The 57,671-nt window shown below is 58.9% G+C and carries 32 protein-coding genes and 1 pseudogene (1 of these 33 running past the window's edge); 20 read left to right on the forward strand and 13 right to left on the reverse strand.

All coding sequences use genetic code 11. From position 1 onward, the window contains the following. The 10 genes and pseudogenes from H1B37_RS26595 to H1B37_RS26640 form a co-directional block, all read left to right on the forward strand. Window positions 1-285: pseudogene (locus tag H1B37_RS26595) on the forward strand (hypothetical protein); the annotation flags it as partial. A 346-nt stretch (window positions 286-631) separates the two neighbouring features. Beyond that, a complete protein-coding gene (locus H1B37_RS26600; protein WP_182870315.1) occupies window positions 632-1,228 on the forward strand; it encodes a sigma-70 family RNA polymerase sigma factor in 597 nt (198 codons plus the stop codon). Then, entirely contained in the window at window positions 1,225-2,952 is a 1,728-nt protein-coding gene (locus H1B37_RS26605; protein WP_182870316.1) for a FecR domain-containing protein, read from the forward strand. The genes H1B37_RS26600 and H1B37_RS26605 overlap by 4 nt, the downstream gene beginning before the upstream one ends. A 20-nt stretch (window positions 2,953-2,972) precedes the next feature. After that, window positions 2,973-6,104, forward strand: a complete 3,132-nt coding sequence (locus tag H1B37_RS26610; RefSeq protein WP_436298901.1) for a DUF1553 domain-containing protein — start codon at window positions 2,973-2,975, stop codon at window positions 6,102-6,104. Then, a complete protein-coding gene (locus tag H1B37_RS26615) occupies window positions 6,094-7,530 on the forward strand; it encodes a DUF1501 domain-containing protein (RefSeq protein ID WP_286178225.1) in 1,437 nt (478 codons plus the stop codon). Before H1B37_RS26610 ends, H1B37_RS26615 begins: the two co-directional genes overlap by 11 nt. Then, a complete protein-coding gene (locus H1B37_RS26620; RefSeq protein ID WP_182870318.1) occupies window positions 7,527-11,240 on the forward strand; it encodes a DUF1553 domain-containing protein in 3,714 nt (1,237 codons plus the stop codon). The genes H1B37_RS26615 and H1B37_RS26620 overlap by 4 nt, the downstream gene beginning before the upstream one ends. A 13-nt stretch (window positions 11,241-11,253) precedes the next feature. Beyond that, complete coding sequence (locus H1B37_RS26625) at window positions 11,254-12,555, forward strand: DUF1501 domain-containing protein (protein ID WP_220498386.1); 1,302 nt, start codon at window positions 11,254-11,256, stop codon at window positions 12,553-12,555. Window positions 12,556-12,927: 372 nt separating this feature from the next. Beyond that, window positions 12,928-13,116: a hypothetical protein gene (locus tag H1B37_RS26630; RefSeq protein WP_182870320.1), complete on the forward strand. Its 189-nt coding sequence runs from the start codon at window positions 12,928-12,930 to the stop codon at window positions 13,114-13,116. Then, on the forward strand, window positions 13,103-13,414 hold the full coding sequence (locus H1B37_RS26635; protein ID WP_182870321.1) for a type II toxin-antitoxin system RelE/ParE family toxin: 312 nt from the start codon (window positions 13,103-13,105) through the stop codon (window positions 13,412-13,414). Before H1B37_RS26630 ends, H1B37_RS26635 begins: the two co-directional genes overlap by 14 nt. 271 nt (window positions 13,415-13,685) lie before the next feature. Continuing rightward, complete coding sequence (locus H1B37_RS26640; protein WP_182870322.1) at window positions 13,686-15,869, forward strand: right-handed parallel beta-helix repeat-containing protein; 2,184 nt, start codon at window positions 13,686-13,688, stop codon at window positions 15,867-15,869. Between the two features lie 27 nt (window positions 15,870-15,896). Here the strand turns inward: H1B37_RS26640 and H1B37_RS26645 are convergent, their stop codons facing one another. From H1B37_RS26645 to H1B37_RS26655, 3 genes are all read right to left on the reverse strand, one after another. Then, the gene (locus tag H1B37_RS26645) at window positions 15,897-17,327 is read right to left on the reverse strand and encodes a sulfatase family protein (RefSeq protein ID WP_182870323.1); all 1,431 of its coding nucleotides are present in this window, start codon (window positions 17,325-17,327) and stop codon (window positions 15,897-15,899) included. Between the two features lie 291 nt (window positions 17,328-17,618). Next, window positions 17,619-18,260 (reverse strand): class I SAM-dependent methyltransferase, encoded by a 642-nt coding sequence (locus tag H1B37_RS26650; protein ID WP_286178227.1) that lies wholly within the window; start codon window positions 18,258-18,260, stop codon window positions 17,619-17,621. 310 nt (window positions 18,261-18,570) lie between these two features. After that, window positions 18,571-19,389, reverse strand: a complete 819-nt coding sequence (locus tag H1B37_RS26655) for a calcium:cation antiporter family protein (RefSeq protein ID WP_182870324.1) — start codon at window positions 19,387-19,389, stop codon at window positions 18,571-18,573. A gap of 321 nt (window positions 19,390-19,710) precedes the next feature. On the opposite strand from H1B37_RS26655, the gene H1B37_RS26660 reads away from it, so the two are divergent. After that, complete coding sequence (locus H1B37_RS26660) at window positions 19,711-20,856, forward strand: WD40 repeat domain-containing protein (RefSeq protein WP_182870325.1); 1,146 nt, start codon at window positions 19,711-19,713, stop codon at window positions 20,854-20,856. A 57-nt stretch (window positions 20,857-20,913) separates the two neighbouring features. On the opposite strand, the gene H1B37_RS26665 is transcribed toward H1B37_RS26660, so the two are convergent. Next, entirely contained in the window at window positions 20,914-21,375 is a 462-nt protein-coding gene (locus H1B37_RS26665; protein WP_182870326.1) for a hypothetical protein, read from the reverse strand. A 223-nt stretch (window positions 21,376-21,598) separates the two neighbouring features. Beyond that, a complete protein-coding gene (locus H1B37_RS26670; RefSeq protein WP_182870327.1) occupies window positions 21,599-23,203 on the reverse strand; it encodes a cryptochrome/photolyase family protein in 1,605 nt (534 codons plus the stop codon). A gap of 154 nt (window positions 23,204-23,357) precedes the next feature. On the opposite strand from H1B37_RS26670, the gene H1B37_RS26675 reads away from it, so the two are divergent. The 9 genes from H1B37_RS26675 to H1B37_RS26715 all read left to right on the forward strand — a co-directional run bounded on the left by H1B37_RS26675 (window position 23,358) and on the right by H1B37_RS26715 (window position 42,523). Beyond that, window positions 23,358-23,573: a hypothetical protein gene (locus tag H1B37_RS26675; protein ID WP_182870328.1), complete on the forward strand. Its 216-nt coding sequence runs from the start codon at window positions 23,358-23,360 to the stop codon at window positions 23,571-23,573. Window positions 23,574-23,575: 2 nt separating this feature from the next. Continuing rightward, a complete protein-coding gene (locus tag H1B37_RS26680) occupies window positions 23,576-23,917 on the forward strand; it encodes a hypothetical protein (RefSeq protein ID WP_182870329.1) in 342 nt (113 codons plus the stop codon). Between the two features lie 269 nt (window positions 23,918-24,186). Beyond that, window positions 24,187-25,791: an ATP-dependent DNA ligase gene (locus H1B37_RS26685; RefSeq protein ID WP_353620929.1), complete on the forward strand. Its 1,605-nt coding sequence runs from the start codon at window positions 24,187-24,189 to the stop codon at window positions 25,789-25,791. Beyond that, window positions 25,788-28,298 (forward strand): ligase-associated DNA damage response DEXH box helicase, encoded by a 2,511-nt coding sequence (locus H1B37_RS26690; protein ID WP_353620928.1) that lies wholly within the window; start codon window positions 25,788-25,790, stop codon window positions 28,296-28,298. Before H1B37_RS26685 ends, H1B37_RS26690 begins: the two co-directional genes overlap by 4 nt. Before the next feature lie 66 nt (window positions 28,299-28,364). Beyond that, on the forward strand, window positions 28,365-29,024 hold the full coding sequence (pdeM, locus tag H1B37_RS26695; RefSeq protein WP_182870330.1) for a ligase-associated DNA damage response endonuclease PdeM: 660 nt from the start codon (window positions 28,365-28,367) through the stop codon (window positions 29,022-29,024). A gap of 162 nt (window positions 29,025-29,186) precedes the next feature. Continuing rightward, window positions 29,187-29,516, forward strand: a complete 330-nt coding sequence (locus H1B37_RS26700; protein WP_182870331.1) for an OadG family protein — start codon at window positions 29,187-29,189, stop codon at window positions 29,514-29,516. A 64-nt stretch (window positions 29,517-29,580) separates the two neighbouring features. After that, window positions 29,581-30,747, forward strand: coding sequence for a sodium ion-translocating decarboxylase subunit beta (locus tag H1B37_RS26705; RefSeq protein ID WP_182870332.1), 1,167 nt, complete (start codon window positions 29,581-29,583; stop codon window positions 30,745-30,747). Window positions 30,748-30,786: 39 nt separating this feature from the next. Further along, window positions 30,787-32,622, forward strand: a complete 1,836-nt coding sequence (locus H1B37_RS26710; RefSeq protein WP_220498388.1) for a biotin/lipoyl-containing protein — start codon at window positions 30,787-30,789, stop codon at window positions 32,620-32,622. A gap of 589 nt (window positions 32,623-33,211) precedes the next feature. Further along, entirely contained in the window at window positions 33,212-42,523 is a 9,312-nt protein-coding gene (locus H1B37_RS26715) for a Calx-beta domain-containing protein (RefSeq protein WP_182870333.1), read from the forward strand. A gap of 43 nt (window positions 42,524-42,566) precedes the next feature. Here H1B37_RS26715 and H1B37_RS26720 read toward each other — a convergent pair whose 3' ends face one another. The 8 genes from H1B37_RS26720 to H1B37_RS26755 all read right to left on the reverse strand — a co-directional run. After that, window positions 42,567-43,790 carry a hypothetical protein gene (locus tag H1B37_RS26720; RefSeq protein WP_182870334.1) on the reverse strand — a complete coding sequence of 408 codons (1,224 nt, stop codon included), beginning with the start codon at window positions 43,788-43,790 and terminating at the stop codon, window positions 42,567-42,569. Between the two features lie 169 nt (window positions 43,791-43,959). Then, window positions 43,960-45,303: a B12-binding domain-containing radical SAM protein gene (locus tag H1B37_RS26725; RefSeq protein ID WP_182870335.1), complete on the reverse strand. Its 1,344-nt coding sequence runs from the start codon at window positions 45,301-45,303 to the stop codon at window positions 43,960-43,962. A gap of 163 nt (window positions 45,304-45,466) precedes the next feature. Then, on the reverse strand, window positions 45,467-45,910 hold the full coding sequence (locus tag H1B37_RS26730; RefSeq protein WP_182870336.1) for an SRPBCC family protein: 444 nt from the start codon (window positions 45,908-45,910) through the stop codon (window positions 45,467-45,469). A gap of 335 nt (window positions 45,911-46,245) precedes the next feature. Then, window positions 46,246-48,078: a sulfatase-like hydrolase/transferase gene (locus H1B37_RS26735; RefSeq protein ID WP_182870337.1), complete on the reverse strand. Its 1,833-nt coding sequence runs from the start codon at window positions 48,076-48,078 to the stop codon at window positions 46,246-46,248. A 200-nt stretch (window positions 48,079-48,278) separates the two neighbouring features. Beyond that, window positions 48,279-50,639 carry a beta-agarase gene (locus H1B37_RS26740; RefSeq protein ID WP_182870338.1) on the reverse strand — a complete coding sequence of 787 codons (2,361 nt, stop codon included), beginning with the start codon at window positions 50,637-50,639 and terminating at the stop codon, window positions 48,279-48,281. A gap of 43 nt (window positions 50,640-50,682) precedes the next feature. Next, entirely contained in the window at window positions 50,683-52,125 is a 1,443-nt protein-coding gene (locus H1B37_RS26745) for a sulfatase-like hydrolase/transferase (protein ID WP_182870339.1), read from the reverse strand. A gap of 178 nt (window positions 52,126-52,303) precedes the next feature. Continuing rightward, a complete protein-coding gene (locus tag H1B37_RS26750) occupies window positions 52,304-55,993 on the reverse strand; it encodes a carbohydrate-binding family 9-like protein (protein WP_182870340.1) in 3,690 nt (1,229 codons plus the stop codon). A 319-nt stretch (window positions 55,994-56,312) separates the two neighbouring features. Then, window positions 56,313-57,671: the 3' portion of an alkaline phosphatase D family protein gene (locus H1B37_RS26755; RefSeq protein ID WP_182870341.1), read on the reverse strand. Its footprint extends 153 nt past the window's final position; the window shows 1,359 of its 1,512 coding nt (coding positions 154-1,512); the start codon falls outside the window, past its right edge; the stop codon is at window positions 56,313-56,315.

The following is a 57,671-nucleotide window of genomic DNA, read 5'->3' on the forward strand; positions in this document are numbered from 1 at the left end:
GACTGGGCGTTGATTTGGCACAAAAACCTTGCCAAGTTTCATGGTGCGGGAGCCAATGCGGGTTGGCAATTTCGCCAATCCGGTGTGATCGAGTTTCTCCTGGACCGGAAAAAGAAGGGGACGCCGACTTGGAAGAGGCTGAAGATCGCCGAGGCGCTCTGGGACTATCAGAAACGTTTTCATCGGGATGGCGGTGAGCGACTGGACCGGATCGGGGCGTCCGTGCTTGCCATGCTGCGCCGGCCTCGCGGTCATGGGTTCTTCAGACGTTTAATCCATCAGTAGTGTGGACGATGACGCTGGAGGCAACGGCGGTGAGCCGCCGGGCTTGTTGGACGGGGCTTGTTGGACGGGGCTTGTTGGCCGGTGGGCAAAACGATGGGGGCAAGACGATGGTGAGAAGAATGGCAGAATGATACGGGGCAGGATGATTCGACTACTTCATCATTCTGCCATTTCATGATTCTGCCTTCCCAGACTCGGCCGGGGCGGCGTTTGGCGTGTCAGGAGACAGTCGGTGCTGGCCCGTCGTTAAACTGTGTCTTCTGGCGGGCATCTTCGTTGGGTGCGTGGCCGAAATCTTCACCGTTCGGGGTAACCTGCCCCGTTCTGCTGCCATAAACCATCTGAAATGGCAATTGATCCCCCCTTCGACGATTCGCAGACCGAATCTGCACTCCGGCGCGTTCGCAGCGGTGAAACCGCGGCGTTTGAGACCGTGGTGCGCGGCTACGAACGGCCGCTGCGGGCTTGGTTGGCCGCCCACGCGCCCCCGGGCGTGGATGTCGACGAGATCGCTCAACGCAGTTTTTTGGCCGCGTTCACCCGGCTGGAGGAATACCAACCGGGGACCGATTTCGCCGCTTGGTTGTTCACCATCGCCCGGTTTCAGCTGCGGACCGAGACGACCCGGCTGCGGCGGATCGCCGACTATCACGCCCGCTACGGCCCCGATCTGTTGCAGCGTGAACTGGACCGACGCAGCGACGAGACGCCGGAGATGTGGACGATGCGGCTGGAAAGTCTGCAGATGTGCCTGGACTCGCTGGGCGATTCGCTACGCCGGTTTGTCACCTGGCGCTACGACGAGGAAATCCCCTTGGAAGAAATGGCCGCCCGTTGCGATCGCTCGGTCCCGGCCGTCAAAAAACAGCTTTGGAAAGTCAGACAGAAGCTGCAATCGTGTATCGAGACTCGAATGGCAACGGCGAAGGGAGGTTCGTTATGAATCCGGAAGATCGTTTCGCCGAGCTTTGGACCGACTACCTGGAAGGCGAGTTGGATGATCAGTCGCTGGCGGAGCTTCGAGAGCTGTTGGAGGCTGACGAGAGCCGCGTGACGTTGGCCGCGGATCTGTTTCAGACGCATCGGCTGTTGGGCTTGGTGGTCGAAGAGGAACCGTCACGCCAGGATGATTTCGTTCGCGAGACGATGGCCAAGCTGCCGAGTGATCCGGACGACTTCGTCGGCCGCGTGATGAGCAAGGTGCGGAAGACAAAGTCGGTGGATGCCGGTGGGGCGGATGACAACTCACATCGGCCGAACCGGCCGCGTGTCGCGGCCCTCGGGCTGTGGGTCGCCGCGGCGGTGTTGTTGCTGGCCGCCGTGTCGTTTTATCTGCTGCCGGGCGGACCGAACGAAATCGAAATCGGATCGGCCGGAAAACCATCCACGGGAAACGCATCGGTCGGCGGCGAAGTGCGGCTGGCCAGCAGCGCGCGGGCGACGTTCTTCGGCGAGCTGTCGCCGCCGGTCGGGACGGTGCTGGTGCCGCAACGCGAGTATGTGCTGATGACCGGGATGGTGGAGGTCGCGTTTCCGGCCGGGGCGTCGGCGATTTTGGAAGGCCCGGCGGTATTCCGCGTGACCAGCGGTGAGAGCTTGGCGTTGGACGTCGGTCGTTGCAGCGTACATGCACCCGATGGTGCCGAAGGATTCCGTGTCGACACGCCGGCCAGTCGCGTCGTCGATCGTGGGACGCGGTTTGCCGTCAGCGTTTCCGAAACCAGTGTCACCGAAGTGCATGTGACCGAAGGGGCCGCGGATGTGTATGAGAACGCCGATCCGGTCGCGGCCGAAACGAATATTCCGACACCATTGGTTGGGCAAACACGATTGGTCGGGGGCGAAGCGAAGGCGTTCTCCACCGCCCGCGGCATCAACGTCGATGCGGTGCCCTTTGACGCCGGTGTGTACCGGGGCGGATTGCCCGATCGCGTGGTGTCGTATGAAGCAAGCGAAGCCGACGGCGGCGGTGCCGAACTGCTTCAAAGCGTGACGATCCAACGTGGCGGACGCGTGATGAAGATCGCGGTAAGCGACTTGATCCCCGCACGGTTGACGTGGTTCCGTGCCACCGAGCCGCGCGCGTTCTTGTGCGGCAGCCAGGAGTTGCCCGTTCCATCGACCGACGTCGTCTTTGATCGCAGTTTGGTCACCGGCGTGATCAACCCCGACGGCAGCGAACAACCGCTGACGAGCGATCCGATCATGGAAGGCGATTCGGGGACGCCCGGCATGGCGTTTCGATTCGATCGACCGATTTTCAACGGGCCGGGAGCCGACGTGGTATTCTTTGATTTGCAAACGTTCGGCAACCCGATCGACGGAGACGCGTTTCACGTCAGCCCGTTGGTGTTTCGCGAGGGATTGCACTCGCACACGATCCGACACTACGACCTGACGATGGAATCCCCCGAGACGCAGGTGCTGGCGAACTTTTACGTTCATCTGTTCGCCCAACCGGCCGACTCGGTCACACAGTTGCAGACGCTCGGTGCGGTCCAGCAACGCCAGGCGATGCGGTTCCGCGGGTTGGCCGTCGGGATCGATTTGTCCGATCTGGGTTACGCCCCAGGGGAGAGCGTCGACGGATTGTTCCTTCAAGACGCGCTGGATGACAAACACATGGTTGACCCGGTCTTCATCGCCGGCCTACCGGAGCTGAAATGAATATGGCAAGAGTGTCAACAATCGCATGCGTGCTCTGCTTCAGCCTGCTGACCACGCCGCTGGTCGCCGCCGACGCCACGCCGGCCCAGCGTGATCTATTTGAGATTCATGTTCGCCCGATGCTGGTCAAGCACTGCATCAAGTGTCACGGCGAATCCAAACAGGAGGGCGGCTTGCGGCTCGATTCATTCGACGCCCTGACCAAGGGCGGCGATTCCGGGCCGGCGATCGTGGCGGGCAAACCGGACGAAAGTCTGTTGATCGAGGCGCTGCGCTACGAATCGTTCGAGATGCCGCCGAGTGGTCAATTGGAAGATTCGGTGACCGCGGGAATCGAACAGTGGATTCAGGCAGATTCGCCCTGGCCGACCGGGCTGGTGCTCAAGCCGATGGCGAAGATCACCGACCAGGACCGCGACTGGTGGTGTTATCAACCGATCGCCGATCCCGATGTGCCGGAGGTGGATGATCAAGGTTGGTGCCGCAACGAGATCGATCACTTTGTGTTTCGGCGACTCGATCAAGAAGGCCTGCGCCCGGCGAGCGAGCCCGACGCTCGAACGCTCCTAAGGCGTGTCCACTTTGCCGTGACCGGTTTGCCGCCTGACGATCAAGCCGCCCAGTCGATCACGAGTGACGGCAACTGGTACGAAACGCTGGTCGATCAATTGCTCGACGATCCCGCGTACGGCGAGAACCAAGCGAGGTATTGGTTGGACTTGGTCCGCTACGCCGATTCGGATGGTTACAACGCCGATCACGGACGTCCCGAAGCGCACCACTATCGCGAGTATGCGATTCGATCGTTCAACGAAGACAAGCCGTATGATCGATTTGTCACCGAACAACTGGCCGGCGATGAAGTCGATCCCGGCAACCGTGACGCGTTGATCGGGACGATGTATCTGCGCCATTGGATCTACGAATGGAACCAACGCGATGTGGAAGGCCAGTGGGATCAGATCCTCAGCGACGTCACCGAGACAACCGCCGACGTGTTTCTAGCTCAGGGATTGAAGTGTGCCCGCTGTCACGATCACAAGTTCGATCCGCTGTTGCAGAAGGACTACTACGCGATGAAGGCGTTTTTCGCGCCGCTGCAACCGCGCGAGGACCAGCCGATCGCGGATGTCGAAACACGCGCCAAGCATTTACAGCAACAACAAGCTTGGGAGGCGGCCACCGAAGAGATTCGCCAGCGGTTGCACGAGATCGAAACGCCGGTGTTGCTGAAGCATGCCACCCGCGAGGGCTTTGACAAGTTCACCAAGGAGATCCGGTCGATGATCTCCAGCCGTCGTTGCGACCGCAGCCCCTATGAACATCAAATCGCATCGTTGGCGTCCAACCAGTTTGACGTTCATCCGGACAAGCTGGCCGAGTGGCTGGACGAGGAAACTGAAGCGGAACGTCAACGCTTGCGAAAACAGCTGGCCGAGTTCGATCATTTGAAACCCGAGTCGCTGCCGACGCTGAAGTTTGTCGCCAGCGATGTCGGGCCTGTTGCGCCGCCGACGACGATTCCCGATTCGGCCGATGCGTCGCCGATTGCTCCGGGATACCCGACGATTCTGGATGACAAGCCGGCCGAGGTTCAGCCGCCGCCGGCCGCGCTGCAATCGACCGGACGCCGGACGACACTGGCACGCTGGATCACCGACGAAAACAACCCGCTGACGGCGCGGGTGATCGTCAATCGCATCTGGCAACAACACTTTGGTCGCGGGCTGGTGGAAACGACCAGCGATTTCGGCCACCTGGGCACGCCGCCGTCTCACCCCGAGTTGCTCGACTGGTTGGCCCGCCGGTTCATGCGGGACGGCTGGAGTCTGAAAAAACTGCATCGGCTGATTTTGACTTCGGCGACCTACCGGCAATCTTCCCAGCGACCGATGGATGAGCAGTTGGCGAAGATCGATCCGCAGAATGTGCTGCTGTGGCGGATGACGCCGCGACGGCTGTCCGGTGAAGAGATTCACGATTGCGTGCTTTCGGCCAGCGGCGAAATGGGGAAAGGGAAACGGGCGATCTACAAAACGGTCAAACGCAATAAGCTGGATCCGCTGTTGGCAGCGTTCGACTTTCCCGATCGAGTGGAAAGTCAGTGCAAACGACACCGCACGACCACTTCGCCCCAAGCGTTGTTGTTGATGAATGATCCCTGGTTGCATGATCGGGCCAAACACTTGGCGGCCCAGATGGAATCGGAAAGCTTCGACACGCTGCTCCGGTCGGCCTATCAACGGTTCTTTTTTCGTGCACCGACCGACGATGAACTTCGCCAAGCCCGGCAGTTCGTCGATTCCTATCAATCGATCACGCCGCAGCCCGAACCGCCGAAGTTGCTGGCGTCGTTTCCGGGCGGGCGTTCGGCGATCGCGTTGAAATCCGACCCGCCGACAAAGATTCAAATCCCGCCGGTCAAACCGCTGCAGCCGATGTCGGACGAAGGCGACTTTACCATCGAAGCGACCGTGATGTTGGATTCGCTGTATCCGGATGCGTCGGTGCGAACGATCGTCGCCAACTGGTCGGGCAATCAGTCACACCGCGGATGGTCGCTGGGCGTGACGTCCACCAAGAGTGCGTTCAAGCCGCGCAACTTGATCCTGCAACTTGTCGGGTCCCGCGAAGAACAGGGCGGCAAACCGGAATACGAAGTCGTCGCGTCGAACTTGCGGCTGGAATTGAACCGACCGTATTACGTTGCCGTTTCGATCGACTTGGATGACCCATCGAAGGATGGCATCACGTTCTATTTACGAGACCTGTCGAAACCGGATTCGAAACTGCAGGTTGCCGGTGTTGCACACCAGGCCCGCTGGGACGTGCAAGCCGATCGTCCGATCGAACTGGGCGGCCGCTCCGGTTCACATCGTTGGGACGGATTGATCCAGAACGTCCGACTGCATCAGACGGCACTCGGCGGCGACCAAGTGGCGCGACAATTGTCCGGCGAGGGATCGATGTCGCATTTGGTTTTCGATGTTCAGTTTGACGATGCCGATGAATTGGGCCGTGACGTGTCCGGCAACAATCTGCATGCCATCGTCAACTCGGGTGACGACACGATGGCGTCACCCCAACAACGCGCCCGCGAGGCGCTGATTCACGCGCTGTTATGCTCCAATGAGGCGATCTATGTCGATTGAAAAAACGAATCGCGAAACGATGTCACGTCGCCGGATGTTGCTGCACAGCGGCAGCGGATTTGGTGCGATGGCATTGGCGGGGATGTTGCCGCAGGACAACGCTGCGGCGGCCAAACGGTCGGCCCCCTCGCCGCTGGCTGCGAAATTGACGAACCATCCGGCGAAAGCCAAAAGCGTGATCTTTCTGTTCATGGATGGCGGGCCGAGCCACCTGGACACGTTTGATCCCAAACCGGCGCTTGAGAAACTGGCTGGCAAGCCGATCCCCGAAAGCTTCGGCCGGGTGATCACCGCGATGGGCGAATACGATTCGCCGATCCTGCCGTCGCCGCGAAAGTGGAAACAGCACGGCGAAAGCGGATTGTGGGTTTCCGACTGGCTGCCGCACACCGCGGAAATGGCCGACGAGTTGGCCGTGATCCGGTCGTGTTGGACCAACGGCATTAATCACTCCGGCGGCATCTGTCAGATGAACACCGGCAGCCAGTTCGCCGGGCGGCCGTCGCTGGGCAGTTGGGTGACGTACGGGTTGGGGACGGAAAACGAAAACCTGCCCGCCTTTGTCGTCATGCAAGAGGGCAAGGGGCGCGTGATCAACGGTGCGCGAAACTGGGGCGCCGGGTTCATGCCGGCGATCTATCAGGGTACGACGATGCAGAAGACTGGCCAGCCCTTTGAAAACCTGAGCCCTCCCGACCACGTGGCGTCCGACCAGCAGCGACGGGAGCTGGATTTCTTGGCCCGGCTGAATCAACGTCATGCGGCCGAGCGTCAAGACAACACGGATTTGGAAGCGCGGATCCGCAGCTTTGAACTCGCCTTCCAAATGCAATCCCACGCACCCGAAGCGGTCGACTTGTCACAGGAGTCGGCCGACACGCATCGCTTGTACGGACTGGACGATGACGCGACCGCACCCTACGGGCGCAATCTGTTGATGGCACGTCGGCTGGTCGAACGCGGCGTGCGGTTCGTGCAGTGTTACCACGGCGCGGGCAGCAAGTGGGATGCTCACGACAACATCGAAGCCAATCACACCCGGATGTGTCGCGGCATGGATCTGCCGGTTGCGGGATTGCTGAAGGATTTGAAACAGCGAGGGTTGTTAGAGCAAACGCTGGTGGTGTGGGGCGGCGAGTTTGGGCGCACGCCGATGAGCGAAAAGGGCGACGGCCGCGACCACAACCCGACCGGATTTACGATGTGGATGGCCGGCGGGGGCGTGCAAGGCGGACAGGCGTATGGGACGACCGACGAAGTCGGATTGCACGCCGTGGAAGATCGTTTGCACGTCCACGACATCCACTCGACGGTGCTGCATCTGATGGGCGTCGATCACCGCAAGTTGGTCTACATGCACAAGGGACGCCCGGAGCGGATCGATCAAAACGAAGGCCGCGCGTACACGGAGGTCGTGGCGTCATGAGGTTGGGTCAGTGTTTATTCTTCTGTCTGGCGTTGTTTGTCGGTCTGGCATTGTTCGTCGGGGGCAGCGCGTTGGTTGCCCAGGACCAGGACAACGCCAACTCGGGTCCGGTCGCACGCTGGGACTTCGGCGGCGACGATGTGATTCCCGCAGCCGTTCGGGGCGGCGTTCAGCAGAATCTGCCGGGACCGCGCCCTCCGGAGTTCCCCGACTTTGCCGCCGACAACACCGCCGTGCGCTTCGATGGCGGGTACCTGGCCATCACTGACACCGGGGCGGACAGCGAGTTCGACTTCACCGACGGGGATGCCGTCACGCTGGAGGCCTGGGTGAACCCGATCGGAATCCGGCCCGGGGATCTGTGGTATGTGATCGGCAAGGGAAGAACCGGTTCGCCGGGTTTCGCACGCGACAACCAGAACTGGTCGCTGCGATTGACCGGCGACAAGGGCGAAGCGCGCGTGAACTTTTTATTCGCGACCGAGCCGTCCGGCGGCGACAAACATTGGCACCGCTGGACGTCGAAGCTAGGGTTTCCGCTCAGCACCGGGTGGCATCACATCGCGATCACGTATCGATTCGGCGACCCCAACTCGATTCGCGGTTTCGTCAACGGTCAGCCGACCGATGGCACGTGGGACATGGGCGGTGCGACCAGCGAACCTCCGGTGGTTGACGACGACCAAGTTCGTATCGGCAGCCGTTTCAAGGGCATGATCGATGCGGTCGCCATCCACCGCGAAGTGCTGGATGACGAAACGATCGCGACAAAGTTTCGACGCGTCGGCGGGCCTCGTGTGGTCAAGCTGCAACCGGAAGTCATGCCCGAGCTGGGTGATGTCCCCGAAGGCCGCGTCGTGATGCAGCTGTGCAGCGGTTTTCCGACACACGACCGCTGGTTGTACGACGGTGAAACGCAGCCGGACGAATCGGCACGTTGGATCGGCGATGATTTTTTGATTCCGCGGATCCCGCTCGAGTTCGATGACTGGGGGGTTCGCACGGGCTGGAATGCGCCGGTGTTGTTGCGGATGGCCGGCGATGTCGAGTTGCCGGTCGGAACCCATTCGTTCTTGATGCGTGCCCGTGGGTTGGGGCGGCTGTGGATCGACGGCCAGCTGGTGTTGCGAACCGAGGCCCACAACAAGGCTCCGCCCAACGGCGAAGAACCGATGACACCGCTCGCCGTACCGCCGTTGCCCGGAGTGCGGGTGCACGGGTACCGGCAACAAGAAGTCATCGCCGATGCGACGATCGAGCCCGAAGGCGAAGGCACCACGCGGCGGTGCCGTGTAGTGATGGAGCTTGTTGTCGGCGGCAGCAGTCGACGCACGGAAACCGGCGAAGTCTGTGTGGCGATGTTGACCGAAGACGGAACGTCCTACGAGGTGTTGGGGGCGGGAACGAAACGCTTGCCGTTGACCGATGCCGCCGTCGAGCCCGCGCTGGACCGCATTGAAAACTCGCTCGCGCGATTTGACGATGCCCGGCGCCGCGACGCCGCGGCCTCACAGGATTCGTTTTGGCGTCACCGTCACGAGCTGGCCCGACGATGGGCGGAGCAACATCCGGCGCCGGAAATCCCCACGCCGGAGACTCATCCGGTCGACGCGTTTGTCGAGCAAAAGATTGAAACCGCGTTGGCCGCATCGGCTGCCGTCGATGATTCCCAGGCCGAACATTTTCATGGCAACGTCCTACCGCTGCTCCGCGAACAGTGTTTCCGTTGTCACGGTGAAAAGTCCAAGGGCGGTTTGAAGTTGGATTCGCGCGACGCGGCCCTGGCCGGCGGTGAATCCGAGAATCCCGCGGTGGTTCCCGGAGATTTGGAATCGAGCGAGTTGATCAGTCAAATTCGCAGCGGGGCGATGCCGCCGACGGATGAAGGATTGTCCGAGCAGCAGATCGAATTGTTGGAGCAATGGGTCCGCGACGGCGCGGCTTGGCCGGCGCCGCCGCTGGAGGCCGAACGCGTCGCATTGGCGCCGATCGTCGACGACGAAGCGTTCTTGCGCCGCGTTTATCTGGATACCGTGGGCGTTCCGCCGAGTGCGAAAGAAGCCAGGGCGTTTCTTGACGACCAGCGCGATGACAAACGACAACGCTTGATCGACGATCTGGTGGCCGACGGACGGTTTGCCGATCACTGGATGAGTTTCTGGCAGGACCTGTTGGCGGAGAATCCCTCGCTGTTGAACGCGTCGTTGAACAGCACCGGACCGTTTCGTTGGTTCCTGTATGATTCGATGCGAGACCACAAACCGGTCGATCGCATGTTGACCGAATTGTTGTTGTTGCGTGGCGGCGCGTCCGAAGGCGGCAGCGCCGGATTTGGTGTGGCTGCGGAGAATGATTCGCCGATGGCGGCCAAGGGGCACATCATCGCTTCGGCTTTCTTGGGCATCGAACTGCAGTGTGCCCGGTGTCACGATTCGCCCTACCACAGCACGACGCAGCACGACCTTTATTCGTTGGCCGCGATGATGGCTCGCAAATCAATGAAGGTCCCCGCGACCAGTCGTGTCCCGGCCGGGTTCTTTGAGAACCAGCAAAACCGAGAGTCGTTGATTCAAGTGACGCTTGCCGCCGACGAATCGGTCTCGCCCCGGTGGCCGTTTGCTCAACAAACCGGTGCAGTCGACAACACGGACATCGATGCGTTGATGATGAAGCCGTCCGATACCCGCGAAAGACTCGCCGCACTGGTCACCGCGCCCCAGAACACACGGTTTTCAAGCGTCATCGTCAATCGAGTCTGGAAACAGTTGATCGGAGCGGGGATCGTCGAACCGGTGCACGACTGGGAAGGCCGCGGTGCGAGTCACCCGGAGTTGCTGGATTGGTTGGCCCATGATTTCGTCGCGCATGGTTACGACCTGCGGCACACGGTCCGCCGCATCGTGTCCTCGGATCTGTACCAGCGTGATGCGCTCGGGGCGAACCAGCAAGCGTCGCCGGAGCTGCGTTTCTTTAACGCGCCGGAGCGTCGTCGATTGACGGCCGAGCAGATCGTCGATTCGCTGCATCAATCCACCGGAAATGCGATCGACGTCGAAGAGCTGACGTTTGTGCATGACGGTCGGCGTCCACTGAGCAACCGTCAAACGCTGGGACACCCCCACCGCGCGTGGATGTTCGCCGACATCAAGAACGAACGCGATAGGCCCAGTCTGTCGCTGCCGAAAGCGCGGTCGGTCCTGGATGTCTTGGAAGCGTTCGGCTGGACGGGATCGCGTCAAATGCCGATTGTAGAACGTGAAACCGATCCGAACGTGTTGCAACCGGGAATCCTGGCCAACGGCACGTTGTCGATGACCCTGACGCGGGCCTCGCGGGAGAGCGATTTGGCGCTTCTGGCGATCGATGCGGCATCGCCGGAGGACTTGGTCGAGACCTTGTTTTTGCGCATGTTGTGCCGGATGCCGAATCGGCAAGAGCGAGCGGAGTTCACTGCGGCATTGGCCGAGGGTTTTGACCGGCGGATCGTTCCCGACGCGGACGTGATGGGCTACCAGCCGCCGGCGCCGTTGCCGCTGGTGACCTGGTTCAACCATCTGCGTCCCCGAGCCAACGAGATTCAAGTGGAATTGGAACGTCGTGTTGCCGCCGGACCGCCGCCCGACCCGCGGCTGGAAACCTCGTGGCGGGAGGTCTATGAGGATGTCATCTGGAGCCTGGTCAACCATCGCGAATTTGTTTGGATCCCGTAATCGAGTCATGAACATGAGAGCTATTACAAGACGCGACCTGTTGGCCGCCGGTGCAGCAACCGCGGGCGGAATGGCCCTCGCGTCACAAGCACGCGCGAACCCGTCCAGTCATGCAGCGCCAGGCAATCCGATCCAAGGCAAAACCGAGCACGTGATTTCGATCTGGCTGGGCGGCGGCATGGGGCAAATCGATACCTTCGATCCCAAACGCAAGGGCGATCCGAAGAAGAAGCAGGCGGGATCTTATTACGAGTCGATCGACACCGCGGTCGATGGGGTGCAAGTCTGTGAACACTTGTCGAAGTTGGCGCCGTTGATGGATCGTGTCACGGCGGTCCGCAGCGTGCATCACGAAATGATCGACGAGCATGCCGCGGCGACCAATCGCATGCACACCGGCCGGCCGATCAGCGGAACGGTGACGTACCCTTCGCTGGGATCGATCATCGCACACGAACGTGGTGCCGCCGGCGATGCAGCCCCGCCGTACGTTTTGATCGGCTATCCGAACGTGACCCGTGGGCCGGGGTTCCTGGGCGCCCGCGACAGTTACCTGTATCTGACCGACACCAGCCAAGGCCCGGCGGGGTTGAGTCGCCCCGACGGGATCACGGCGAAGCGTCAATCGCGGCGTGAGCGGTTTCTGGCGACGTTGCAGCGTAGCGGCGATTCGACCGCCGAGCAGCGTTTGCTGGATTACGACGCTGCGATCCGTCAGAGTTTGGAACTGAGCGGCCCGAGCTTCAGTCGGGTGTTCCAGCTGGATCGTGAACCGGCCGATCTGCGCTCGCGCTACGGCGGCGAGTTCGGCCAGCGTTGTTTGCTCAGCCGCCGATTGGTGGAGCGTGGTGTGCGGTTTATTGAAGTGTCGCACAACCTGAACTTTCTCAATGGTGCCGGTTGGGATGTGCACAACGCGGGGATCGAGCAACAGCACAAATTGATCCAGGAGATGGACACGGCGGTGTCGGCGTTGATTTTGGATCTGGAGCAGAAGAAGCTGCTCGATAAAACGTTGATCGTGATCACCAGTGAATTCGGACGTCCACCGGAGTTTGACAGCGGTGGTGGTCGGGGGCACCAAGGCACGGCGTTCAGTTGCATCCTGGCCGGCGGCGGGTTGGCCCACCGCGGTGCCTGGGGCGAAACCGATGAACTGTCAAAAAGAATCGTGTCCAATCCGGTCAGCGTGCCCGACTTCTTCGCGACGATCTTTGCCGCCGCCCAAGTCGATTACGGCAAGAACCTGTACGCCGGCGACCGCCCCGTCCCGATCACCGACCGCGGCAAGCCGATCGCGGAGTTGCTGGTGTAGTGTGACATGGGGTGGCGGCGCGGAGCTTGTCCCAACCGCTGTGGTGTAGAGGACCTCGGTCGATAGGACCAATGGGACAGACGGGACCTATAAGTCCGATGTGTCCCATTGGTCTCATTGCACGATCATCACCCTTGCAAGCAGCGTGCAACCGAAACGCAAAGCGTCTCATCGACCGAGTCAGCGTTTTGTAGATCTGCGCGGCAATGATGTGCGTAGCGGTTGGACACCAATAAAACGTCGTGGAACAAGGAATTGTGCAGTTCGGTAATGCGGGAGCCTTGCTAAACTAACGGAGCATCCAAATGTTACGCAATTTGGGTAACGTGGGGAGCAGTCTCCGGTGCCAGCCATTAACTCGTGGGGGATTTCGTGACCAACAAGGACAAGGCAATCTCGGTGATCCAATCACTTGACGATGACGTCTCGCTTGATGACGTCATCGATCGACTCTACCTACTTCGAAAAATTGAATTGGGAATTGCTCAGGCCGATGCGGACGACGTGATGGAGCACGACGATTTCATGAACGAACTCGAGTCAGAAGATGCCGCAGGGTAAGGTTTTCTGGACGCGTCAGGCGCGAGAGGATCTGCGAGCGATTCGCGATCACATCGCGCGTGATGCGCCTGCCACCGCTTCGGCCTACCTTCGTAATCTGAGATCTTCCGTGGGACGCTTGAAACAGTTTCCTTTCTCTGGTGAGGTCGTTCCCGAGATTGGTCGAGAAGAGTTACGTGAGGTGCTGCAAGGGAGCTACCGGATCATCTACCGCGTGTCTGAACGTCGCGTTGATATTCTGGCGGTTTTCCATAGTGCCCGAATTCTCGGTGAACATGACATAGGTAACACCGACTGAAGCCAGTCACTGTGAGCCACAACCCCTACCGAGCGCCGGCCAACCATTCAGCCACCGAGGCTCGCGTTGGTCCGTCAGACTATCCCGCGATTCGGTTCTGGTTATACATGCACGTCGCATCGGTGATCCTGTCCAGCATCTTTTCTCTCGTTGACACTCGTATCATTCTGGTTCCGCCGGCTGCGCGAGAGGTTGTTCAATGGATTGTTCCAATTTTCCTCTCCGCACTCCTGATTTGCCCCCTCGCCGTGTTGCGTTTAAGGAAATAGAAATGATTGAAACACTTTGTCGCTGCTCATCACTCTTGCTCCTGTTGCTACCGGCGACGATTGTGGTGGCGGACGATTCGCGGATCCAGTTTTATGTATCTCCGGCGGGATTGGATTCGCAATCCGGGACGTCGAAGCAACCATTTGCCTCGATCGCACGGGCTCAGCAAGCGGTCCGTGCCGCTCGGGCTGGCGGTGGCGATCAGGCCGTGACCGTTCACTTGGCGGCCGGTCACTATTCCTTGGGGCAGACCATCGTCTTTACTCCGGCCGAATCGGGGGCGTCACCGGAGCGTCCGGTGCGCTATCTTGGCGATCCCGCCGGCGAAGTCGTCTTGTCCGGCGGGCGGCGGATCGATGGCTGGCAAGTGGATCCCGAACATCCCGGCTTGTGGAAGACGCGCGTCGCGGTGCCGGAATCGGCAGACAAAGACGCCTGGCGGTTTGAACAATTGTGGGTCAACGGGCGTCGCGCAACGCGAGCGAGAACGCCCAATGACGGCGACTTCTTCACCTTGTTGGGTGTTGGTGAAACGCCCGTGGAATCATCGCCGTCAAGGATGAAACACACGTTCGCCGCCCGCCCAAGCGACTTGGTTTCGCTGGGTAACACCGATCCGGATTCACTCCGCGATGTCCAAGCCGTCGTCTATCACAAATGGGACACCACACGGGAATTCTTGAGGTCTTGTTCGCCAAGTGAAGGTTATTTCACGACGCATGGAACACCGATGAAGTCTCACAATCCGATGAATCGCGATTGTTTGTTCTTTGTCGAAAACTATCGCGATGCACTCGATTCCGCCGGCGAATGGTTCTTGGATCGACAGGGATGGTTGTTCTATCGTCCGCGTGAAGGCGAGACGATTGCCGAGGTCGAAGCGTTCTCGGCAGAGCTGCCGCGATTGTTTGAATTCCGAGGAGAAGTCGATGATCCCCAGCGGCGCGTCCAACACATTCACTTTGAAGGGCTGGCACTGCGGCACACCGAGTTTCGCATTCCCGAACAAGGTATCCCGCCGAATCAGGCGGCGATGAACGTCGACGCCACCGCGATCCAGCTCGACGGTGCGCGGAACATACGCTTTACCGATTGCGCGGTCGAACACATCGGCGGCACCGGATTTTGGTTTCGCCAGGCGTGCCGCGATTGTCGTGTCCGGCGCACTCGCGTCTTTGATACCGGTGCCAGCGCCGTGCGAATCGGCGAGACACGTTTGGTGCCTGAACCGGTCCGCACGTCGGCGATTACGGTCGACAACTGCATCTTGCACAGCGGTGGACGAATCTTGCCCTGTGCCGTGGGGGTCTGGATCGGACACAGCAGCGACAACGCGGTCACGCACTGTGACATTGCCGACTATTATTACACCGCGGTTTCAGTCGGTTGGCGTTGGGGATACGCGGACAGCGGAGCGAAACGCAATCGCATCGAGTTCAACCACCTGCATCACATCGGGTACCGCATTCTTAGCGACATGGGCGGCGTCTATACCTTGGGGCCATCGGAGGGCACGCGAGTCGCCGGGAACGTGATCCATGACGTCTACGCAACCCGGTATGGAGGATGGGGGCTGTATCCCGACGAAGGCAGTTCGCACATCGTGTTTGAAAACAACTTGGTGTACGACGTCCGTGACGGCGGGTTTCACCAGCACTACGGTCGCGAAAACATTGTTCGCAACAACATCCTGGCGTTCAGCGAAGAAGGCCAGGTCGCGGTGACACGCGCCGAACCACACCTCTCGTTCACGTTCGAGCGGAATCTGGTTTACTTTGACGATGGCCGATTGCTCGGGTATTCCGGGTGGAACAACGGTTCCAAAGTCGCGATGAACCACAACCTGTATTGGCGTGCCGGTGGTGAACCGATCGACTTTGCCGGCAAGAGTTGGCAGCAATGGCGCGACGCGGGTCACGATCAGGATTCGATCATCGCGGACCCGATGTTCGTCGACGCGGAAAATCGCGACTTCCGACTGCGACCGGGATCACCCGCGTCCGAGATCGGGTTCGTCCCGTTTGACGTCACATTGGCTGGTGTACAAGGCGATCGGCATTGGAAAGACCTGGCCGCGTCGACGCGTTTCCGCAAACCGTATCAGGTTCCTCCGCCACAGCCGGTCGACCGTGTGCGGGAGGGTGATTTACTTGAGTCACTGCCGGGTTCTTCGATGCTGGAATGACAGGCTGGAAGCCTATCCCACGAAGCCTTACTCCGATTTCAGGAAGTCGTACTCCGGGTTCACACACCGGCCCGCTGACGATTTGTAGACCAGTCGCAATGACTCGCGGCTTTCGGGATAACGTCCCTTGTCATCGGTCGCGTCCTGCCACTGTTTCAGTTGCTGACGATGTTCCTGGAGCACGGATTGGTAGTCCGGATTGTCGGCCAGGTTGATCGTTTGGTGGGGATCGGTGGTCAGGTCGTACAGTTCTTCTTCGGGGCGATGTTCGGCGTCGTAGTAAGAGGCTTGGAGCTTGCTCAGCTTTTCGGCGGCGAGCAGATTGCGTAGCGTGACGAAGGTCGGGTAGTTTTCGCGGTATTGCGGCTGGTACAACGCTCGATCGGTTTTGTAGTTTCGGATGTATCGAAACCGCGGTGAGCGGACGGTGCGGATGCGGTCGATCGCGTTGCCCATCCTGTCGCGTGCCGAGATCACGTATTGGCGGGGTGTAAAATCAGCGGCGAACAGGTCACGGCCCTCCATGAATTCCGGGATCTCGATCCCTGCCAGCCCCAGTGAACTGGTCGTGATGTCGATCCCGCTGACCAGATCCGATCGTGATTTTCCACGACGCGTGATTTGGTCGGTTCCGGCCGGCCAGTGGACGACCAGCGGGATCTTGGTGCCGTCTTCGTAGAGGAACTGTTTGGCACGCGGCAGAGGGCTGCCGTGGTCGGTGAAGAAGAACACGGCGGTGTTGTCCCACAGACCGTACTCTTTCAATGCCGCGATGATGGCGCCGACCTGCGCATCGGTTTCAGCGATCTGTTCGTAGTGACGTGCGATGGCGTTGCGGAACACGGGATGATCGGGGTACTGCGGCGGCACATTCACTTGGGCTTCCGCGACGCGGCTGGCGGCCGGATACTTGGATCCCGTTTCGCCTTCGAACTTTCCGCCCTTGAGTTGGATTTGGCCGAAGAACCGTTTGCCTTGCAATTGTTTCAACCAGGAAACGTCACGGCCGACCATGTGGCTGCTGACTTGTTTTCGCGTGGGCCGTTTGAACTCTGGCGAGTACATCCTGTCGCGATCGCGCTGGAAGTTGTAATCGTCCTTGGCCTCGTTGAAGGTCAGGTAGCCGGCGTCACGAAACAATTCGGGGACCGTCACCACAGCGTCGGGCAACGGTTTTTTGATCATGGTGCGATGCTGATGCAGACCGTGCGTCGTTTGCATCGTGCCGGTGATCAACGCCGAACGGGTGGTCGAACAAACCGGCGCCGGCATGTAGGCGCGAGTGAACAGCACACCGCCCTCGGCCAGACTGTCGATGTGGGGCGTTTCGGCCAGCGGGTCGCCGTAGCAGCCCATCCAGTCGCTCATGTCATCGACATAGATCCATAGAACATTCGGACGATCCGCTCGGGCGTTGTCGGCAGGCAGCAAGTGCAGCGTCGCAGCCAACAGGATCATCAAGGGAGAAAGTCGCCGGGGGCACGGGAAACGAAGTTGGATCATGCGGTGGACGTGGGGAAGTGATCGAAGCGGAGACGATGGTTGGCCGGTGAGGCCGCCAGCTATTTTAGCCACGCTCGCCCCAAGGTGGGAAACCGCCATCGAGTGACGGCAGCTAGCCGGACAGCGCCACTTTGCACGAGAAACATCGTAAATCGTCGGTCAGACGTAGCTGCCTTCGCCAGAAGGTGGGGCGCCGGGGGGGCCACGCTCTGGCGAGCGTAGCTACGTCAAAGCGGCGCCGTGCGGCTAGGAGCAATCGCTGGCCGGATCGCAGCCGGCTTCGACTTTCGTCCAGTCAAACGACTGGAGCGGTGGCAGATTCATCGGGATGATTTCTGTTTTGGGGGGGCCGAACAGTGGGCGGGCGTAGTCTTTCACGTCTGACGTCAATTGATAGGCGATGAAGACGCCGCCTGGGCGAAGCACTTCGTGGACCGATTGGATGATTCGCTTGGCAGACATCGACGGCAGATGACTGAACGGGATTCCCGAAATCGCAACGTCGACTTTGCCGAAGTCGTGCTTGGTGACCAGATCGATCAAATCACAAGCATCGGCGAATTCCAACGTCAGCCGCGGGTCGGTGATGGCGCCGAGCGATTCCGCAAACGCATCTGTTTTTTCGATCGCCAGCAATCGAGCATCGGTCCGCATCGATGCCAGCAGGGCTTGAGTCGTCCCGCCGGCTCCGGGCCCGAGTTCGACGATCCGGCTGGCCTTGCGCACGCAATCACGTTCCGCCAGATGCTTGGTCAAAAACGGCGAACTCGGGCAGACGGTGGCGACTTCCGTCGGGTTTCGAACCCAGGCCTTCAGGACGCACCAAATCCGTTCGGCAAAACCGGGCTGTTTCGATCGACGGATGGGGGAAAGGGTGGTGGTGGGCATGGGGATTCCGCTGACAGGCATGTTGACCACGTGCTGGATGATTGATGGCGTGGTCAACGGAGCAACTGATGTACCGGTTGCCGGTTGTGACGGACGTCAACGGAGAATGTCGGTGCGTTTGATCTCTGGGCGATCACGTTGGTTGTTGAGGGAGCAGCGACACGTGCTCGACAGTCGCCGTGTCGTCCGAACTCGGCGGGCGCGAAAAAGCGAAACTTTGCCCGAAGCCGACCTCGGAGAGGACGGCGACTGTTGGGGCCAATCGAAAACCATGCAGGAGTAGACTACAAGAAGCCTCTGCCACGTACTATTAACCAGCCCAGAACGACAGGGCGACCAAATAGGCGAGCAGACCGATCGGGTAGACGAAACCGACGTTGGCCATATTGGAACCGGTCAGGTTGTCGAGGGCTTCTTGGGTGTCGTTCAACTGGCCCAATTGGCCGTCGCGTTTGGAGGCCGCGTAAACGGCGAAGAAGCTGACCATTTCCGGGATGCTGGTGACGACACCCAGAATCCAGCCGGCGATGGCCGGATGCACCTTTAATTCGTCGACCACCGTTTTGGTCGCATCGCCTAAAAACATCCCGGCAACCCCGATCGCGATCAGCGTGGTCACGCCGATCGTGATCCCCAGGTGAAGGTTACCGACCGCCTCGGTGGCCACTTCTTCGTGATGGACGCCGCGATTGACTCGCATGTCCACGACTCGGTAGACGACGAAGAAACCCAGCAGAATCGGGATCAGGTACCACTGGCTGTCCATACCGAATCGCATCAACACGATCGGGACGGCGACCGCGAGTCCGGCGAAGACGATTTCATCGAGAAACCGAATGTTGAACAGTTTGCCGAATTGTCGATAAAACGTCACCGCCAGCAGCATCAGGACGACGTTGATGATGTTGGAACTGGCGATGTTCCACAGCCCCGCTTCCCAGACCCCGGCCAGCCCCGCGGCGACCAGGCAAACAAATTCGGGAACCGAGGTCGCGTACCCGGTCAGCTGTCCCCGCGCCTTGGCGCTCCAGTTCATCGCACCGGCAATGTGGTCGATGCCACGCAACAGCCCGTACTTGACGAGCAAAATGATCGCCGCGGCAGAGACGATCATGATCAGCGCAGCCATTTCGAAAACTCTCGGGGGCAAGGGACCAACTATCAATCCATCAATATAGGGTGATTCGAAATCGGTGCCAGATGCGGTCAGCGGATCGCTGCACGACGTCCTTTCGAATAGCGTTGCACCGAGTCCAACGGACGGCAGCCCCGGACGGGCCAACGATTATGCACATCCGGCGTCAACCGTGAGCGCGGTCCATGGGCGTCGGCCAACGAGAACCCGCGAAGTCGGCTCAAGCCTCGACACCGGCGCGCGGATGGTTGCACGGGGGGGCTCGCGATGTTCTGATTTCTCTTCTCCCACTTTTTCGCCTGTTTGAGAACGATCATGAATTCGTCCGCTTCGGCGTCCGGCAAGAAACGGTCCCTGATGCCCATGCTCCGCTTTGCCGTCATTTCCATCGCCGTGTTGGCCTTGGTTGTCTGGATGATTCTCCCCCCGATGGAGACACTTCGATTCCAAAAATACAACCTGGAATCCACACGGGCATTGACGCTGCCGTTGATCTCGCTGCCCGACGTCGGTCCACGTCCCGTCCTGGCGTTCTCGGCCGATGGACAGTCCGCCGCGTTCATCTCAACCAGGGCCGCGGTGGACGATGAAGACCCGCAAACACAGATCACGGTCATCGATGTCCCGACGGGAACCGCCAAGGCGGGCCCCTTGGTCATTTCTAATTCACGCACACCTCCGACTCTTGAATTCAGCCGCGACGGCAACTCCCTGGCCGCCGCCGGTGCAACGGAAGTCCGCGTTTGGGATCTGCGTGATTCACGTGAGGTCGCGACGATCACACTGCCCGACGTGCGGCTGCAGTCGCGGCGGTACGTCGCGATCAGTCCCGACGGAACCCGCGTCGCAACCTCCATCCAGGAACCCGATCAAGACCCCGGGCTATGGGTGTTTGAATGTGAAACGGGACAACCGCTGATCAAAATGGAACGCACCGCGGGAACAGCCAACGACGATCGGTTCGTCTTCCATCCGACGGAGAATCAGTTGATCGGGACGGCTGACTCGGACAGCGCTCAAATGCATCTCTGTGTTTGGGACATCGGGTCGGGCAAGGTCGTTCAAGAGGTCATCACGAACGAAGATTGTCAGACACTCGCGTACACGTTCAGTCTGAGTGGCAACCGGGTGGCGGTGGCGATGTACCACGGGTCACGCGAATACTATCCGTATGTGACCACGGTCTTTGAGTTGGCCAATTGGACGCCGGTCACAAAAATCGACAACGGCAACTACGTGTTTTGGATGGCACTCCGTCCCGATGGAACTCACCTTTCGCTCGTCGACGGCAGCGGCGAAGTGGCGCTATGGTCAGCCGACAGTGGGAATCGATTGCAGAACTTTCAACTCGGCTTGCCCAGTGCCACGGCCTTTACCGGTGGCGGTGCCTTGTTGCTGGTTACCAATACGGACGAGCAGCCCGATTCGGCCTCGATCGTCAATCTCCGCACGGCGGAGTAAACAAGTGGGATAGGCTTCCAGGGTGTCGCGAAGGGAGCGCGATGACAGCCTGGAAGCCTATCCCACACCGGCCCGCATCTGGTTGTCCATCGCAAAAAACCTCTGACCGATCAATGTTTCCAGGTCGCCCACCACGATCGGAACCGGCACGATGCTCGGGTCGACGTCTTGGGCGAGCGTGTAGACGCGGATGTCGCTGCCGACCGGGCCTTGTCCGGGGAGCGATGCGGTCAAGTCCTGTGCACTCGTCGATTGATAGGTCCGTTCAATTCCATCGGTTCCGCGGAAAGTCACTTCGGGGGTGTGAACGTGCGCGGCGGACACATAGTGACGCGGGGTGATCAACACGGCCCGTTTTAGCGCCACGCCGGAGAGCCGGGATTCGTCCATCAGGAACGTCGGATTTGGTGTGCCGTCGCCCGAGAACCGATCGTGCCACATCGGATCGAGTCCGTTGATGATCGCCGCGGTGCCGGACGATTGGTGGGACAACAGTGCGATCCCGAGAACAGTAAGCAAGCGGAGTGGAATCACGGAAAAGGTCTCGATAAACGCTAGCGTACGTGACGAAAAGGCGGCACCTACGGTACTCCATTGCCGTCGCCTCATCAAACGCTGGCCCCGGAGGAGCGGTCTGCCGGTACGACATCTATTTTAGGTCGTCGCGGTGAGTTCGAGGGGCGACGGCCGGAAGAGCGAGTGCACTCAGAAAAGCGGTCGCCTGTAGGCGAGACACCAACGCCTATTCCAGATCCTCCAAAAACCGTTCTGCATTCTCGAGGTGCTGAGTTCGCTTCTGCTCATCCATCTTCTTCGCCATGCTGCACATCATCGCCCAGCGGGGATTTTTGCCCAGTTCTTCGGTATGGTTCCAGATCCATCGCCAGTAAAGTCCGTCCCAGGTGTCGCACCAGGGGGCCGACTTGTAATGGCTCATTTTCTTGATGTAGGACGAACCGGAAAAGTACGGTTTGGTCGTGATCAATCCTCCGTCGGCGTTTTGGCTCATCGCATAGGCGTTGGGCACCATCACCCAGTCGTAGCTGTCGACGAACATTTCCATGAACCAGCGGTAGATGTCATCGGGGTCGATTTCGCACAGAAACATGAATCCACCCAACACCATCAGCCGTTCGATGTGGTGGCAGTATCCGGTTTGTAGAACACGTTTAATGGTGTCGTCGATCGGCTCGATACCGGTCGTCGCGTCATAGAAGCAATCCGGCATCGGGCGATGATGGTTCCAGTGGTTCGTCGTCCGCATCTTGACGCCCAGATCTTGATAGGTCGCGCGGATGAACTCGCGCCAGCCGATGATCTGACGCACGAATCCTTCCAGTGAATTCAGCGGCACGTCATGATCCTCGGCGTATGACAACGTCTTTCGCAGCACTTCGTCCGGCGCCAGCAATCCGATGTTCAGCGAAGGCGTCAGCACGCTGTGCCAGAGCCATGATTCGCCCTGGACGATTGCGTCTTCATAGTCGCCAAAGTTGCCCAGTCGATGCTCTAAGAATTGACTCAGCCAGTAACGTGCCGAGGCGAGGGACGTCGGGTAGTAGAGTGTTTCGAGGTTGCCGGGGTGATCGCCGAAATGATCTTCAACATAACGGACCGCTTCTTCATCAATCGCGTCACGTTTGGGATTCGGGATCGGCGGAAGCGACGAAAGCAATTTCTTGGGGACCTTCTTACGATTGTCCTCGTCGAAACTCCACTGATCACCGACCGGATCGTCTCCGTCCATCAGGACTTCCAATCGTTTCCGCTGCCATTTGTAGAAATCTGCCATGAACCAGCGGCTTTTGTCCGATCGGTACTCACAGTTCTGCTCGGGCGTGTTTAGGAAACCGGGGTTGGGAAGGAGCTTCAATTCCATCTGCAACTCGTCACAAGCTTCCCGCAACCGCTTTTCAAAGATGAAGTCGGTGGGGTGCGCGATCGCCAGGGTTTCTCCCTCGCGTTCTTTCGACGAAGTCGCCTTTTTGAGTTGAGCAAGTAGCTTGGGGCTGTCTTTGTCATAGTCGACGTAACGGGTGGCGAACCCTTTCTCCTTCAGTTCGCATTCATAGCGTTTCATCGACGCGCGATGCAGCCAAAGTTTTTGTTTGTGAAACTTGGCCGGGTAGCGCCAGTCGCGGAAGAACAACGAGTCTTCGAGCAGAATGACCTTCGAGGGTTTCTCCCGCAGCCCCGGATGATCGGAAAACAATTGATTGGGAAGGATGGCCAGGATCAAGGTCGTTACCTCGGGGCAGAAAAGCGAGCGGTGCGAAGGGTCTTGGTGCGTTGTTGGACTGTAGCGGATGGAGAATCGCTCCGGCGTCGGGTCGCCTGGGCGAGTCATTGAGCAGTCCATCAGGCGAGTTGGCAAGTCGCCGGAGGGCGAAGGCGTTTGGCGAGTTCCGCGACCGCAAAATCGAGAGTTGACTAACCGCTAAAGTTTCGCCGGTTGAAGAAAACTTCCTTTACATTTGATCCTCACACACGGAGCAATGACCATGGCTGAAGCAAACGAAACGAAGAATTGGCCGGAATTGGCGATCGGCTTGTATGACAAGCTGACCGGCCGCAACGCCGAAATCAGTTATTCGTTTGACAATTTTGAACTGAACGTCCCCAGTTCGACTGCACCGGATGCACCGAGTGCCCACTGGAAGATGAACGGAACCCTCCGCATTTCCACCCGCGATGGCGTCAACGGCCAAGCGAGCTGAACGTGAATCATCGACTCGCTTTGGACTTGATGGGCTCGATCGAGTGCGAAGTCGACGGGCGTTGCTTTTCGGTTTCGGCCGCGCCTGATTTAATCGTCGTCGATTTTCCGGACTTGCAGACACTCTTGGGCGCGGCTCGGAAGACAGGCCCCGGCGTCTCGCTTCGGTCGCGACTCCGGCATGCCGGCGAGGTCTTGACTCGAACGGAAAACCGGCTCGATCTTCGGATCAAGGGCCGGTCGGTCGGTTCGCTGGGCTTCGGCGTCCGCTCGGGCATTTACTCGCTGTTGGGGTTGGGGCATTTCCGCCTTACGTTGGCCGCCTTCCTTCGTTCGCTAACATGAAGGTGGGATCGGCTTCCAGCCTGGTATCGATCCGCCGCATCCCATCGGCGCCCCGATTGAAACGCACTCCGACGTGAATCGTCCCCCATCAACCCACGAAACTCCCGACCACGGCACTTCGGCGCCGTCCTGGTCACCCTTGCTCCGGCCAACTTCCGCAGGGTTTTACTGCGACGCGGGTGACTTTTACATCGATCCGACCCGGCCGGTCGATCGTGCCGTCGTCACGCACGCTCACAGCGATCACGCCCGCTGGGGGTGCCGTCGCTATCTCGCCGCCGCGCCGAGCGAGCAACTGCTACGAACTCGACTCGACCACCAAGACGAACGAGAAGATCGCGGCGATGGTCCGCTACTTCGCCGACGCCGACCCGGCCGATGCCGCCTGGGCGACTTATTTCTTGTCCGGCAATAAACTTCGACGTTTGGTCCCGAACGCTTTATTGCGAGTCTGGGCCGCCCAGCGGGCCGGGATCCCGCAGTGGTTGTTCGAGGAGTCCTATCATGCCGTGGGTGATCTGGCAGAAACGTTCTCGCTGATTGTCCCGGCAGGGGAATCAACGACGGACGAATCCTTGACGCACTGGGTCGAGTCTCGATTGAAACCACTGCGTACGATGAGCGAAGCGGAGCAGCGTGAGGCGATGCTGCGGATTTGGGCCGAAACGCCGGCACGGATGCGGCTGGTGGTGATGAAGCTGATCACCGGCTCGTTTCGCGTCGGTGTCAGCAAGCGACTGGTCACCCGCGCGATTGCCGGCCATGCGGGGCTGGCCATTGATTTGGTCGCGCATCGGCTGATGGGAGACTTCGTCCCGACGGCCGAGGCATTTGCATCGCTGATTGACCCGGCGACTGGGGACGCGATTCCCAGCAAGCCCTATCCGTTTTGCCTGGCACACCCGATCGACATCGATAAAGGTCCCGAGGTTCTCGGTGACGTGTCGCAGTATGTGGCCGAGTGGAAATGGGACGGAATTCGGGGACAGGTCATCCGCCGATCGGGCGAGAGTTTCCTTTGGTCCCGTGGTGAGGAGTTGATGGAGAATCGTTGGCCGGAGGTCGAGTCGGCGGCTGAACTGCTGCCCGATGGGACCGTGTTGGACGGTGAGATTTTGGCGGCGATTCCCGGCGGCGCGGTCCTGCCTTTCTCTCAACTGCAGCGGCGGATCGGTCGCAAGCAGGTCGGCAAAAAGCTGCTCGCCGAAGTGCCGGTCGTCTTCCACGCCTTCGACATCATGGAGCATCACGGCCAGGACATTCGGTCGCGTGGCTTTTTAGAGCGTCGCAATCGCTTGGATGAAATTCTGGAATCGATCGAGCATCCGCATCTTACGGCGACCGAATTGATCGCCGGAGAAAGCTGGGACGCGTGGGCGGAAGTGCGAGCGACCAGTCGCCAGCGAAACGCCGAAGGATTGATGCTGAAAATGAAGGACGCACCCTACGACGTCGGTCGCGTTCGCGGCACGTGGTGGAAATGGAAAGTCGCCCCGTTTACGATCGACGCCGTGCTGATCTATGCACAAAAAGGGCACGGCCGTCGATCGGGGTTGTTCACCGATTACACGTTCGCACTTTGGAAAGACGACCAGTTGGTCCCCATCGCCAAAGCGTACAGTGGGCTGACCGATCAGGAGATCCGTCAAGTCGATCAATTTGTGCGACAGAACACCAACGATTCCTTCGGTCCCGTTCGCAGCGTCACCCCGGCGTTGGTGATGGAGTTGGCGTTCGAGGGGCTGCAGCGGAGCAGTCGTCACAAGAGCGGCGTCGCGACGCGATTCCCACGAATCCTCCGTTGGCGTCACGATAAACGCGTTGAGGATGCAAATACCTTGGCCGAACTACTCGCACTGTTGCCCGAATCGTGACACAGAACGCGCAAAGCGAAACGCCTGCCCAGGCCGTTGACCGCTACTTCAAGTCGCTAGGCTGGAAACCATTTCGATTTCAGCGAAGTGTTTGGCGGGCTTACCAGCAGGGGTTCAGTGGCTTGGTTCATTCCGCGACGGGGACGGGCAAAACGCTGGCCGTTTGGTTGGGACCGATCACCAAATGGATGCGAGAGAACCGTGATCGATCCAAATGGAACCCGAAGCGACCACCGCCGCTGAAGGTGATTTGGATCACGCCGCTGCGTGCTTTGGCCGGTGACACCGAGAGTTCGCTTCGATCGCCGCTCGATGCGTTGCAGATTCCGTGGCGGCTGGAGTCGCGAACCGGTGATAGCAAGGCCAGCCTGAAAGCGCGGCAGTTGAAGCGTTTGCCGACGGCGCTGATCACCACGCCGGAAAGTCTGTCGTTGATGTTGACGCACGAAGCCTTGTTGGAGCAGCTTGCCGGTGTCGAAGCGGTCATCGTCGACGAGTGGCATGAATTGCTCGGCACCAAACGTGGAATCCAGACCGAACTGGCTCTCGCAAGGTTGCGGCGACTTCGTCCCGAAGTACGCATTTGGGGTGTTTCGGCGACGCTCGGAAATTTGGACCAGGCACGAGACTCGCTGCTCGGTATCGATCACGATCGCCAGACGCGATTGATTCAGGGCTACAAACGAAAGCGTTTGAAATTGGAGTCGGTGATCCCGGATCGCATCGATCGATTCCCCTGGACCGGCCACATCGGCACGAAAATGGTCCCCCAGGTGGCCGAGTTGGTCGAGCAGGTCAACAGCGTCTTGATCTTTGCCAACACCCGCTCGCAGACAGAGATCTGGTACCAACAGTTGCTGGCACAGCGGCCGGATTGGGCCGGACGGATCGCACTTCACCACGGTTCGCTAGACCGTTCGGTGCGCCGTTGGGTGGAAAGCGGTTTGCGCGAGGGTTCGCTGCGGGCGGTGGTTTGTACGAGCAGTCTGGATTTGGGCGTCGACTTCACGGCGGTGGATCTGGTCGTCCAAATCGGCAGCCCCAAAGGTGCGGCGCGTTTGATGCAACGTGCCGGCCGCAGTGGACATCAGCCGGGTGCTGAAAGTCGTCTGGCGTTTGTGCCGACCAACGCGATCGAACTGATTGAACTGGCGGCCGCGCAAGACGCGATTCGATCCGGCCACTTGGAAGCTCGCCCCCTGATCAACAAGCCGCTCGATGTGCTTGCTCAACATGTCGTCACGATCGCGATCGGGGGTGGTTTTCGTTCCGAAGAACTGCTTGACGAGATCCGGTCCAGCTACGCCTATCAATCGTTAAGCGATCAAGAATGGCAGTGGGTTTTGGACTTCGTCGTTCGCGGTGGCGACTCGTTGACGGCCTACCCCGACTTTCACCGCGTCGAAATTGACGGAGACCGCTACCATGTCAGTGACCGACGCACGATCACGACGCACCGTATGAATATCGGGACGATCGTTTCGGATGCTTCGATGGCGGTGAAGTATCTGAAAGGGACCACACTCGGAAGCGTCGAGGAAAGCTTTTTGTCGAAGCTTGAACCCGGGGATCGGTTCCTATTCGCCGGAAGGTTGCTTTCGCTGGTGCGGATCAAAGACAACGCTGCGTACGTCAAACGGGCGACGGGGTCTCCCGATACCGTGCCTCGCTGGATGGGCGGTCGAATTTCGCTTTCCAGCGAACTGAGTGCGGCACTGCGACGGAAGATTGCCGAGGCGGCAGCGGGTAAGCTGGTCGGCCGCGAAATGAAGTCGTTGCGAAACTTGCTGGAGCTTCAGCAGCGTTGGAGCATTCTGCCGAAGCAGGACGAGTTGCTGATCGAGAGGATCAAATCGCGCGGGCGGTACCAGGTCTTCCTGTTTCCCTTTGAAGGTCGACTCGTTCACGAAGGGCTGGCTGCTTTATTCGCGTACCGGATTTCTCGCAACCAGAAGACGACCTTAACGATGGCGTGCAACGATTACGGGCTTGTGCTGGAATCGCCGCACCAAATCAATTTCGTCGAAGCGATTGAGCGCGGACTTTTTTCGACCGAGGATTTGATCGGCGATCTATCCGAAAGCATGAACGCGACCGAAATGGCAAAACGCCAGTTCCGCCAGATCGCTCGTGTCGCGGGACTGATCCACCCGGGGTTTCCGGGACGGCAAAAAAAGGCCAGTCACCTGCAAGCGAGCAGCAATCTGTTCTTTGACGTTTTCTGCCAGTACGATCCCGACAATCTGTTGCTGCATCAGAGTCGTCGAGAGGTGTTGGAGTTGCAACTGGAGGCGAATCGAATGCTCACGGCGCTGGATCGGATCGGTGAAAGTCAAGTCCGGATCCAAGAACCCCGCAAGGTCACGCCGCTTGCCTTTCCGTTATTGGTCGACAAGCTGCGGGAGCGAGTCAGCAGCGAAACATTGCGAGACCGCGTCGCGCGGATGCAGGCGGAACTGGAAAAAGCGGCGGATCGACCGTCGACCGGCGTTGAAAAACAAGGTTGATCTTGGATTTGCGAACTCGTCTTCACCCCGCCATTTTGCTCAAGGAACATCGCGGATCACAATTCAATGCCTGACACCATCGACATCGACCTTGCCGGACACTCGTTTCGGTTGTTCGCCGAGTGCTGTGTGTATTGGCCTGCCCAGGACATGTTGTTGGTCGCCGACGCGCACTTGGGCAAAGAAGCGACGTTTCGTCGTCAGGGAATCCCGGTTCCGGTCGGCAGCACGCAAAGCACCCTGTCGTCCATCGCGAGTGTGCTGGGTCGAACCGGTGCAAGCCGTTTGTGTATTCTGGGCGACCTGTTTCACTCGCGGTCGTCGTTATCGACCGAGGTGCGGGAACGTGTCGATGGATTTTTTGACGACTTCGCCCATGTGGAGTGTTCACTGATTGTGGGGAACCATGATGTTCAGGTCGGCCGGCTACCCGCTGCGTGGCCGCTCCAGGTTTTCAAGCAGGGGCATCGTATCGGTTCGGTCGCGCTTGGACACCACCCTGCGGATCCTGCCGAGGGTGCGGAATTGTACCTGTGTGGGCATCTGCATCCGGCGGTACAATTTCGCAGCGGCCGCGAGTCTGCGGGTGTGTTTCCCTGTTTCTGGCACTCGGCGGGATGCCTGGTATTGCCGGCGATCGGAGCGTTTACCGGAACACATCTCATTCGCCCGCGTCAAAACGACGCGACCTGGTTCATTGCCGGTGACGAAGTGCATCGATTGTGATCTGGTCGCTGTGTGCGGGTCGCTGTGTGCGGGTGTGACACGGGTGACAATCGAAGTGAAAAGTTTCAATTTCACCGGGACTAGGAATTTCCGTGGGCGCAATCCCGCTATGATGCGTCTCCGTTTCTTGCTTCTGATTCTTAATCACCACGACAATCGGACATGTTTGCGACACCTGTGTTTGCGACGACACCCCTGTCGGTCTTGGGATACCTTTTGGCACTTGACGAGATCGCGGTGCGGGGGATCTCGATCGCGGTGGCGGGGATGTTGATTGTGATGCTGGCGTTGATCTTTATCAGCCTGTTTATCGCCGCGTCGCCGCGCATTCTCGCTGCGGTGGCCAAAGTCTATCCGGAGCCCGTCGAGCGGCATCGGAAGCGAACCGAAACGCAAGACCGGGACGTCAATGACGAAGCCGTTCTGGCGGCGATCGGGTTTGTGTTGCACACCGAGTTTCAGAAGCAATGTGCGGGTGACGACGTTCGGTAAGGACAGAGAAGATTCGTGGGTGACAGGCGACAACGGTTGGCTGGGTCGTTGGTGAAGGAAAGCGATGGATATCCTGCTTGAGTTTGTAAAAACGACCGGCTTCTGGTCGATCGGCTTCGGTAACATCCTGATGATCGTGATCGGGATTGTGTTCATCGCGTTGGCGATCACGAAGGATTATGAACCGCTGTTGCTGGTGCCGATCGGGATGGGGGCGATCGTCGGCAATATCCCGCTGATCGAAGGCATGTCGCTGAGCGTTTACGACATGCACCGCTGGGTGTTGGAGGATGGTCAGGTCGTCTATCAGCCGGGCAGCGTGTTGAGCTACCTCTATTTCGGTGTCAGCTGGGGGATCTATCCGCCGCTGGTGTTTTTGGGCATCGGCGCGATGACGGATTTTTCGACGATGCTGTCCAATCCCAAGCTGGTGCTGTTGGGGGCGGCGGCCCAAGTCGGTGTGTTTTTGACGTTTCTGGGGGCGATCTGGCTGGGATTTGATCTCAAACAGGCCGGTGCGATCGGAATCATCGGTGGAGCGGACGGGCCGACCGCGATCTTTCTGTCCTCCAAGCTGGCCCCCGAGTTACTCGGCGCGATCGCCATCGCCGCGTATTCCTACATGGCGCTTGTTCCGGTGATTCAGCCACCGATCATGCGGATGTTGACCACGCGTCAGGAGCGTTTGATCCGCATGAAGCCGCCTCGCAAGGTGTCGCGCCGTGAAAAGATGATCTTTCCCGTCGCGGCGTTTTTGATCTGCACCCTGGTCGCGCCCGGCGCGATGGTGCTGTTGGGCATGTTGTTCTTCGGTAATTTGCTGAAGGAGAGTATGGTCACCGAGCGTCTGGCCAACACGGCGCGGACCGCGATGATCGACATCGTCACTGTCCTGCTGGGTTTTTCCGTGGGCGCGAGCACCGAAGCGAGCACGTTTCTGACGCGACAATCACTGCTGATTTTCGGACTTGGCGCATTGGCGTTCGCGATCGCGACTGCCGGCGGAGTCTTGTTCGCCAAGTTCATGAATCTGTTTTTGAAAGAAAAGATCAATCCGTTGGTCGGCGCAGCCGGCGTGTCTGCGGTTCCCGATTCGGCACGCGTGGTTCAGATGGTGGGCCAGCAAGAAGACTCGCACAATTTTTTGTTGATGCACGCGATGGCACCCAACGTGGCGGGTGTGATCGGTTCGGCGATCGCCGCGGGTGTGTTGTGGGCGGTGCTCACGTAATGGTTTGTCGAGCAGGTTTTGAGAACGAGGAAAAACGACGTGTCGAAGAAGAAAGTCAATTTCATGTGCACCGCGTTTCGTGACGGATTTCAATCCGTCTACGGCGCTCGCGTGTTCACCAACGATTTTCTGCCGGCCGTGGAAGCGGCGCGCGACGCGGGGATCACTTGGTTCGAAGCCGGCGGGGGCGCGCGATTTCAATCGCTGTACTTTTATTGCAACGAAGACGCGTTCGACATGATGGACGCCTTCCGCGAAACCGCCGGGCCCGACGCGAACTTGCAAACACTCGCCCGCGGCGTCAACGTCGTCGGACTCGATTCACAATCCAGCGACATCGTCAAACTGCATGCCGACCTGTTCAAAAAACACGGCATGACGACAATCCGTAACTTCGACGCGCTCAATGATGTCAACAACCTGATCTACAGCGGCAAGTGCATCGTCCAGGCCGGATTGAAGCACCAGGTTTGCGTGACGCTGATGGAATTGCCGCCGGGATGCGTCGGTGCCCACGACGCCGATTTCTACGCCCGCACGTTGCAACAGATTTTGGACGCGGATATTCCCTTTGACGCGGTTTGCTTTAAAGACGCGTCGGGGACCGCCGTGCCGTCGAAGGTGTACGAGACGATCAAGCGGGCGCGGGGCATGTTGCCCGAGGGAACGTTCATCCACTTCCACACGCACGAGACGGCTGGCGTTAGCGTGCTGGCCAACAAGGCCGCACTCGACGCCGGTGCCGACGCCATCGATTTGTCCATGGCGCCCTGTTCCGGAGGAACCTGCCAACCGGACATCCTGGTGATGTGGCACGCGCTCCGCGGCAGTGACTATGAACTGGATGTCGATGTGGAGAAAGTGCGGCAGGCCGAAGAGGTCTTTAAAGATTGCATGAGCGACTACTTTCTGCCGCCCGAGGCGACTGCGGTCGAGCCGCTGATTCCCTGGAGTCCGATGCCCGGCGGGGCGTTGACCGCGAACACGCAAATGCTGCGTGACAACGGCATCATGGAGAAGTACCCGGAAATCATTCTGGCGATGAGCGACGTCGTTCGCAAAGGCGGTTACGGGACGTCGGTGACACCGGTGTCCCAGTTCTATTTCCAACAGGCGTTCAACAACGTGATGTTCGGGCCATGGGAAAAGATCGCCGAACCGTACGGAAAGATGGTGCTCGGCTACTTCGGGAAAACGCCCGTCGAGCCGGATCCCGAGGTGGTGCGATTGGCTGCGGAGCAACTCAAATTAAAGCCGACGACCCAGCCGGTGCTTGAGATCAACGACGCCGATCCGTCCAAGGGAATCGCCGCGGCGACAGGGGTCTTGGAAAAAGAAGGCTTGCCGGTGACCGACGAGAACATCTTTATCGCGGCCGCCTGCAAGGAAAAGGGCATTCAATTCCTCAAGGGTGAAGCTGAAGTGGGCGTGCGAAAGGTCGACCCATCGGCCGAAGCCGGCACGGAACCCAAGGCAACCAAGGTGGCTGCGAAGCGGCAAACCGGGCCGGCCGAGTACACGGTCACCGTCGACGGCGAAGACATCCGTATGGCCTTTGAAGGCGACGTCGTCACCGTGGGAAATCGCGTGTATCGCGTCGCGATTCGCCCCGAGACCGCCACGACGATTCAAGAGCAATCCGCCGATGTTTCCAGTGCAGTGACTGAGGTCAAGTCGCAAATGCCCGGCGCCGTTTTCAAACAGCTGGTGCAACCGGGCGATCACGTCCACGCCGGCGAACCGATCCTGATCCTGGAAGCGATGAAGATGGAAATGGAGATCCAGTCCACCGTCGACGGAACGGTCGACGAAGTCCGCGTCGCCGTCGGCGACCACGTCACGACCGGCCAAGTCCTGGTCACGATCAAAGCCTGAGATGCCTCAAGTGCAGACGGCCATTCCATCGCCGGAGATGCTGCTTCAGACCCGTTGACCTTCCAAGTTAGCGTTATTGATCGGCGGCGACGATTCTCTGGAACAGCCTCGTTGCGGTTTCTTGACACAGAGAGCAACGGGCAGCCGGTTTTCTTAGTGAATAGCTCTGCTTGTGTTCGCACACGCCTCGGCCGTGACCGCCCAGGGGGTCTGCCGGGTCTTCGGGAGGGGGCTTGGTCCTGTCAAAGTTGCTGCTGGTATTTCGTACAGATACATTGGTCGCTCCCCTTGATCAGCAGGAATGTCTCCTCGCGGGTGCGGTGGGTCGAGCGAGAGCGACCGACGCTCCCATTTCTTGTTGAAATTGATTCTCCCATTTTTCACCGGAAGCAAGATGTTCAACTCAGGTTTGGTGCGACGGTTCGCGAGTGTTGTAGATGCAATCGGTGACCGGCGCCGATCACGGTTCCGTCGACGGGTCACGAGTCAATCGAGCAAGCAACGTCGTCGTCGCTCGCTTAGCGAGAGGTTGGAACGACGCGATCTACTGGCTGGAGAGCTTGATCCGAGTTTTGGGTCGGCAGGGATCGTGTCAACAGAGTTTGCTTCAGGAGAAGGACGATTCGAGGAGTTGGTCGATTCGACGATCGACAGCAGCGGGCGAACGGTTGCCGTGTCAAGCGGCGGGGCGTTAGTTCGTTATGACGTTGATGGATCAATTGACACCACGTTCGGTGATCAGGGTGTTGCGCGACTTCCGATCTTTGGTCGAGCGGTGGACTTGCAGTCTGACGGCAAGGTCGTTGTCAGTGGTGATCGGTTTGATGGTGCGATCCTTCGCGTGGCGGTGACGAGGTTCCTGGGCGACGGGACGTTGGATTCAACATTCGGTGATTCGGGTGTGGCGACGGCCCAATTTGATACCAACAGCGTCGCGGCATCAGAAATGGCAATCCAAAGCAACGATCGTATCGTCGTTGTTGGTTCGCTACGCGACACGTCCAATACCATTCGGGACATTGCCGTCGCTCGCTTTCTGCCCGACGGCGATCTTGACACATCGTTCAGCGGTGACGGAAAAGTCACAACAGACGTCGCCGGAGTCGATTTTGCGCAGGACGTCGCGTTGGCCCCATCGGGCAAGATTGTGGTCGGCGGATACTCGGGACCATTTGACGCTGAAGACTTCACCGTCGTGCGGTACAACACGGACGGATCGCTTGACACAAGTTTCAGCGTTGACGGAAAACAAACGATCGACATTGCATCGTTTGGAGATCGTTCCGGGGGCGTTGCGGTTCAGGGCGATGAAAAAATTGTGGTCGCCGGAGAGGCTCGCACGAGTAGTTTTGGCGATGCACTTGAATTTGCAGTGGTCCGATTAAACACGGACGGTTCGCTCGACAGCAGTTTCGACAGCGACGGAATCGTGACGACTGACTTTTTGTTCGACAATGATTCGGCGGACGATGTCACCATCGATGACGCCGGACGCATCATTGCCGTCGGGACGGCCAGAACGGCTGGGTCGTTTAGTCAAACCCAGGTCGCGGTCGCACGGTACTTAAGCAACGGGGTTCTCGATACGACCTTTGATGGCGATGGTAAGGCGACGTTTGATTTCGAAGGTAATGATGAAAATGCGAACCGAGTCACGCTTCAGGGCGATGGCAAGATCGTGATTGCCGGAAGCGCTGTCCCCGACTTCGCCAGTTTCAATGCGCATGATCTGGCATTGATGCGAGTGAATCCGAGTGGCTCGCTGGATTCGACCTTTGATACCGATGGCTGGGTCACGACCTCGCTCGACTATTCTCAGGACGAAGGTCAAGCCGTGGCCGTAGGCGACGATGGGAAAATTGTCGTGGCCGGTCGCAGTCAGGGCGAGACTTGGGATTTTGCGGTCTCGCGGCATCTGCCTGATGGGTCACTGGACCCCAGCTTTGGCGGTGATGGAACGGTCACCACTGCAGTGAGTTCAGGCGGAATCGATGAAGCCCAAAGTGTGGCCATCGCCGCAGACGGGCGCATCACGGTAGGTGGCAGGAGTGGATCGTTCTCGGACTGGGACTTTTCGCTGGTCCGATACAACGTGGACGGGACGCTGGACACGAGTTTCAACGGGACCGGTAAGCGGATCATCGAGTTCGGGACCAGTGACGACAGCGGCTTTGATCTAGCGTTACAAGCCGACGGCAAGGCGATTTTGGTTGGCGGTGTGCGTCCGGGGGGCGGCTACGATTTTGGGCTCACGCGAATCAACGCTGATGGATCGCCCGACTTTTCATTTGACGGCGACAGTTTGCTGACAACTGATTTTGCAGGCGGTGATGATATCGCTTATGCGGTACAAGTTCTGGATGACGGGAAGATCTTGACGGCGGGATACGCCACCGTCAGCGGCAACGTTGATTTTGCCCTCGTTCGTTACAACGCGGACGGTTCGCTGGACACCACCTTCGGAAGCGGTGGTCAAGTGGCGGTGGATTTTGGCCTTTCGTCAGATTTCGGCCAAGAGCTGACACTGCAACCCGATGGCAAGATTCTCGTGGCCGGCGGAATCGCTGACGCGTCGGGTTTTGACTTCGGACTCGCGAGGTTTCATGCCGACGGATCGCTCGACACCAGCTTTGGTTCCGGTGGATGGGTGCGAACCGATTTCGACGGATTCAACGATGTGGCACAAGGAGTGGCCGTCCAGAGCGACGGTAAGATCGTCGTCGCAGGTTATGTGAACAACGGTGTCAACTTCGATTTCGGCCTCGCCCGCTACAACGCCGACGGAACCTTGGATGGTTCCTTCGGAGACGGGGGACTTCAGCGAACGGCGGTCGGCGCCAGCGATGACATTCTCGGAGATCTGGTGCTGCAGTCGAACGACGATATCCTTGTCGCCGGACGTGCGCTCACGCCCGGAGGTGACGCCATTGTTGCTCGCTACCAGGCCGGTGTGGAAGCGGCAAACGTGACGGTTGATGGAGACAGCAATCTCCTGATCACCGGAAACGAACAAGACGACCGTCGACGCATCGAATCCGTCGGCACCGACATCGTGATCACCGATCAGGATCGCGTCCTGACCACCAACATCCCGGGCGCTAGCGGCAGCGGGACGAATACCGTTGCTGTGCCGAAGGCATCGTTCACCGCGGGGATTGTCATCGATGCGGGTGGCGGCGCCGACACGCTCGTTGTGGATCTGGATGCTGGAAATTTCGATCGAGAAATACGATTCAACGGTGATGCTGGGAACGACGATCTGGTGCTTCAGGGCGGTAGTTTTTCTGACGCGACCTATAACTTTGCCAGTGCCAGTGATGGCTCAATTTCGATTGCGGGTAATGAAACGATCACGTACACGGGACTCGAGCCGATCGTCTCCACCATTTCCGCGGCGAATGTCAACCTAAACTATTTGGGCGGATCGGAAACGATCGAACTGAGCGATTCGGGCAGCGGCGACAATTTGGTGACATCCAGTGCCGGCGAGTCCCTTCGGTTTGTCAGTCCCGGCACACGTCTGACGATCGATTCGGGTGATGGAGATGACGTGATCCGTGTCCTAGGGACAGAGGCCGGGTTTCGTGCCGGATTGTCGATCGTTGGCGGGACGGGCGTCGACACGGTGAGTGTGATGTCGCCGGTCACGACTTCCGGCGATTCGGTTTCGATTGATGCCGATGGCATTTCCCTGTCCGCCGCAATCACGACTTCGGGCGGTGACGTGTCGTTGCAGTCCAGCGGGGATATCTCGATCGCCGATCGCATCGCTACCGGCGGTGGACGGTTTGAGGCACACGCTGACAGCGACGCCGACGGCGTGGGCGAGTTCAGGCTTCTTCAAGGTTCCCAAGCGGTCTTCGGAGGCGGCCAATCGCTTCTGCCACCCCCGACACTCGGTTTTAACGACCAGTTCGGACTTTCAGTCGCGATGGACGAAAACACCGCGGTCGTCGGTGCCCCGTTTGACGATGACGGGGGAGGTGATTCGGGTGCGGTTTATGTCTATACGCGTGCTTCGAGCGGTTGGGCTTTTCAACAAAAGCTGATCGCAAGTGATTCATCCAACGGTGATCAACTTGGTCGAGAGGTGGCCATTGACGGCGACACGATCGTTGTCAGCGCATTTAAGAATGATGCTGCGGGAATCGATGCCGGTGCCTTGTATGTGTTTACGCGACAGTCGGGAATCTGGACCGAGCAACAAAAACTGACGGTTTCAAACGCTGTGGCCGGAGACCATTTCCCCGCCTCGGTCGCGATCAGTGGCGACCGACTGATCGCCGGAGTGGGCAGCAAAGACGACAACGGGACGGATACCGGAATGGCGTACCTGTTCACCCGAACAAGCGGTGTCTGGAGTGAATCCCGTGTGTTTGTCGCACCGGCCCCTGACCCTTCAGACGGTTTCGGCAACGAGGTGGACATCGATGGGAACACGCTCGCGATTTCGGCTGCCGGTGATGATGATTTGGCAACCAACTCCGGTGCCGTTTACGTTTATGTTCACGACGGAACGGATTGGGGCCTGCAGCAAAAGCTGACAGCGGCCGATCCGTCCGCGACGCCCAATTTCGGTCGTGCGATTTCGATCGATGGCGATCGTCTCGCGATCGGAGCTGCGACGGACGATACACCGTCGAGCAATTCCGGGTCCGCCTATGTCTTCTCGCGATCTGGAACGACCTGGACGCAGGATCAAAAGCTCGTTCCGTCAGACTCGAGTCTGAATGCCGAATTCGGACGATCTGTCGCTTTGAGCGGCACAACTCTGGTCGTTGGGGCGCATTATGATCGCGAAATCGACTACCGGGCAGGTGCGGCGTACGTGTTCACTTCGTCGCAGGGAATTTGGAGCGAACAGGAAAAGCTGCTTGCCGAAGATGGCGCGAGCGAGGATCAGTTTGGACGTGATGTCGCGTTCAGCGGAGATGCACTCATGGTCGGTGCGTTCGGAAATGACGACCACGGCACGGATTCTGGTTCGGTCTATCTGTTCCAGCAATCGGCGCCGGTCGAGGGCGGGCAGATCGCCTCGGAAACTGGTGATGTTGCCATCACGGCGGCTTCGGTCGTACTTGAGGGGGCGGTGTCGGGGACTGCGACGCTCTCGATCAGTCCTAGCACACCGGGCGCGAATGTCGGCCTGGGGGGAGCCGCGGGGGATTTCAATCTGGATGATGCCGAGCTGGGGAATTTGATCGATGGTTTTAATTCGATTCAGATTGGTGCAGCGGATTCGGGAGTCATCAATCTGCAATCCGTGACGGTCAACGACCATTTGACCATTACCGGTTCGACGGTCAATGACGCGCCCATTGGAACGGATGTCGACGCGCCCTCGCTGACGCTACAAGCGTCGGTTCAGCCCGGCCAGTCACCCGGTGTGCTGACAGTCAATGGGGATGTTTCCGTCGAAAATGATCGTTCCGTTGTGCTGGAGTTTGGAGGTTCAAGCCCAGCGGCGACGAGTAGCGGCCACGATCAAATCGATGCATCCGGCCGCGTCGATCTCGGTAACAACATTGGGCTTTCCCTTGCCGCAGTGAATGGATATGTCCCCAGTGGATTCCACGAGTTTGTAATCATTCGCCGCAGCGGAGGCGCGGGAACATTTGCCGGGCTCCCGGAAGGCTCCACGATCAATGATTTCCTTGGGGCTCCCGGCGTCGATGCGACGATCTCGTACCTCGGCGGAGATGGCGATGACATCGTTCTGACAATTGGCACGCCGACAATCGCGCTTTCGGTGGAACCTGCCGCGTTTGCCGAAACCGCAGGTGCGAATGCGGCTGTTTTGACCATTTCACGCAATACAGACACGACCGATGCACTGACGGTCAATTTGTCCAGTAGTGATACCAGTGAGGCAGCGGTTCCGGCGACGGTCACAATTCCCGCCGGTCAGATTTCGCAAACCGTCTCGATCACCGCCATCGACGATCAAATCGTTGACGGGACCCAATCGGTGACGATTACCGCTGATGCCCCCGGATTTGCTTCCGCAAACATTGGTGTTTCCGTTACGGATAACGAGCAAGCAGCAGTGCTCGTCTCACCGTTTGCAGGGCTGGCCACGTCCGAAGGTGGAGGCACGGCGGAGTTCTCCGTCGTTCTCAGTTCGGCGCCGTCAGCAGATGTTTCTTTTCGGTTGGTCAGCAGCGATTCAACGGAAGGCACCATTTCAACGGGGCTGATCACGTTCACGCCCGAAAACTGGAATATTGCTCAGTTCGTTGAAATCGTTGGGCAAGATGATGCCATCGTCGACGGAGATGTTGACTACACCATCATCACTGGCAATACCGTGAGCGATGACCCAAACTACAGTGGCATCAACCCGACGGATGTTTTAGTCACCAATGTCGACAACGATGTTCTCGCTCTTTCACTTGAGGTTGACTCCCCGATCATCTCCGAAGATGGCGGAACGACGACCGGCACGGTGACCCGCAACGACGGTGACCTCTCGAACCCACTGGTGGTCACACTGGCATCGAATGACACGACCGAAGCGACGGTCCCGGCGACGATCACGATCGATGCTAATGCGACTTCGGCGACCTTCACGATCACAGGCGTGGACGACGCGATCGTTGACGGAACCCAAACCGCGACGATCACCGCGACAGCCGGTGGTTACACCGCCGCCGACGCTTCCGTTGACGTGACCGATGATGACGCGCTGAGTTTGACGCTGACGATCGACCCAGCAAGCATCTCCGAAGACGGCGGAACGGCGACCGGCACGGTGACCCGCAACGACGCCGACCTCTCGAACCCGCTGGTGGTCACCCTGGCATCGAATGACACCTCTGAAGCGACGGTGCCGGCGACGATCACGATCGATGCCAATGCGACGTCGGCGACCTTCACCATCGCAGGCGTAGACGACACGATCGTTGATGGAACCCAAGTCGCGACGATCACCGCGACGGCCACTGGCTATACAGCCGCTGATGCTTCCATTGACGTGACCGATGACGACGCCCTTGCATTGACGCTGACGATCGACCCGTCGAGCATCTCCGAAGATGGCGGAACGGCGACCGGCACGGTGACCCGCAACGACGGTGATCTCTCGAACCCGCTGGTGGTCACCCTGGCATCGAATGACACGACCGAAGCGACGGCGCCGGCAACGATTACGATCGATGCCAATGCGACTTCGGCGACCTTCACGATCACAGGCGTGGACGATGCGATCGTTGACGGAACCCAAACCGCGACGATCACCGCGACGGCCGGTGGTTACACCGCCGCCGACGCTTCCGTTGACGTGACCGATGATGACGCGCTGAGTTTGACATTGACGATCAACCCGTCGAGCATCTCCGAAGATGGCGGAACGGCGACCGGCACGGCGACCCGCAACGACGATGACCTCTCGTCTCCGCTGACGGTCACACTGGCGTCGAATGACACCTCTGAAGCGACGGTGCCGGCGACGATCACGATCGATGCCAATGCGACGTCGGCGACCTTCACCATCGCAGGCGTGGACGACACGATCGTTGATGGAACCCAAGTCGCGACGATCACCGCGACGGCCACTGGCTATACAGCCGCTGATGCTTCCGTTGACGTGACCGATGATGACGCGCTGAGTTTGACGCTGACGATCGACCCAGCAAGCATCTCCGAAGATGGGGGGACGGCGACCGGCACGGTCACCCGCAACGACGGTGACCTCTCGAACCCGCTGGTGGTCACCCTGGCATCGAATGACACGACCGAAGCGACGGCGCCGGCAACGATTACGATCGATGCCAATGCGACTTCGGCAACCTTCACGATCATAGGCGTGGACGATGCGATCGTTGATGGAACCCAAACCGCGACGATCACCGCGACGGCTGGTGGCTACACTGCCGCCGACGCTTCCGTTGACGTGACCGATGACGACGCGCTGAGTTTGACGCTGACGATCGACCCGTCGAGCATCTCCGAAGACGGCGGAACGGCGACCGGCACGGTGACCCGCAACGACGGTGATCTCTCGAACCCGCTGGTGGTCACCCTGGCATCGAATAACACGACCGAAGCGACGGCGCCGGCAACGATCACGATCGACGCCAATACAACTTCCGCAACCTTCACGATCACAGGCGTGGACGATGCGATCGTTGACGGAACCCAAACCGCAACGATCACCGCGACGGCTGGTGGTTACACCTCCGCTGACGCTTCCGTTGACGTGACCGATGATGACGCGCTGAGCTTGACGCTGACGATCGACCCAGCAAGCATCTCCGAAGATGGCGGAACGGCGACCGGCACGGTGACCCGCAACGACGGTGATCTCTCGAACCCGCTGGTGGTCACCCTGGCATCGAATGACACGACCGAAGCGACGGCGCCGGCAACGATCACGATCGACGCCAATACAACTTCCGCAACCTTCACGATCACAGGCGTGGACGATGCGATCGTTGACGGAACCCAAACCGCAACGATCACCGCGACGGCTGGTGGCTACACCGCCGCCGACGCTTCCGTTGACGTGACCGATGATGACGCGCTGAGTTTGACGCTGACGATCGACCCAGCAAGCATCTCCGAAGAAGGCGGAACGGCGACCGGTACGGTCACCCGCAACGACGGTGACCTCTCGAACCCGCTGGTGGTCACCCTGGCATCGAATGATACGACCGAAGCGACGGCGCCGGCAACGATTACGATCGATGCCAATGCGACTTCGGCAACCTTCACGATCACAGGCGTGGACGACGCGATCGTTGACGGAACCCAAACCGCGACGATCACCGCGACGGCTGGTGGTTACACCTCCGCTGACGCTTCCGTCGACGTGACCGATGATGAGGAAGACGCGAATTCCGCACCGGAGATTCTTACGATCGGGGTTTCAAACGGAGCGGATGGGCAAGCCGCGTTCGGTGAGATCACGCTGGCTGGTTTGTATCAGGACCGCGATGTCGATGATACGCACAGTGTTCTCGTCGACTGGGGTGATGGTCAATCGGGAGCATTGCCTGATGAATCCGTTGATCAGGACGCCGACTCGTTTGAAACGGTGCATGTCTACGATCGTAGCGGGGTGTTCGTCGTAACTGTTTCAGTTGTCGATCTGTCGGGGGCAGCGGACACGGAGTCAATTACATCATACGTCGCCGGCGTTCGCGTTACCGATGAAGGAATCTTGGAGATCATTGGGACCGATGGCAACGACCGCGTGAATTTGACACAGAACAACGGTCGTCGGTCGTCAGGTAGCTACCAATTACGGGCAAAACTGGACCTGGGGAATGATCAATTACGGTACGACATGGAGTTGGTTGACCTTCAAGGGGTATTCGTTGTGCTTCTGGCGGGAGACGATCGTGTCAAGATAGGTACGCATGTCGAATTGGATACGACTGTCTATGCTGGCGACGGCAAGGACGTGATTCACACCGGCGCAGGAAACGATTCTGTCTTTGGCGACGCAGGAGATGACGTACTGCACACCAATCGTGGAAACGACGTTGTGGTTGGTGGTCTCGGGGACGACCTGCTTGATGGAGGGCTTGATCACAACTTGCTGATCGGCGGGCAAGGGGCCGACATGCTGCATGTTCGCAATGATCGACTCTCTGATCTGTTGATCGCGGGGGCGACGGTCCACGACACTGACCTTGCATCTCTACGACAGATCCTCGATCAATCGTGGACTGCACGGATCGACGATGGGGATCCCCTGGAGGAGATTGTCGAGGATTTGGCCGGATCGCTTCTCCGTCCAGGCGTTGATGTTGTCGGTGATGAATCGATTGATCACGTCAACACCAGAAACAAGTCTTCAGACGCGATCTTCGCGACCATCGCGGCCAATGAGTCCGAGCCGGATGACGTAGAGCACGGTAAAGACGACCTTCTGATCGACATTGGGCCCACGAGATAACGGAATCTTGGGTTTAGATTCGATTCGATACTAGTGCGGAGTGCTATTCATCGGAAACCGACTGACGCGTCCATCGTATTCGACCGGCCAGGCAGATGATCGCGCCGGCGAGAGTCAGGATTGGTCCGGTCGGAAAGGCCATGGGGGGCATCTCAACGACGGTGGCCAGCAGCAGCAGCGTTAACATGACGACGCAGCCCGCGAGAAAGAGTTGCACTCCGGCCTTGGCGGTTTCGTTGATGTCTTGCCTATTGGCCAACTCGCGCGCCAAGAGGATGCTCATCATGCCCAGCACGATGCTGTAGCTGTGCGCCATGCGGGTCAGTCGCCGCGGCAGTTGGTTGTAGCTGCCCATGAACTCCGGTGTCGGAAAGGGGCCTTCAAAGGCATACAGTCCGATCAACATGCCGACCGATGTCGATGCGGCGATCAACAGCCACCCCCACCGTTCCAGCATGTCGCCATGCTTAAGCGAAAAAAACAATCCCAGATACACGCCGATCACGACCGCGGTCGACGGGATCGCCAACAAGTACTTTGCGTGGATCGTGGTGAAACAGGCGAGGGCCAAAATCAACGGCATCCCGACTGCTCCGGTCGCCAGGCTGATTCCGCCCAGACGCGCCTTGCCGCGATCGGTGCCGCCGCGGCGGGCGATTCCGTAGTACAGCAGCGTCAATACCGACAACGCAATCGCTGCGACGCGTGCCAGACGCAACATCCGCAACCGAACACCGTCTTCGCTGCCGAGCTGTTCCTGGATCCAATCTGCGGGCAAGATTGGCCGCAGGCCGGCCATGAAGTCCAGCAGCATTCCGAAGCAAGCCACGGGAAGAATCATCCGGATCTGGCGGGCGTAGGTGCCCGTCGGGCCGATCCAGCACAAGAACGCGAAGCCGCTGAAGTTGACCAGGCTGCCGAGCAGGACGAGCCCGTGCAGTGCCGGTTGCCACAATGCCAACGCATACCCGGTGCTGTAGCAGGCAGCGCCGACCGCAGTCAACAGCGCGGCGATCGTTCTTGCGGGTCGCTCGAACGCGGACGTCGACAACAGATGCGCCATCGCCAACTGCAAGAACGCCATCGCGATCACGACGCCGTGGGCATGGCGGACGGCCAGGCCGCCCCCGACGTCCGAATTGACGGCACTCAACAACCAGGGGTCCAGAGCCGCCGACAACGCCAAACCGATCAGCAGCGTAGTCCACCCCTGCAGTCGGTTCAGCTTGCCCGTCGAGACAAAGCCGACGTCATTGGCAGGTGTCATGGTCTCCATGCCCCGGTTTTATCGGCATCTCGGAGAACCTGGCACGCGTCGTCTCCATCCCCAGCCAACACAAACCACCGATCTGACGTAGCTACATTCGCCAGAAGGTGGTTTCCCTGCGTCTGCCATGCTCTGGCGAGCGTCGCGACGGCGGTTCGACGAAGCTCGATCAAGAAACCGGTAGTTGGTCGTTGCGTTTGTGACGGCGAGAATACAAGTAATACTGTGCGAATTGATTTCGCCGCCATTGGGTAAAGTCCTCGGAGTAAAGTCGTTCGGCGAGCCCATGGAACCCCTGCCGGAGATCCTCGACGGACATCGGTGTCGGCTGATAGTTTAAATCGAACAACGTGCATCGTTCCCAGGCGCCGGGATACAACAAGCGATTGTCTTTTTCCAGCCGGTGATAAAGTGGTGTCCCGGGAAACGGCGTCTGGTACGTGATCTGGACGTCGTACAGTTTTGCTTGTTCGGCGAAGTCGTACACGGCGTCAAAAATGTCCGGACCGTGACCGTCCAGGCCGAGGATGAAACAGCCATTGACGCGGATGCCGTTGCTTTGGATCCGCTCGATCGCCTCGATGTAATTCGGCCATTGTCGACGTTTCCAATCGTTCTTTAGTTCGATGCCTTTTAACCCCGGCAGGATCGGACTTTCCAGACCGATCAGCACCTCGGCACACCCGCTGTCACGCATCATCCGCAATAGTTCTTGGTCTTCGTGCACCGAAAGGTCTGTTTCGGCGAACCATTTCACGCGGCGCTGTTTCAATTGTGGCAGCAGTTCTTTCCAATACGCCCGATGGATGAATGAATTGTCGTCGGCAAACTCGATGAATGGCCGTGGCCAAAGGTCGCAGATGCGATCGATTTCGGCGAGGACGTTTTTGATCGGTTTCTGTTTGTAGCGCCGCGTCAGCAAGATGCTCGACGCGCAGAACTCGCAACTCCGCGGGCAGCCGCGGCTGGTTTGCACGGTCAGCCGGTTGTACTTGGAGATGTCCAACAATTCATAGGCCGGCATCGGTGCGTCGGCCAGATTGAACTCTGCAACGCCAAAGGAACTGTAACGGCGTTGCAGCTGTTCCGACCGTGCGTCGCGAAGTACGTCCCGCCAGACCACTTCGCCTTCACCGACGACCACGGCGTCGCAGTACCCGATGGCTTCGTCGGGCAACGAGGTCACGTGCAGTCCGCCGAGCACGACCGGGATCCCCAGAGCCCGGTATTGATCGGCCAGCGTGTAGGCTTCCTTGATCTGGGCGCTGAAACTGGAGATGGCCACCAGGTCAAAGTTTTGCGGCAGCGGATCGAGCTGTTTCAGGTCTTGGACTTCGAAGTACTCGATCGAGTCCTCGGTCGGAGTCATGCCGGCCAGCGTTAGCAGTCCCAGGCTGGGCAGCGACGCGATCGTTTCGCTGCGTTCGACAAACCCCGGCAGTGTCAGCCCTTTGCGGAGCAGTTCCTGGTCGCAGCAGCGAATGCCGCTCATCGCGATCAAACCGATTCTCATGGTGTTGCTCCTGGTAACATTGCCCAAACGCGGAAGTTATTGTTTTTGCCGCCCCGAGTCAGGTTGTTTCGCCGTTTGAACGCAACTACCTTCGCCAGAAGGTGGTTCGCCGGCGCTTTCCACGCTCTGGCGGGCGTAGCGACGTCATCTTCACGCTATCCTGCTAATTTTGTTCCAACAGTGACTTCAGTTTTTCCAGCGATTGCTGGCCGCGTTCTTTGGCGCCGGCCAACAGCTGGTCCAAGCCGTCATGGCCGGCGAGTTCAGCGGGGATTTCCGCTTCAACGTCGACGGTCAGCTTGGTGCCGCTGCCATCGGGTTCGGCGTTGTAGTTGAATTGGCTCTTGATGCCGCCCTCGGTGACGAACGAATAACGGCGTCCGGGGGCATAGTGGACGGTTCTGGCAGATCCCGTGAATTCCTGACCGAGGAGATCCCATTTCCAATCCCAGCTCTTGGTGACTTGGCCTGGTTCGCCCTGGATGTTGGAAGCGCCCTTGAGCGATTGCAGGTACATCATGCGGTTGCGCAGATCGGCGATGAAACGGATCACATCCTCGGGGTCACGGTCGATCGCAACCGAGACCTGTAGATTTTGTTTGGACATTTCCGGTGCTCCTTGGAATAGGGGAGTTCGTCCGAACGAGTGTTTCGCCGTAAGGGAAGACGACGGGCAAACCTGATTCTAACGCGCCCCGGTGACAGAGAGCCCGCCGGCGGATCGGTGCTGCGCCGTGATCAGCCAAATTTGGTCAGCGGGTCGGATGCGTTGCCGGCGTACCCACTGATACGAAGTGCGGTAGCAGAATGCTAGGCTTTGTCCCTAAACCCGTAGCGGAAGCCGCCAAGGATTTCGTCTCGCAGCGGTTCACACGGGAAAAGCCGAAATTCTTGGCGAATTCCGCTACCACATACGACCCTTGCCGGGTTTAGGGACAAAGCCTAGAACTGCAGCACTTTGTCGTCCGAGCCGGGGGCGAAGTTGCTGCGGTAGACGGTCGTCCCCATCGCCCTGTTGCCACCCCAGTCGACCTCGACGCGGTTGTCGCCGAGCACGATGTTGAGCAATTTTTCTTTCATCGCCTGGGCTACGCGTTGGTGCTCCGGATGATGCGCCAGATTGTTCACTTCCTTGGGATCGGTCGGCATGTGGTAGAGCGCCGGGTCGAGATCGCGGTACGATGCGTTCCGCGCCCATTGCATGTTCTTCCCGCGGTTCTCATCCGGGCGCGTCCGCATGGAGAAGACGTAGTCTTTGGTGCGGATAAACGCACGGGGCCCGATCACCGCGTGGCTTTCGCCGATCACGTAGTCACGTGCTGGGACGTTTCCCGCACCGGTGTCCGCCATGTCCCGCCCGTCCAGGTAGTCGTACTTTGCGTCACCGAGATCGGCACCGGCGATCGAAAGCACCGTCGGGGCGATGTCCACAAACTCGGTGAAGTCGGTGACGACCGTGTCGGAGGGAAAACGTTTCTTGTCCGATGAAACGACAATGATCGGATTGTGGCTGTCGACATCCCAGGGCGTGAACTTGGAAACCGAGCCGTGATCGTTCAGTTTCCAACCGTGGTCACCGCACACATAGACGATCGTCCAGGGCTGTTGCTGCGTCTCGCTATACTCGATGAATGCGTCGGCGGCCTGCCCCACCAAGACATCGCCGTAGGCACAGAAGGCATAGTAGTCCTGGATCATCGCCTGTTTTTCCGCATCGGTCAAATGGTCCGAAAAACCATGTGCGACCTGTTTCTTTAGTTGCGCCGGCATCGTTTCCATTTCCTGCTCGTCAAAGGCGGGGACCTTGTAGGTGTGCTGTTGGAAACGCTTGCGAAAATCCGCGGGGGGCAGCACGGGTGTGTGCGGAAAGTCGAATCCGATGTGACAGAACAAGGGTTTTGACGTGTCCACACCGTCATAGTGTCGCGAGCCAACCTTGAATGCGCGATTCTTGTTCTTTAGATAGTCCACGAAGATCGACGCATAATAACCGTCACGCGTTTTTCCGGCTTCACGTGAACTGACGCCGGCCAGGATCATGCCGCTGTCGAGATGCTTTCCCTTTTTCTTGTTGTAATGCCTCAGCAGGTCGTACTTTTCCATCGTTTCGGCGCAAGTGCCCGCCAACTCAGGCATCAATTCCTCAAGTTCCAGCGAGCAGTATTCGAACTTTCCTTCGGGCGTGACGAAGAACTCCAGGCTTTGAAACGGCTTGTCGAACTTCACTCCGTTGATGTCCGTGATCCAGTCCTTGCCCCAGCCACACAACCCGTCGCGGGCGAGGTCTTTAAAATAAAAGCTTTGCTGATAGATCGGATGCGACGCAGCCCAATTGCCTTTGATGGTTTTGATGCGAACGCCCAGTTTTCCGACGTGGGTCGTTTGATAGCCCAGGTCCGCCATCGTTTCGGAAAGTGTCGGCCGACAGTGTTCGGCGTTGTTGTTGTGGTATTCGAACTCGTAGATTCCCGATCGAAACGGGTAACGACCGTAGTGCATGGCTGCACGCGACGGCGCGCAGCCCTGTGCCTGGCAATAGGTGTTGATGAACGTTGTTCCCATTTTTGCCAAACGATCCGTGTTCGGCGATTCGACGTACCCCAGTTCGCTCATTTCGCGACCGTGCAGCATTTTGTTAAATGCGCGGATCGAGTCGTAGCGATGGTCGTCTGTCAGAATCCACAACACGTTCGGCTGATCGGCGATGAGGTTTCGGTCGATGACGATCGAAAGGAAGATCAACGTTGCGATCGACAAGGTTTTGAGTTGGAACATTGGATGTTTCCTTGGTGCGAAGTTGCTCGGATTGGATGGCACGGGCGTAGGAAAAATGGGGACACAGCAACCGCTGGTGTGCGGGTTTTAGCCGCCCATGATCGCTGCGAAGCAGCGACCGGGAGTCGCCTAAAGGCTAGACACCAACACGTATGCCCGTGCTTTCTACGCTTAGATCTGTTTGACCCGAATTCCAGGTGTCAGGTGCCTGGGCGATGGGTAATCAACTGCACCGAGGTGATGGTGGTTCCCTGTGGCGATTGGATCGCAATCTGATTCGTGTTGCGTAGAATCGCTGCAGGGAGGCTGGCATCCAGCGGTGCAAAGAACTCGGTAAATTCGCTCGCGTCGCCGGACTGGACGGTGATCGGCGTCCCGTTCAAATCAGCCGTCAACGGCCCGCTCAATCCGCCGCGACGGTGAACGCCGATGATTAGTTTGGCGGAAGTCGTCGCGTCGGGTTGATCAACATCGACATCAAACGAAACCGGACTGCCGTCGCTTTTGACGGCGGTTTTGGTCGCGTACCAACGATCCAGCCGCAAGGTGCCCTTCGGGGCGAGCGGCTTTTGGGGAAACAGACGCACCACGGTTGTCTCATTGACGTCCACCGGGATTGCGGCGGCATCGACGTCATGCTCGGGCTCGAAGACGACGTTCCCCTTGTGGTAATTCAATCGTGTTTGAGTTGCCCTGCCGGCCCCCAGACGGTTTGCGACCCCGGAGAGGTCGACGGCGATCTGTCGTCCACCCATGTTGGTGATCGCGATCGAAATCCGCATTCCATCGTGCACTGCGACCACATCCAACCAGTCACGATCAAATTGAACGGGCAAGCGTCGGCCGTCGAAGTCCCGCCACAGTTCGAAGTAGTTGGCGATCGTCGTCGGCTCAAAATCGTCGATCGTTCGATGCCGCTTTCGATCATCCTTTGGCGTGAACGCAGCGTCACCGCTGTAGGGGTTCCACGACATGTGCAAAAAGATGAAGGGTACGAACAAATCGATCTGGTCGGGACGCTGCATCGATTTGGTCAGATAGGCGTTCCAGGCGAGTAGCCGCAACCAATTGTCCGAAGGCTGGCGACCGTTTTGAAGCGACCCGCACTCGGTGATCAGGATCGGCAGGACATTGCCAGCCTTGTGCATGTGGGCGCGCAGCATGTCCAGGATCGCTTCATACCGGCCGAGCAAGTAATTCGAATAGCCTTGGGAGCGACGCTCGTGGGCGCCCAGCATCAACGCGTTTTCGTAAAAGTGGTGTGAAAAGAAATCGATGTGCCCGCGAGTTTCCTCGATGAAACGCGCCTGGTTTCGATAGAGCTCAAAGTCTTTCACTTGAAGCTGCATGTAAGCGGACGACGGACCGCCGACCTTGACGTCCGAGGCACGTTGATGCACCGCGTCGGCGACACGATTGTGGAATTCCGCCAGCACCCCCCAACCGTCGATCCCCTGGCTCTCTTTCCAGTGATGCGCCCACTCGGATTGAACGCTGCTCTCGTTTTTCACCTCCCACCACTCGGCGGTAAATCCACCGTCTTTGATTTGATCCTCGACGTACGCGGCGGCGAGTTCCGCGGCGTCGTCAAAATGCTCGGGTTTAGGTGTCCCTCGACCGACCAGCGGCACCGACATGAAATCGGGCCAATCATTGAAGCAATACGCGAAGGGGATTTTCTTGAACTCGGGAATCGTGTTTCGGTGTCGGATTCCGGCGTCGTAATGATCAAAGAAGGACAGGTCGGCGGCCCCCGGCTTGTCCGCTCGTTCTTGGAGAGGCTGCCAATTGCCCCAGGCCCGCGTGATACCCGGGTTGAATTTGAACGCCCCCCGCCCGGGCAGGAAATTGCGTTCCGCTGCCCATCGTTCGAACGACTGGTCCACCAGACCCGGCGTTTCGTGCATCCGGAACCAACGCTCACGCTGCAGCCCCGAAGTTCCGGCGATCGACAATTCATGCTCGGTGTCGATGTCGACTTCGACTCGTTCGCGGGGGAACTCCGACCCGAGATCGCGATAGGGAATCGTGTCAAACTGCGGCGGGATCTGCTTTTGGGCGATGAAGACCAGGTCATCGATTCGGCAGGTCGCGTTCTCGTCTTTCATCAAGAAGCGGATTTTCATTCGCTCCGGCGGCTGGTCGGACAGCGGGATCGACGGCATCTGGACTCGATAAAACTCTTGGACCTGCTGGCTGCGAGGCGGAGCTTTGTCCGGCGAATAGGGAAAGACGTGGACTTCCTTGATGCGATCCAGGTTTTCGCCATGAAACGCGAAGTGACGAAACAGCCCGGCAATCCGCTCTGCGCCTTCGGGCAGCAGCAGGTGGTCTCCATGGCGAATCGTTTTCGTCTCCGTCAGGATCGTGATCTCTTTCAATCCGTGGTCGCGACCGCTTCCGACGAATTTGCTCGCGCGGCCTTCGGCGAAGGTGTCAAACAGGTAGTCGTGTACGGCCTTCTGGGCTTGCCCTTCTTGACTGAGATTCTGAGCAAAACCTTGATCGCTCAGGGGACACACGATGAAGACGAAGGCGAAGAATGAGATGCGGTGAAACATGTTGGAGATAGATGAGAATTGGTACTTGCGGACCCTTTGGGATCTATTTAAAGAGACCTTTGACTTTGGGGGCATAGCCGGCATCCTTGGCCGTCTCTGGAACCGCGCCGGAGAAAAAGGTATCGCGTTTTTTGTGATAGTCGATGTACCCCATCAAGCGGCACGGCACGTTTTCTTCGTCCCAACGCTGGAATGATTCACGCAGTTGGCGGGCACGTTCTGGCCTGGCGGCGATCAAGTCGTTCGATTCCGAAACATCGTCGGGCAGGAAAAACAACTGCGCTGACTTGCTGTCGGCTTCTTGGACGTGTTTGGTCCCATCGGCGGCGAGCACCGACCACCTTGGCCCGCTGCGCCAGTACAAATTGTCATGAGGATCGCCGGTTTTCTCGCCGGTGACAAACGGGATCAGGTCGACGCCCTCCATCGCGTGTTTGTCTCCAGGAGTTGCTCCTGCCGCGGCGACCGCGGTGCGCGAGATGTCGATCGAGATGACGGGCGAGTCAAAGGTGGTTCCGGCGGGGATTTTGGCCGGCCAGGAAGCGATGAAGGGGACGTGAACGCCGCCTTCATAGACGTCGCCTTTGCCGCCACGAAACGGTTCGTTCGACGACCCGTTCCACTTGCCCGGTTTCTGCTTGGACGCCTGTGGACCGCCGTTGTCGCTGAGGAAGAAGATCAGGGTGTTGTCGCGCAGGCCGTTTTCTTCCAACGCTGAAATCACTTCACCGATCCCGCGGTCCATCACGTCAACCATCGCTGCGTAGACTCGCCGTTTCTGATTCGCGATGTGGTTGTAACGTTCAATGTCTTCGTCGGGGGCCTGCAACGGACCGTGCGGCGCGTTGTAGGCGAGGTACAAGAAAAACGGTTTGTCCTTGTTGCTCTCGACAAAACCGGCCGCATCGCGGCTGAGTGCGGTGGTCAGGTAGCCGTCAAACGTTGCGGGTTTGTCGTTGCGGGTCAGGCTTTGCAGATAAGCCTCCTTGACAGGCTTCGTCAAATCGATCCGAAAGTAGTCGTGTCCGCCGCCGAGAAAACCGTAGAAGTAATCGAATCCCCGATTGTTGGGATGAAAGGGTGCGGCCGCACCCAAGTGCCATTTACCGACACAACCGGTGACGTAGCCGGCTTGTTGCAATCGTTTTGGGAACAGCGTCACGTCGGGATCGATGCCCATGATCGGGTTGGCCGGGTCGTAGGCCGGATTGGTTTCGAAACCGAATCGATGCTGATAGCGGCCCGACAGCAGTGCGGCACGCGTCGGCCCGCAGAAGGGATGGTTGGCGTAGCCTTGGCGAAAGACCACGCCGGACGCGGCCAGCTTGTCCAGGTTGGGCGTTTGGATGTCTCGCGCGCCCGTGAAGCCGGCGTCGGCATAGCCCATGTCATCCGCCATGATGACGATGAGGTTGGGCCGATCGTCGGCGAGGGCATGGACAGATCCCAGCAGGACGACGAAGGAGAGGAGTGCGAGGGGCTTCATAATGGAGTTCTCCAGAGTCAGTTTCAGGGAATCAGGTTTTCGGGGATAATCGCAGACTTGTCATCACGGTCAGACGGTTGTTTCCTTGGGCATCGGTGCTCGGGGCGTCGATCAGGATAGCGGCAATGCCAATGATCGTTCGATTCGCGACACGCAAAACTTCTCGTTCAGCGGCTTGTTACTGTGACGGTAACTCGGACGCGTCAACTTTGCCGACAAACTCGACGAACCCAAAGTATTCGGGATGGTGGAAACGCGGGAAATTGCGATCGCCTTGCGACCATTGGCTCTTGATCGCCATTTCGTCTTCCAGCCGGCTAAGGTTGAGCCGCCATCGGTCGCCGATCAACGGGCGGCCGTTGGGTAGGACTTTTTCGAACAGCTTGAACGGAATGGCGGCTTCGAGTGTCCAGCCCCTGTCCGAATCGTTCGAATCATTCAGCGTTCCATCGATCGTGACCGCGATCTGGATCCCGTCAGGGTTCCAGTTGTCCTGCATCTCGCCTCCCGGGCGGTACTGGTCGAGTTGTTCACCGAGCGCGTTCATTTCGATGTTGAAATAATTTTCGGGATGCTCTCGCTCGGGCGATGCGAAGATTTCAACGCAGTCATCGCGATAAACCTTGCTGTCGCGACCTCGCCGGGTCGCGCGGACGTCTCGGTCCACGCAGGCGTATGAGACGTAAAGGAACTGGTCGTCCCACAACAACTTGGCATCGGTTTGTTGTTTCGGCGGATCGCCGTCTTTCCACCAGGTGAACACGAAATCGCCCAGCGATGGAGCGGTGGCCCAATCTGTTTCGTTGCGTATTCCATCGATCGTCAGCTTCGCTGATGTTCGATGAATCTTTGCCTGTTTGTGTTGCAGCGGCCCGATCTTGCGCTGTGACGAAAGATAGGCGAGCAAGTCGGCGGCGTTCTGTAGTGTCATGCCGGAGAGCAGCTGGTCGGGCATCGCCGACTTGGAGGCGAAACGCAGGAGTTCGATGTCGTCGGCCGCAATTTGGTGTACCTTGCCCGACGCATCGGCGATTCGGATCAACTCGCTTGTTTCCTCCAATACAATTCCAGAGATCGCCTCTCCATCCACCGTCAGGATTTGTTTCGCGCGATACTTCGGATCGATTTTTTCAGACGGCCGGACGATGCTGGCGAGCAGCTCGGCCGGCGTCTGCTGTGTCCCGATCCCGCTCAAGTCGGGCCCGATGCTTTGTCCGACCGCACCGATTCGGTGGCAATTGCGACAGTTGACATCGGTGGCCGTTTCAAACAGATTCTTTCCGGATTCGACCGATCCCTCGATGGCCAGCAGTGCTTCCTCATCGATACTGGGGCCAAGACGCTTGGTGCGTTGATCTTCTGGCAAGTAGTGTTCAAACAGGTCGCGAATCGGAGCGTGCGTCTGCCTGGCTCCCATCCCGACGATTTTTTCCTTTCGTTCATCGTCCAGAGAATCGCTGCCGCAGGCCATCGAGAGAATCATCGCACCTTCGACGGTGGAAAGCATCGACTGAATCGTCGAGTTCGAAACATTGTTCAATTCCATCAGCTCGGCACTCGGCGGGACCGGTTGTGTTTTTTCGGATTCAGCTTCCATGGATGCGATCCAGTCATGGATCAATCGGATGCCATCTCGGTCAATCACGTTGGACCCGAATTGTGGCATGTGTCCCCGTCCCGACTTGAGCATTCGGTACAAGAGCACGCTGCGGGACGGTTCGCCTGGTGCAATCACCCGCCCGTCTTCGATGCCGAAGGAGCCTTGAGACGGAACCGCGTCAAGGTACTTGCTGTCTTCGAGCGGAACGGTGATGTCGAAGGTGAAAATCGAAGTTCCGCCTCCCAAATTGCGATGACAGGTCGAACAGTTCATCGCCAGGTACGATCGCGCTCGATCCTCGAGGGACGCCGCGGCATCACTTGGAGAGACGACGGGTTTCGGTCGCGGGACGGGTTCGGAGAACAGTCCGAGGGCAGCGAGTTGATCGAGCTGGTTTTCGTCCCCGAGCTTCAAGTCCAGTTGCGGTGGCCAGAATCCTTGCACCGTGCCGGCCGACCAGACGTGACACAACAGACATTCGCTGCGGCTCGCGTGACGCCAGATTTGCGTCCGCTGTCCACCGTCGGCGTTCAGATCGCGGATGATCAAATTGCGTTCGGTGGCCTTGTCGTCCTGAAGGATCGCATCGGTTTGCTGGTCATTCCAGATGTAGTTGTACGCTCGCCATTCGTCTCCGTTTTTGTGCAACAGCTGTGTTTCGAGATGCCGTTCGGACTGTGGATTCTGGGCGTCGGCGAAATAGCTGACGGTTTTCACGGCGACCGTGTCCGTCGGAAAATTGAACCTGCCGGCGGACTCGCCGGTCATCCAGTTGAACTTTTTAAAGAGTTGTAATTGGGTCGAATCCGGAAGCGCGATCCATTGTCGCGAGTGGGTTCCGTCGGCCCACCGACAAGCATTGATGTTGTACGGGACCACTCCTTGGGCTGGTTGTTGCAAGGGAGTGTCGGCGAAGATCCCCGTTTCGCTGAGCTTGGTCGGAAACGGTTCGTCGGAGGGCAAGACCTTGTTGGGTTGGAGCTGCAAGATGGTTCCGTCGTAGCCGACAATGAACACCTCTCCTGATGGGTCCTGCATGAAGCAAATGACGCGATGCGGTGTGTCCACCAGTTCTTGTTGCCACGTCACCTTGTCGTCCTTGAACCGAAGCCCCCAGACCTTTCCAGTCATCCAGTCGCCGTAGATATAGGCTCCCTTCAATTCCGGAATGCGATCGCTTTGCCAGAAATAGCCACCGGTGATCGAACGCGAATCCAGGTGCGTGTGTTCAAACAGTGGTGGTGTGATGGGGATCGCAGGTTGTTGCTCCGGTTTCACCGGCTGGCTTCCTTCCATGATGCTCCAGCCGTGATTGCGGCCGCGGCGAACCCGATGAATCATTTCACGCATTTCCCAACCCACATCGGCCACCAGCAGCTCATCGGTCTTCGGGGCGAAGGCCATTTTCCAAGGGTTGCGAAACCCGTAGGCCCAGATTTCTCCGCGGGCACCTTCCTGCCGAACGAACGGGTTGTCCTCGGGAATGCGGTAGGGCTTGTCGGCCGTCGGGTTGTCGACGTCAATCCGCAGGATCGATGCGCGCAGGTCGCTGAGATCCTGGCCGGTTCCATCACCATCCGGCGGGTAAGGCGGTTGGCCATCGCCGACGGAGACGTAAAGCATTCCGTCGGGGCCGAATTGCATGCTCGACCCCACATGACCATGGCTTTTCCAACGCGCCAATTCCGTCAGACTCTCCAAGTCGAACGTCGGAACGCTGGGGTCCAAAACCTTCAATCTTGCCAAACAATGCCCGTCCGGCAGCTGTCGCTTGGTAGTGAAGGTCAAGAAGCACCACGGCTGATTCTTGAGATCGAAATGGAATTTCGTTGCGTACCCGGTCTGGACCGGTTCGTCGGACAACGCGCTCAGATTCAACAGCGGCTGTGCGACCGCGGTCTCGAAGTCGTTGGTGAACGTGACGATCTTGTTGCCCGCATGGTTTGCCACCCATCTTTGTGCGCTCGGCAACCAGGTGATGTCGGTCGGACGATCCAATTCGACGCCAGTGAAAATCGGATGCGTCGTGTAAGGCAGTGGCAGGTCCGGGCTGCCCTTGACGCGCGAGTCTGTCCAAGGGTGAACCCTTGAACGTGTGGTCTCCTCCGCTGTGGTCCCGGCGTTGTCGGGACGTTCGGCAGCACGGCATGGCGTGACCACTGCGAGAACACCAATGCTCAGGAAAACGAAGAATTTGCACATCATCGATTGGGCCTCCGGCAAGTCCGGCATGATCCGAAGGTTGGCGGAAAAGAATGGGATTGGCATGGTTTGGGGAAAACGAGACCTTTTAGTTGTAGCCGATCCGCTGTCAGGCTGGACGAATTCCCATTGCGCGTCGGGCTTCTCAAATGCGCATCCTTGCGACGCCGGTTGGTCGGCGAATCAATCCCCCACGGCATTGGGCGATGTCGTCAGTCGCCATGGAGCCGCCCTTCGAGCCTTGCTTGGGTAAGATCCTGGGCGTTCGGCTAGCGTTCTCCATAGCCAAATCCGAACTGTTCATGGCTTTTATTAACCTGCGCAGCCGACAGCGGACATGCACGCGCCGCCGGGGCGGCCGGGGGAACAGTTGAGGACAACGGTTCTACAATGATGGGGGCGTGAGCTGTTGGAGTGAGAGATCGATTTTTTTCAGCTCGACTCCGTGCTCACTGATCAACCGGAACGTCACCCGCGGTTGCTCGCGATGAACGTCGAAGGTGAATTCGCCGAACGCGACGAAGTCGTTGCCGTTGCGGTCGTGCCCGCTGTAGCCGAACAATTGCTCCGGGCAGTTGTCGACGATTCCCTTGGGTCCGGAAACACCCCCCAGCGTCGCGGGCTCGAATTCGTAGAAGTTGTACCCCGACGGCCGCGGGATCCGAAACGCTCGCGCCCCATGCCGATCACCACTGACCAGCAACACCCCGCCGATCCGTGACTCCTCGACCAGGCCGAAGATCTCCTCCCGCGCCTGCGTGTCCCAACTGCCCCAGCTATCCTTCGCATTGGAAACGTAGTCGCTCCACATCGTGCCGCTGCTGATGACTTTGAAGGGGGCTGTGGAACGGCGTAACGTGTCTTTCAGCCATTGCAACTGCGGCCCGCCAAGATAGGAGTTGTATTCTCGACGCCGGCTTCCATCGCGACACGACCGCGTGTCCAACATGATGATCTCGACGGGGCCGACGTGCGTGTTGAAATAGATGCCTTCGCGAGAATCCGTGGCCGGGGGATTGTTCCAGTTCTCACGCCAAACGTTGCGGACCTTGGCACGATCGGCCGCCGTGAATTGACGTGGAATACCGCTCAGGTCGTTGTCGAAGTAATCGTGATCATCCCAGGCCGCGTACAACGGAACCTGTGACGCCAGATCTCTCCACGCCTGGGAAACGTCGCGCAGCTGATAGTCGGCACGGTGCATGTTGACTTGATTGTTGCGGTCGTCGACGGCAATGTCGCCCAGCAACATCATGGCGTGAGGATGACGCGCAAGGATCGCTTCAACCAGGTTTTGATTATGGATCCCGATCTTGTGGAAACAGGATCCGAAGGTCAGCCGGAATGGTTGGCCGGACCGTTCGTCCGGTGCCGTGGTAAATCTGCCCTCGGCAACGACGTCACGATTGCATCGGACTTGGTAGGTGCACGACGTTCCCGGTGACAGGTCATCAACGACGACACGAGCGACTTGCCCGGGGCGTGCCGAGTCGACCGGATAGGTTTTTTGATCAACGACAACGGTGATCGGATCCGTCGTGGCCGGGCGGAGCCAGAGGGTCACGCCGCGACCGGTCAAATCACCCAGCAGCGGCCCGCCCATCAACACCAGATGATGCCGCGCCGCGGCATCCAAGATGGCTGGACTGGTAAACGCGGCGGCGGCGTCCGATTCAAAGACTTGGCGGGCGTCAAGGTAAAACTGACGCAGGTCTTCTGGAAGCCGCCCGTAGCTGTCGAGCAA

This window comes from Stieleria mannarensis, assembly GCF_014154935.1.
GTDB classification, from domain to species: Bacteria; Planctomycetota; Planctomycetia; order Pirellulales; family Pirellulaceae; genus Stieleria; species Stieleria mannarensis.

Excerpts from the sequence above, each read along its gene's own strand:
- H1B37_RS26605 (WP_182870316.1), top strand. The coding sequence starts at position 1,225 with ATGAATCCGGAAGATCGTTTCGCCGAGCTTTGGACCGACTACCTGGAA.
- H1B37_RS26645 (WP_182870323.1), bottom strand. The coding sequence starts at position 17,327 with ATGATCCTGTTGGCTGCGACGCTGCACTTGCTGCCTGCCGACAACGCC.
- H1B37_RS26660 (WP_182870325.1), top strand. The coding sequence starts at position 19,711 with ATGAATTCGTCCGCTTCGGCGTCCGGCAAGAAACGGTCCCTGATGCCC.
- H1B37_RS26625 (WP_220498386.1), top strand. The coding sequence starts at position 11,254 with ATGAGAGCTATTACAAGACGCGACCTGTTGGCCGCCGGTGCAGCAACC.
- H1B37_RS26735 (WP_182870337.1), bottom strand. The coding sequence starts at position 48,078 with ATGTTCCAACTCAAAACCTTGTCGATCGCAACGTTGATCTTCCTTTCG.
- H1B37_RS26730 (WP_182870336.1), bottom strand. The coding sequence starts at position 45,910 with ATGTCCAAACAAAATCTACAGGTCTCGGTTGCGATCGACCGTGACCCC.
- H1B37_RS26720 (WP_182870334.1), bottom strand. The coding sequence starts at position 43,790 with ATGACACCTGCCAATGACGTCGGCTTTGTCTCGACGGGCAAGCTGAAC.
- H1B37_RS26620 (WP_182870318.1), top strand. The coding sequence starts at position 7,527 with ATGAGGTTGGGTCAGTGTTTATTCTTCTGTCTGGCGTTGTTTGTCGGT.
- H1B37_RS26750 (WP_182870340.1), bottom strand. The coding sequence starts at position 55,993 with ATGCCAATCCCATTCTTTTCCGCCAACCTTCGGATCATGCCGGACTTG.
- H1B37_RS26655 (WP_182870324.1), bottom strand. The coding sequence starts at position 19,389 with ATGGCTGCGCTGATCATGATCGTCTCTGCCGCGGCGATCATTTTGCTC.
- H1B37_RS26700 (WP_182870331.1), top strand. The coding sequence starts at position 29,187 with ATGTTTGCGACACCTGTGTTTGCGACGACACCCCTGTCGGTCTTGGGA.
- pdeM (WP_182870330.1), top strand. The coding sequence starts at position 28,365 with ATGCCTGACACCATCGACATCGACCTTGCCGGACACTCGTTTCGGTTG.
- H1B37_RS26705 (WP_182870332.1), top strand. The coding sequence starts at position 29,581 with ATGGATATCCTGCTTGAGTTTGTAAAAACGACCGGCTTCTGGTCGATC.
- H1B37_RS26675 (WP_182870328.1), top strand. The coding sequence starts at position 23,358 with ATGGCTGAAGCAAACGAAACGAAGAATTGGCCGGAATTGGCGATCGGC.
- H1B37_RS26635 (WP_182870321.1), top strand. The coding sequence starts at position 13,103 with ATGCCGCAGGGTAAGGTTTTCTGGACGCGTCAGGCGCGAGAGGATCTG.
- H1B37_RS26650 (WP_286178227.1), bottom strand. The coding sequence starts at position 18,260 with ATGCCCACCACCACCCTTTCCCCCATCCGTCGATCGAAACAGCCCGGT.
- H1B37_RS26640 (WP_182870322.1), top strand. The coding sequence starts at position 13,686 with ATGATTGAAACACTTTGTCGCTGCTCATCACTCTTGCTCCTGTTGCTA.
- H1B37_RS26745 (WP_182870339.1), bottom strand. The coding sequence starts at position 52,125 with ATGAAGCCCCTCGCACTCCTCTCCTTCGTCGTCCTGCTGGGATCTGTC.
- H1B37_RS26740 (WP_182870338.1), bottom strand. The coding sequence starts at position 50,639 with ATGTTTCACCGCATCTCATTCTTCGCCTTCGTCTTCATCGTGTGTCCC.
- H1B37_RS26670 (WP_182870327.1), bottom strand. The coding sequence starts at position 23,203 with ATGACTCGCCCAGGCGACCCGACGCCGGAGCGATTCTCCATCCGCTAC.
- H1B37_RS26600 (WP_182870315.1), top strand. The coding sequence starts at position 632 with ATGGCAATTGATCCCCCCTTCGACGATTCGCAGACCGAATCTGCACTC.
- H1B37_RS26615 (WP_286178225.1), top strand. The coding sequence starts at position 6,094 with ATGTCGATTGAAAAAACGAATCGCGAAACGATGTCACGTCGCCGGATG.
- H1B37_RS26725 (WP_182870335.1), bottom strand. The coding sequence starts at position 45,303 with ATGAGAATCGGTTTGATCGCGATGAGCGGCATTCGCTGCTGCGACCAG.